Source organism: Acinetobacter sp. ME22 (assembly GCF_022012315.1).
GTDB lineage: Bacteria > Pseudomonadota > Gammaproteobacteria > Pseudomonadales > Moraxellaceae > Acinetobacter > Acinetobacter brisouii_A.
In genome coordinates, this window is sequence record NZ_JAKLTL010000006.1 from 115,344 (window position 1) to 173,014 (window position 57,671).

The 57,671-nt window shown below is 41.7% G+C and carries 55 protein-coding genes and 2 tRNA genes (2 of these 57 cut by a window edge); 33 read left to right on the forward strand and 24 right to left on the reverse strand.

From position 1 onward, the window contains the following. The 15 genes from ispH to LVY74_RS10150 form a co-directional block, all read left to right on the forward strand. Positions 1 to 410, forward strand: partial view of a 4-hydroxy-3-methylbut-2-enyl diphosphate reductase gene (gene ispH / locus LVY74_RS10080; RefSeq protein WP_151709306.1) — the 3' end only. 541 nt of this gene lie to the left of the window's left edge; 410 of the gene's 951 nt are visible here — the last part of the coding sequence; the start codon falls outside the window, past its left edge; it ends in the stop codon at positions 408 to 410. A gap of 111 nt (positions 411 to 521) precedes the next feature. After that, a complete protein-coding gene (locus LVY74_RS10085; RefSeq protein ID WP_237814965.1) occupies positions 522 to 1,013 on the forward strand; it encodes a pilus assembly FimT family protein in 492 nt (163 codons plus the stop codon). Next, positions 1,003 to 1,533, forward strand: coding sequence for a type IV pilus modification protein PilV (gene pilV / locus LVY74_RS10090; protein WP_237814966.1), 531 nt, complete (start codon positions 1,003 to 1,005; stop codon positions 1,531 to 1,533). The genes LVY74_RS10085 and pilV overlap by 11 nt, the downstream gene beginning before the upstream one ends. A gap of 1 nt (position 1,534) precedes the next feature. Next, complete coding sequence (locus tag LVY74_RS10095) at positions 1,535 to 2,407, forward strand: PilW family protein (protein ID WP_237814967.1); 873 nt, start codon at positions 1,535 to 1,537, stop codon at positions 2,405 to 2,407. Between the two features lie 2 nt (positions 2,408 to 2,409). After that, the gene (locus tag LVY74_RS10100; RefSeq protein ID WP_237814968.1) at positions 2,410 to 3,180 is read left to right on the forward strand and encodes a pilus assembly protein PilX; all 771 of its coding nucleotides are present in this window, start codon (positions 2,410 to 2,412) and stop codon (positions 3,178 to 3,180) included. A gap of 10 nt (positions 3,181 to 3,190) precedes the next feature. Then, positions 3,191 to 7,216 carry a pilus assembly protein PilY gene (locus LVY74_RS10105; protein WP_237814969.1) on the forward strand — a complete coding sequence of 1,342 codons (4,026 nt, stop codon included), beginning with the start codon at positions 3,191 to 3,193 and terminating at the stop codon, positions 7,214 to 7,216. A gap of 26 nt (positions 7,217 to 7,242) precedes the next feature. Next, the gene (locus LVY74_RS10110) at positions 7,243 to 7,701 is read left to right on the forward strand and encodes a type IV pilin protein (protein WP_269090998.1); all 459 of its coding nucleotides are present in this window, start codon (positions 7,243 to 7,245) and stop codon (positions 7,699 to 7,701) included. Next, the gene (locus LVY74_RS10115; protein ID WP_237814970.1) at positions 7,702 to 8,145 is read left to right on the forward strand and encodes a type IV pilin protein; all 444 of its coding nucleotides are present in this window, start codon (positions 7,702 to 7,704) and stop codon (positions 8,143 to 8,145) included. Between the two features lie 148 nt (positions 8,146 to 8,293). Continuing rightward, the gene (rpsP, locus tag LVY74_RS10120) at positions 8,294 to 8,551 is read left to right on the forward strand and encodes a 30S ribosomal protein S16 (RefSeq protein WP_111894073.1); all 258 of its coding nucleotides are present in this window, start codon (positions 8,294 to 8,296) and stop codon (positions 8,549 to 8,551) included. A 16-nt stretch (positions 8,552 to 8,567) separates the two neighbouring features. Continuing rightward, the gene (gene rimM, locus LVY74_RS10125) at positions 8,568 to 9,116 is read left to right on the forward strand and encodes a ribosome maturation factor RimM (RefSeq protein WP_237814971.1); all 549 of its coding nucleotides are present in this window, start codon (positions 8,568 to 8,570) and stop codon (positions 9,114 to 9,116) included. Between the two features lie 42 nt (positions 9,117 to 9,158). Further along, the gene (trmD, locus tag LVY74_RS10130; RefSeq protein ID WP_151709269.1) at positions 9,159 to 9,911 is read left to right on the forward strand and encodes a tRNA (guanosine(37)-N1)-methyltransferase TrmD; all 753 of its coding nucleotides are present in this window, start codon (positions 9,159 to 9,161) and stop codon (positions 9,909 to 9,911) included. A gap of 294 nt (positions 9,912 to 10,205) precedes the next feature. Further along, on the forward strand, positions 10,206 to 10,574 hold the full coding sequence (rplS, locus tag LVY74_RS10135) for a 50S ribosomal protein L19 (protein ID WP_111893677.1): 369 nt from the start codon (positions 10,206 to 10,208) through the stop codon (positions 10,572 to 10,574). A gap of 167 nt (positions 10,575 to 10,741) precedes the next feature. After that, positions 10,742 to 11,647: a tRNA pseudouridine(55) synthase TruB gene (gene truB / locus LVY74_RS10140; RefSeq protein WP_237814972.1), complete on the forward strand. Its 906-nt coding sequence runs from the start codon at positions 10,742 to 10,744 to the stop codon at positions 11,645 to 11,647. Positions 11,648 to 11,666: 19 nt separating this feature from the next. Then, complete coding sequence (locus tag LVY74_RS10145; protein ID WP_237814973.1) at positions 11,667 to 12,437, forward strand: sulfite exporter TauE/SafE family protein; 771 nt, start codon at positions 11,667 to 11,669, stop codon at positions 12,435 to 12,437. Between the two features lie 172 nt (positions 12,438 to 12,609). After that, entirely contained in the window at positions 12,610 to 13,056 is a 447-nt protein-coding gene (locus LVY74_RS10150) for a hemerythrin domain-containing protein (RefSeq protein ID WP_151709271.1), read from the forward strand. Between the two features lie 33 nt (positions 13,057 to 13,089). Here LVY74_RS10150 and LVY74_RS10155 read toward each other — a convergent pair whose 3' ends face one another. Beyond that, complete coding sequence (locus LVY74_RS10155; protein ID WP_237814974.1) at positions 13,090 to 13,998, reverse strand: EamA family transporter; 909 nt, start codon at positions 13,996 to 13,998, stop codon at positions 13,090 to 13,092. An 83-nt stretch (positions 13,999 to 14,081) separates the two neighbouring features. After that, positions 14,082 to 15,314: a phosphoglycerate dehydrogenase gene (gene serA, locus LVY74_RS10160; protein ID WP_237814975.1), complete on the reverse strand. Its 1,233-nt coding sequence runs from the start codon at positions 15,312 to 15,314 to the stop codon at positions 14,082 to 14,084. A gap of 89 nt (positions 15,315 to 15,403) precedes the next feature. Between serA and LVY74_RS10165 the strand changes: the two genes are divergently transcribed. From LVY74_RS10165 to craA, 4 genes are all read left to right on the forward strand, one after another. Beyond that, positions 15,404 to 16,813 (forward strand): FAD-binding oxidoreductase, encoded by a 1,410-nt coding sequence (locus LVY74_RS10165; RefSeq protein WP_237814976.1) that lies wholly within the window; start codon positions 15,404 to 15,406, stop codon positions 16,811 to 16,813. A gap of 76 nt (positions 16,814 to 16,889) precedes the next feature. Next, on the forward strand, positions 16,890 to 18,272 hold the full coding sequence (locus LVY74_RS10170; RefSeq protein ID WP_237814977.1) for an AbiH family protein: 1,383 nt from the start codon (positions 16,890 to 16,892) through the stop codon (positions 18,270 to 18,272). A gap of 1 nt (position 18,273) precedes the next feature. Beyond that, the gene (locus LVY74_RS10175) at positions 18,274 to 19,038 is read left to right on the forward strand and encodes a nucleotidyltransferase domain-containing protein (protein WP_237814978.1); all 765 of its coding nucleotides are present in this window, start codon (positions 18,274 to 18,276) and stop codon (positions 19,036 to 19,038) included. Between the two features lie 215 nt (positions 19,039 to 19,253). After that, positions 19,254 to 20,480: a chloramphenicol efflux MFS transporter CraA gene (craA, locus tag LVY74_RS10180; RefSeq protein WP_237814979.1), complete on the forward strand. Its 1,227-nt coding sequence runs from the start codon at positions 19,254 to 19,256 to the stop codon at positions 20,478 to 20,480. A gap of 41 nt (positions 20,481 to 20,521) precedes the next feature. On the opposite strand, the gene yccS is transcribed toward craA, so the two are convergent. The 4 genes from yccS to LVY74_RS10200 form a co-directional block, all read right to left on the reverse strand. Then, positions 20,522 to 22,660: a YccS family putative transporter gene (gene yccS, locus LVY74_RS10185; RefSeq protein WP_330847897.1), complete on the reverse strand. Its 2,139-nt coding sequence runs from the start codon at positions 22,658 to 22,660 to the stop codon at positions 20,522 to 20,524. Positions 22,661 to 22,735: 75 nt separating this feature from the next. Beyond that, positions 22,736 to 23,281, reverse strand: a complete 546-nt coding sequence (locus tag LVY74_RS10190; protein ID WP_237814981.1) for a superoxide dismutase family protein — start codon at positions 23,279 to 23,281, stop codon at positions 22,736 to 22,738. Positions 23,282 to 23,387: 106 nt separating this feature from the next. Further along, positions 23,388 to 24,458 carry an AI-2E family transporter gene (locus tag LVY74_RS10195; protein WP_237814982.1) on the reverse strand — a complete coding sequence of 357 codons (1,071 nt, stop codon included), beginning with the start codon at positions 24,456 to 24,458 and terminating at the stop codon, positions 23,388 to 23,390. A gap of 80 nt (positions 24,459 to 24,538) precedes the next feature. Further along, on the reverse strand, positions 24,539 to 25,183 hold the full coding sequence (locus tag LVY74_RS10200; protein WP_237814983.1) for a ParA family protein: 645 nt from the start codon (positions 25,181 to 25,183) through the stop codon (positions 24,539 to 24,541). A gap of 122 nt (positions 25,184 to 25,305) precedes the next feature. Between LVY74_RS10200 and LVY74_RS10205 the strand changes: the two genes are divergently transcribed. Beyond that, positions 25,306 to 25,773: a Holliday junction resolvase-like protein gene (locus tag LVY74_RS10205; protein ID WP_237814984.1), complete on the forward strand. Its 468-nt coding sequence runs from the start codon at positions 25,306 to 25,308 to the stop codon at positions 25,771 to 25,773. A 113-nt stretch (positions 25,774 to 25,886) separates the two neighbouring features. Then, positions 25,887 to 26,456, forward strand: coding sequence for a hypothetical protein (locus LVY74_RS10210; RefSeq protein WP_237814985.1), 570 nt, complete (start codon positions 25,887 to 25,889; stop codon positions 26,454 to 26,456). Positions 26,457 to 26,488: 32 nt separating this feature from the next. Here LVY74_RS10210 and LVY74_RS10215 read toward each other — a convergent pair whose 3' ends face one another. Both LVY74_RS10215 and LVY74_RS10220 read right to left on the reverse strand, forming a co-directional pair. After that, positions 26,489 to 27,010 (reverse strand): hypothetical protein, encoded by a 522-nt coding sequence (locus LVY74_RS10215; RefSeq protein WP_237814986.1) that lies wholly within the window; start codon positions 27,008 to 27,010, stop codon positions 26,489 to 26,491. Positions 27,011 to 27,038: 28 nt separating this feature from the next. Next, positions 27,039 to 27,815 (reverse strand): class I SAM-dependent methyltransferase, encoded by a 777-nt coding sequence (locus LVY74_RS10220; protein ID WP_237815063.1) that lies wholly within the window; start codon positions 27,813 to 27,815, stop codon positions 27,039 to 27,041. 189 nt (positions 27,816 to 28,004) lie between these two features. Here LVY74_RS10220 and LVY74_RS10225 point away from each other — a divergent pair, with 189 nt between their 5' ends. Further along, positions 28,005 to 28,853 (forward strand): aldo/keto reductase, encoded by an 849-nt coding sequence (locus LVY74_RS10225; protein ID WP_151709284.1) that lies wholly within the window; start codon positions 28,005 to 28,007, stop codon positions 28,851 to 28,853. On the opposite strand, the gene LVY74_RS10230 is transcribed toward LVY74_RS10225, so the two are convergent. Both LVY74_RS10230 and LVY74_RS10235 read right to left on the reverse strand, forming a co-directional pair. Continuing rightward, positions 28,850 to 29,134: a hypothetical protein gene (locus LVY74_RS10230; protein WP_237814987.1), complete on the reverse strand. Its 285-nt coding sequence runs from the start codon at positions 29,132 to 29,134 to the stop codon at positions 28,850 to 28,852. The two genes, LVY74_RS10225 and LVY74_RS10230, sit on opposite strands and share 4 nt — an antisense overlap. A 56-nt stretch (positions 29,135 to 29,190) precedes the next feature. Then, entirely contained in the window at positions 29,191 to 29,835 is a 645-nt protein-coding gene (locus LVY74_RS10235; protein WP_237814988.1) for a hypothetical protein, read from the reverse strand. Positions 29,836 to 30,142: 307 nt separating this feature from the next. Between LVY74_RS10235 and LVY74_RS10240 the strand changes: the two genes are divergently transcribed. The 3 genes from LVY74_RS10240 to LVY74_RS10250 all read left to right on the forward strand — a co-directional run bounded on the left by LVY74_RS10240 (position 30,143) and on the right by LVY74_RS10250 (position 33,223). Then, a complete protein-coding gene (locus tag LVY74_RS10240) occupies positions 30,143 to 31,408 on the forward strand; it encodes a hypothetical protein (protein WP_237814989.1) in 1,266 nt (421 codons plus the stop codon). A gap of 145 nt (positions 31,409 to 31,553) precedes the next feature. Next, the gene (locus LVY74_RS10245; protein ID WP_237814990.1) at positions 31,554 to 32,267 is read left to right on the forward strand and encodes a hypothetical protein; all 714 of its coding nucleotides are present in this window, start codon (positions 31,554 to 31,556) and stop codon (positions 32,265 to 32,267) included. Continuing rightward, on the forward strand, positions 32,264 to 33,223 hold the full coding sequence (locus tag LVY74_RS10250) for a 2-hydroxyacid dehydrogenase (protein ID WP_237814991.1): 960 nt from the start codon (positions 32,264 to 32,266) through the stop codon (positions 33,221 to 33,223). Before LVY74_RS10245 ends, LVY74_RS10250 begins: the two co-directional genes overlap by 4 nt. Here the strand turns inward: LVY74_RS10250 and LVY74_RS10255 are convergent, their stop codons facing one another. The 4 genes from LVY74_RS10255 to glyQ all read right to left on the reverse strand — a co-directional run bounded on the left by LVY74_RS10255 (position 33,224) and on the right by glyQ (position 38,118). Further along, complete coding sequence (locus LVY74_RS10255; protein WP_237814992.1) at positions 33,224 to 33,625, reverse strand: hypothetical protein; 402 nt, start codon at positions 33,623 to 33,625, stop codon at positions 33,224 to 33,226. It abuts the gene before it with no gap. 111 nt (positions 33,626 to 33,736) lie between these two features. Further along, entirely contained in the window at positions 33,737 to 34,999 is a 1,263-nt protein-coding gene (locus tag LVY74_RS10260; protein WP_237814993.1) for a hypothetical protein, read from the reverse strand. A 72-nt stretch (positions 35,000 to 35,071) separates the two neighbouring features. Beyond that, positions 35,072 to 37,141, reverse strand: coding sequence for a glycine--tRNA ligase subunit beta (gene glyS, locus LVY74_RS10265; protein ID WP_237814994.1), 2,070 nt, complete (start codon positions 37,139 to 37,141; stop codon positions 35,072 to 35,074). Beyond that, on the reverse strand, positions 37,141 to 38,118 hold the full coding sequence (glyQ, locus tag LVY74_RS10270) for a glycine--tRNA ligase subunit alpha (RefSeq protein ID WP_237814995.1): 978 nt from the start codon (positions 38,116 to 38,118) through the stop codon (positions 37,141 to 37,143). The genes glyS and glyQ overlap by 1 nt, the downstream gene beginning before the upstream one ends. A 249-nt stretch (positions 38,119 to 38,367) precedes the next feature. Here glyQ and LVY74_RS10275 point away from each other — a divergent pair, with 249 nt between their 5' ends. Next, positions 38,368 to 39,459 (forward strand): HPP family protein, encoded by a 1,092-nt coding sequence (locus tag LVY74_RS10275; protein ID WP_237814996.1) that lies wholly within the window; start codon positions 38,368 to 38,370, stop codon positions 39,457 to 39,459. Between the two features lie 46 nt (positions 39,460 to 39,505). On the opposite strand, the gene LVY74_RS10280 is transcribed toward LVY74_RS10275, so the two are convergent. Beyond that, a complete protein-coding gene (locus LVY74_RS10280) occupies positions 39,506 to 39,766 on the reverse strand; it encodes a PspC domain-containing protein (RefSeq protein ID WP_237814997.1) in 261 nt (86 codons plus the stop codon). 218 nt (positions 39,767 to 39,984) lie between these two features. Here LVY74_RS10280 and LVY74_RS10285 point away from each other — a divergent pair, with 218 nt between their 5' ends. Further along, positions 39,985 to 40,620: a hypothetical protein gene (locus tag LVY74_RS10285; protein WP_237814998.1), complete on the forward strand. Its 636-nt coding sequence runs from the start codon at positions 39,985 to 39,987 to the stop codon at positions 40,618 to 40,620. Between the two features lie 91 nt (positions 40,621 to 40,711). Here the strand turns inward: LVY74_RS10285 and LVY74_RS10290 are convergent. The 4 genes from LVY74_RS10290 to LVY74_RS10305 all read right to left on the reverse strand — a co-directional run bounded on the left by LVY74_RS10290 (position 40,712) and on the right by LVY74_RS10305 (position 46,376). Next, a tRNA-Lys gene (locus LVY74_RS10290) sits at positions 40,712 to 40,787 on the reverse strand. 22 nt (positions 40,788 to 40,809) lie between these two features. Next, positions 40,810 to 40,885, reverse strand: a tRNA-Lys gene (locus LVY74_RS10295). Between the two features lie 120 nt (positions 40,886 to 41,005). After that, positions 41,006 to 42,844 (reverse strand): long-chain-acyl-CoA synthetase, encoded by a 1,839-nt coding sequence (locus LVY74_RS10300; protein WP_442862793.1) that lies wholly within the window; start codon positions 42,842 to 42,844, stop codon positions 41,006 to 41,008. Positions 42,845 to 42,938: 94 nt separating this feature from the next. Next, positions 42,939 to 46,376 (reverse strand): Rne/Rng family ribonuclease, encoded by a 3,438-nt coding sequence (locus tag LVY74_RS10305; protein WP_237815000.1) that lies wholly within the window; start codon positions 46,374 to 46,376, stop codon positions 42,939 to 42,941. 704 nt (positions 46,377 to 47,080) lie between these two features. On the opposite strand from LVY74_RS10305, the gene LVY74_RS10310 reads away from it, so the two are divergent. Both LVY74_RS10310 and LVY74_RS10315 read left to right on the forward strand, forming a co-directional pair. Next, positions 47,081 to 48,013 (forward strand): RluA family pseudouridine synthase, encoded by a 933-nt coding sequence (locus LVY74_RS10310; protein WP_151708619.1) that lies wholly within the window; start codon positions 47,081 to 47,083, stop codon positions 48,011 to 48,013. A gap of 1 nt (position 48,014) precedes the next feature. Further along, positions 48,015 to 48,662 carry an HAD-IA family hydrolase gene (locus tag LVY74_RS10315; RefSeq protein WP_237815001.1) on the forward strand — a complete coding sequence of 216 codons (648 nt, stop codon included), beginning with the start codon at positions 48,015 to 48,017 and terminating at the stop codon, positions 48,660 to 48,662. Here LVY74_RS10315 and LVY74_RS10320 read toward each other — a convergent pair. Then, entirely contained in the window at positions 48,659 to 49,558 is a 900-nt protein-coding gene (locus LVY74_RS10320) for a LysR substrate-binding domain-containing protein (protein ID WP_237815002.1), read from the reverse strand. The two genes, LVY74_RS10315 and LVY74_RS10320, sit on opposite strands and share 4 nt — an antisense overlap. A gap of 240 nt (positions 49,559 to 49,798) precedes the next feature. Between LVY74_RS10320 and LVY74_RS10325 the strand changes: the two genes are divergently transcribed. Further along, positions 49,799 to 50,845: an MBL fold metallo-hydrolase gene (locus LVY74_RS10325; RefSeq protein WP_151708622.1), complete on the forward strand. Its 1,047-nt coding sequence runs from the start codon at positions 49,799 to 49,801 to the stop codon at positions 50,843 to 50,845. Here the strand turns inward: LVY74_RS10325 and LVY74_RS10330 are convergent. Together LVY74_RS10330 and LVY74_RS10335 are read right to left on the reverse strand one after the other, a co-directional pair. Continuing rightward, the gene (locus LVY74_RS10330) at positions 50,834 to 51,247 is read right to left on the reverse strand and encodes a DoxX-like family protein (RefSeq protein WP_237815003.1); all 414 of its coding nucleotides are present in this window, start codon (positions 51,245 to 51,247) and stop codon (positions 50,834 to 50,836) included. The two genes, LVY74_RS10325 and LVY74_RS10330, sit on opposite strands and share 12 nt — an antisense overlap. Then, positions 51,237 to 51,680: a thiol-disulfide oxidoreductase DCC family protein gene (locus tag LVY74_RS10335; RefSeq protein WP_237815004.1), complete on the reverse strand. Its 444-nt coding sequence runs from the start codon at positions 51,678 to 51,680 to the stop codon at positions 51,237 to 51,239. The genes LVY74_RS10330 and LVY74_RS10335 overlap by 11 nt, the downstream gene beginning before the upstream one ends. Positions 51,681 to 51,995: 315 nt before the next feature. Between LVY74_RS10335 and katG the strand changes: the two genes are divergently transcribed. Both katG and LVY74_RS10345 read left to right on the forward strand, forming a co-directional pair. Then, complete coding sequence (katG, locus tag LVY74_RS10340) at positions 51,996 to 54,188, forward strand: catalase/peroxidase HPI (RefSeq protein ID WP_237815005.1); 2,193 nt, start codon at positions 51,996 to 51,998, stop codon at positions 54,186 to 54,188. A 174-nt stretch (positions 54,189 to 54,362) separates the two neighbouring features. Continuing rightward, positions 54,363 to 54,578: a DUF7230 family protein gene (locus LVY74_RS10345; RefSeq protein ID WP_151708626.1), complete on the forward strand. Its 216-nt coding sequence runs from the start codon at positions 54,363 to 54,365 to the stop codon at positions 54,576 to 54,578. Here the strand turns inward: LVY74_RS10345 and ptsP are convergent. Both ptsP and LVY74_RS10355 read right to left on the reverse strand, forming a co-directional pair. Beyond that, the gene (gene ptsP / locus LVY74_RS10350; RefSeq protein ID WP_237815006.1) at positions 54,537 to 56,831 is read right to left on the reverse strand and encodes a phosphoenolpyruvate--protein phosphotransferase; all 2,295 of its coding nucleotides are present in this window, start codon (positions 56,829 to 56,831) and stop codon (positions 54,537 to 54,539) included. The genes LVY74_RS10345 and ptsP overlap by 42 nt on opposite strands. A gap of 107 nt (positions 56,832 to 56,938) precedes the next feature. Further along, positions 56,939 to 57,412 (reverse strand): RNA pyrophosphohydrolase, encoded by a 474-nt coding sequence (locus LVY74_RS10355; protein WP_237815007.1) that lies wholly within the window; start codon positions 57,410 to 57,412, stop codon positions 56,939 to 56,941. A gap of 186 nt (positions 57,413 to 57,598) precedes the next feature. On the opposite strand from LVY74_RS10355, the gene LVY74_RS10360 reads away from it, so the two are divergent. Then, positions 57,599 to 57,671: the start of an HAD family hydrolase gene (locus LVY74_RS10360; RefSeq protein WP_237815008.1), read on the forward strand. The gene runs 578 nt beyond the window's last position; 73 of the gene's 651 nt are visible here — the first part of the coding sequence; the start codon lies at positions 57,599 to 57,601; the stop codon falls past the right edge of the window.

A 57,671-nucleotide genomic window follows, 5' to 3' on the forward strand; every position in this document is an offset into this window, starting at 1 on the left:
CTTTGCGTCAAAAATATCCGCATATTCAAGGCCCTCGTAAAGATGATATTTGTTATGCAACCCAGAACCGTCAGGATGCTGTGCGTGACTTGGCAGAGCAGTGCGATGTTGTATTAGTGGTTGGCTCACCCAATTCATCAAATTCAAATCGTTTGCGTGAACTGGCTGAGCGTATGGGCAAGGCTGCCTATTTGGTTGATAATGCCGAGCAACTCCAAGCAAACTGGTTTCAGCCAAATACAAAAGTGGGGGTTACAGCAGGCGCTTCAGCACCAGAAATTTTGATTAAACAGGTGATTCAACGTTTGCAAGATTGGGGAGCAGATGTACCTAATGAATTGGATGGGCGTGAAGAAAATGTAACTTTTAGTTTGCCTAAAGAGTTAAGAATTCATATCGTTCAGGCTTAAAAATTAGAGTAAATTAAAGCGGATAGGTGTTTATCCGCTTTTTTATGCCTTTTATCCTAATTGTATTTTTTTTGTAATAAAAATGGTTATGATTTTAAATAGGGAAACGCTGTGCAGGCAGATAATAATATGAGATCTATTCGAGGCTTTACGCTAATTGAAATGATGATTGCCATCGGGGTTTTGGCTGTTGTCGCAGCAATTGCTATGCCAGAGATCTCTGATGTCTTATTAAAGCAAAATTTAAATAAAAGTGTACGAAATTTAGCAATTGTTTTTGAGAAGGCAAGGGCAAAGGCAGCTTTTGAACGTCGAGCTGTCACGGTGACTTTAAATTCATCATCAGAAGATACAGAAAGTACTCTGAATTGGGTGGCCTCTGGAAAGGCGATTTTGGTTTCAACAACAACAACCATAGTTTTTCGTAGCGATGGCATGGTTCAAGATCCAACCACCACAACAGCGCCTTTAAGTTCAGATTTAACCTTGGTACTTTGTGATAATGCTCAGGCGGATGCTAAGTATTCTAAAAAAATCATTATTTCCCGTATGGGAACAGTACAGCAAGGCGACCTTGTGTCAGGGAGTTGCAATGCAAGCTAAATATCAACGAGGTGCAGGGCTATTAGAAGTTTTAGTTGCTTTATTGCTTCTAGCAGTTGCAGTTTTAGGTTTTGTTGCATTACAGCTGCGTGCTGTAGAGGGTACGATTGAAGGTTCTAATCGGATTCAGGCAATTAATATTGCTCGAGATTTATCAGAAAAAATAAGAATGAATGACACTTCAACCGCAATTGCTGCCTATAAAACACAGCTTGCAAGTCAAACAAATCAAGCAGCTGCACCGTCGTCAGATTGTTATACAGTATTTTGTACACCTGCGTTAAAAGCTGCTTTTGATGTAAATCAGGCATACAAACAAGCAAGCTCGGCTGGAATGACGTTAAATATGATGACCTGTCCAGGAACAGCAAATGGTCGTCAATGTATTTATGTGGCTTGGGGTAAAACAGATGCTGCTGATACTACAGCAACAGATAAACATATCGCATGTACCACCAGTTCAACCTCTAGCTTTTCTTATAGTGATGATTCAACTTGTATTGTGATGGAGGCATATTAAGATGCGATATTCACAACAAGGTTTAACGTTGATTGAGTTGATGGTGTCCTTGATTTTAGGACTCATTATTATTGCTGCAGCAACCATGCTGTTTATAGCTGGTCAAAAAAGTTTTGCATTACAGCAAGGCGCAGCTGATATTCAAGATAATGCCAATTTTGCACTCAATTACATCACTAAAGATGTTCGACTTGCAAACTTAGGTAACTCAACAGCAAGTATGACATCGAGTTTGGCAAATGGAGGAATTGTTTTTAAGACAAATTTGGCAGGTATAACAACTGCTAATGCTAGTCAAAGTGAAGTCAGTGGTACATCGAATGTTACGACAGGAAGTGATCAATTAACAATTAAGTATTTGCCTACACAAACAGGTGGTTTTGATTGTGAAGGCAATGAAATTACGAGTACATCAGACTATGTGATTCAACGGTACTTTGTCCGTCAGGATACAAATACAACAGGCACAGAAACGAGTGCAACGGCATTAGCCTTGGCTTGTGATGCAGGGCGTGCAACCAGTGCAGGCGTTGTCTCTAATTTTGGGGACAGTGGTCAGATACTGATGAAGCGGGTTGATTATTTTCATGTGCTTTTAGTGGTTGAGAATGGTTCAGGCAGCTTTCGAGATATGACCATCGCTGACTATTTATCAAGTGCATCTACCAATCGAATTTTGGGCGTTAAATTGGGAATTTTAGTACGTTCTAGTCAATCAGTTGGTGTTGATTCCAATATCGATCTAACAAAATCATTTGCAGTATTGGATAAAACGGTAACTTTAAACAGCACGATTCAAAATATTAAAACAAAAAATTTACGTCAGGTGATCGCACAGGCTGTCGCTATGCGTAATGCTTTGGGAGATCGTTAAAGATGATGAATCAACGTTCTCAAACAGGGGCAACACTGATCATTGTTTTGGTTGTGTTACTTCTTATTACTATTGTTGGTACATTGGCAATTCGACAAAGCTTGGTATCACTCAATATTGCAACCAATGGACAAGCACAGCAATTGATGATGGAGAGTTCGGATTCAGCTGTGTTTACTGCTCAAGATGCTGATAATTTATCTCAAGAAATGGCAACCAATGGTATGTTTGGTTATATCCGAACCAGCAATAACAAGGGTAAGGAATTGGTGTTTTGTTATCGTGGGACAAACACGGATTTCTTTACCATCGCAAATGCCAGCATTATTCAGTGGCAAACAGGATCGGCGCCCAACTATCTTGAAATTGGCACAGCGGGTTATTGTGATCCACGTAGTTCATCTAATTATTATACCAGTGGGCGTGGTGTAGTGATGACGCAAATTACTGTACAGTTTGTAGATTCTTCAACGGATGATACCCCATTTGCAGGTACGGTTAGTGGTACAGATACCGACTCTGCCAAGGTTGTTAGTGCCGAAAAAGCAGTGGTACATGCTGTATCACTTATGCCAACACTCTCTACCGCCTCAACTTCCTCAATTTATAGCTGCTTATCTACCCATATGAGCAACCCAGTAGTCCCAACAGGCTATACCGCATCTTCAGGAGCAGACCAGAGCATTTCAGAATGTCTGGCTGGTTTAAATGTGCCGTTCACGACACATATTTCTGAGTACACGTTAACACAAACTCTGACAAGTAGTAGTTAAGGAGAGCGTGATGAAATTATTGATTCAACTTAAACAAACCCTTCATCGCTTTCAACAAGGAATCGCTGCATTCTTATCTGGGGCGATGACTTTACTACTTTGTTTGGCTATTCCTGCCACACAAGCCAGTGATATCGAGATTTATAAAAAGGCTACTGCCGGTACAGTCACCATTATGTTCATGCTCGATAACTCGGGGAGTATGGGGAGTACAGATTCTACAGGGCTTACCCGACTAGAACGTGTTCGCCAAGGGATGATTGAAGCCCTTGCAGGGGGTGATGGTACTTCAAAAATTGATGATGATAAAGTGATTGGTTTATCCACATTTTATAGCAGCTCTGCAGGCTATGTAATGGTTCCAGCACGTGCGCTGAGTACCACAATTACAGGTGGCGGTACTTATACTCAAAAAAAACCAATGGTTAAGTATTATTATAATGGTTCAAAGTATGTATATAGCTCATGTACAGCATGGAGTGATTATGCAACCTGTACCTCATGGGGAACAACAACAACAACTGCACCAACATTAAGTAGTTATACCAGTACAGCCTGTGCTTATGTAAATAGTAAAACATGTACTTTGTACTATACAAACACAACCATAAGCGTGACAGATCAACGGACCTTGTTGTTGAGCTATTTAAGTACGTGGACAGGTAACTTTGCAACACCAACCGCACCAGCCTATGCGGAAATGGGTGCTTATATGTTGGGGACGACTACACAGACAACCGCAAGTGTTAGTGTACCCATGTATTTTCAATATTCTACATCTAGCACAACCACGACTTATTATTATCGTAAAAATGGCAGTAACTATTATAGTTGTAGTAGTGGTACAACCACTGCATCAACATCAGCATGTGGTACCAAATTATCGAGTACGCCAACTTTAACAGGTTACTCTACATATACAACAGGCAATAATACCTACTACTATACCAGTAGTACAAGCTCTACAACTTACTATAAAAGTTGTAGTACATATTCATCCAGCGGCTGTACCACATGGGGTAGTGCAACTACAACTAATCCAACCACTTCAAGCTATGACACGAGTTGTACGGTGAGTGGTACAACGGGAAGTTGTGTGTATGAGACAAAAACCATTACATCTTCACCAACAGGCAGTGGTTTCTCCTATTCAACCGCAGATGCTAAAAACTCGGATGGTACAGCGTATACATCTCCTGTAAATACCGATAGTACTCAGTGTAGTGGGCAGGGGATTTATTTTTTAACAGATGGTGAGCCTAATAGTAGTAATGCAACTTCAGTAGCTAAAACTTTAATGCAAAATGCATTAACCAGTACTTATAGTGGTAATCTAACTTGTTCAGGGACATTATTTACCAGTACATCTTCTACCACTGGTTGGAACTGTATCAGTGACTTCTCCCAGTTGTTGCGTAATAGAACTATCTCTGGCTCAACAAGCTCAAGCCAATTGAATCCTTTAGGGCTTGATATTAAAACAGCAGTAGTTGGATTTGGTAGTGACTTTAATGGCATCACATCGTATAGCAGTGCTTTAACGCAGGCACAAAATCTCGCCAATATTGATTCATCTTCGGCTGATAGTGATGTGAAAAATGCAGCTCGATGGGGCGTGTATGGCGGCGGCGGTTGGTACTCAGGTTCAAGTTCAAGTGACGTTGTGAGTAGTGTGAACAACTTTATTACGTCATTAACCACAGATATTCCTGCTGTAACGACAGGCGCATCGTACATTCCAACCGATGAACTCAACCCGACCGTTGTACAAAATTATGCTTACTCTGCACAGTTCCAGCCAACCCCAGGTGAGGTTTATCAACTTTGGCTGGGTAACCTGAAAAAATATAATGTTATCAGTGGCTTGGTTAAGGATATTAAAGGTAGCTCTATTGTTGACAGTAGCGGTACTTACGTAACTAACTATGATATCTGGTCACAATATGTGACAGATTCTAGCTTAGCATCGACAGGTGGTGTGAAAGGTGTATTGCCTGTAGGTATGACATCATCTTATGTTGCCAATCGTACATTATTAACCAACCGAGATAGCAGTGGTGCAGCCACAACTACAACATTAAATCAAATTGGTTCAAGTTATGTTACCAATACAACCGATGCGGATCGTGGTTATCTTCTATCCTTGCTAGGTTATGTGATTAGTACCCCAGGCGATACGACCAGTTTACCAACAACGACAGCAGGGTTATCTGCGCTGAGTAGTCTTCGTCAAGTCGGTGCGGTCATGCATTCTACACCTGTGTTGTTGACTCAGTCAGGTACAGTAACCACCACAAGTGGCGTGACCAGTAGTTCGAATCGTGATGATTATATTTTATTTGGTACAACACAGGGTGTCTTGTCTGTTGTTGACGCCGATACTGGGGAAGAAAAATTTGCTTTCTTACCAAATGAATTGATTACCACACAAAAACGAGCGTTCCAAACCAATACAGCAACGACAGGTTTTAGTAGCTCTACCTATCAAACGCTTTATTATGGCGTTGATGCACCTTGGACAGCTTATAGTGAGTATGTTGCAAAGAGTGATGGTAGCTTAACTGTTGGCTCTTCCGATATTAGTAGTGCAACAGGCAGTGGTATGCAAATGGCATACGGCGGACTACGTATGGGTGGGCGAAGCTATTATGCTTTAAATTTGAAAAATATCAGTAATCCGAAGATTGCGTTCCGTATCGATCCAAATAATACAGCTGTGTATTGTAATAGTAGTTCACAGACGGATACCCCAGAAACCTGTTCAAGCTCAAAAACTTATAAAGAGTTGGGTTATATGGGACAGAGCTGGTCTAAGCCAAGTGTCGGTTGGGTGAAATGGAAAGGCTCTAAACGGATGGTGATGTTTGTTGGTGGTGGCTACGATGCGGGTGGTACCAATGGTGATGGTACATTTAGTAGCAGTACAGGTGAACGCACCGCATTTGCAGGTTATGAGGGTGAGTATAATCAAACCAATAAAATTGGCTCAGGTGTCTATATGTTTGATGCCTTGACGGGTCAGTTATTGTGGTGGGCTGGTGCAAATGCAACATCTGCAAATACAACTTCTGGGGTTCAATATACAACCTCAGCCAACATGAAATATAGCGTAGTTAGCCAAATTAAAACGGTTGACCGTAATGCCGATGGTTTAATTGATCATTTGTATTTTGGTGATTTGGGTGGTCAGGTTTGGCGTATTGATTTAAATAACACTTTAACCTCAACTACAGATACCAGTATGTTTGCAAAAACGCCTGTACGTTTGCTCAACTTAAATAGTACTAATACCGCTACAGGTACTGGTAGCCAGTACAGCCCACGTTTTTATGATATGCCTGCATTTTCAACTTATACCAATAGTGGGTCTAAGTTTGGCGTTTTGACGATTGGTAGTGGAAATCACAGTTCACCATTATTTGATACTTCGGATACAAATTATAAAAATGATGCGATTTATAATATCTATGATAAAGATGTTGCTCGCTCGGATTTGTTTACTGTGAGTGGTTCAAGCTATAGCTATGATTATAGTAGTTCAAATTTAAATACGCAGGATTTGACATTGAGTAGTCTAGGTAAATTGACAACCAATGCCAATACAACAGCAGTTGCACCATATGCAACAACAGGAGGTTGGTATTATTATTTTGCATCGAACATGACGCAGGATGAAAAAGTTTTGACGACTCCAATTGTGCTTGATAGTGACCTTTACGTAACGTCTTATGATGGTAGTCAAGCAGGTTCATCAGGTGACTGTGGGTCTGGGGTGAAAGGTGAAAGCTATGTAACGCAGTTCTGTATGCCATATGGCGTATGTACAGCAACTGAGATTGCAAGCTCAAGCTTCATTTCACATACACCAATTGGTACGGGGATTGTTGCACCAAGTGTTGGATCAGATAATAGCTCGGGAACAAATCGTGCATTAATCACTTCAACTGGGGCTTTAAAGAGTAGTTCGAGTACAGCAGCAACATACTCAACAGCGTTGGCACTCACGCCAAAACGTTGGTATGAAACCAGTAAGTAAACTAGATAGCTCAAAGAGTGCTAAGCATGAATCAGATTTCAAAAATGCGAGGGTTTACGCTAATAGAATTAATGGTAGCACTGGTTATTGCTGCCATTTTGACAGCAATCGCAGTTCCTGCTTATCAGGAGTATGCTCGACGAACTCGAGCAGCTCAGGCTCAGCAGGAAATACAGCGTTTAGCTATTCTGCTTGATCGTTGGAAAGCTCGTAATTTTAATTACAATGGTTTTAGTATTACATCAAGCTATGTTGCATCAACTTATCCCTATACCGTTTCAGTTTATGATAGTACTTCGACATCATCCTCAAAAGTTTTATTATCTACTCGTACAGGAGGTGGGCAAGGATGGGCAATACAGGCATTTACAGAAGATGACAAGAATTACAACTTTTTGCTGACTAGCACAGGTGTGCGTTGTAAAAACAAAACAAAGGCAAATATTTCATACACAAGTTGTGGGATAGGTTCAGAGAGTTGGTAAATGAAGAAATTTATAGGTGGTTTAACCCTCATTGAAGTGATGATTACGATCGCTATTTTAGCAATTTTAGCTGCAATCGCTTATCCAAGTTATACCAAATATAAGATTAAGGGAAATCGTGTTGATGTACAAAGTGAACTGATGCGGGTTGCAGGACGCTTACAAAGTTATAAGCTGGCGAATAATACTTATGCAAGTGCAACTTTGACTGGTGTTGGTGGAACAGCGAATTATCCTGTATCAGGAACAGCTTACTATACAATTACTTTGGCAGTCGATTCAGATAACCAAGGTTATACTTTAACTGCTACCCCAGTCAGCTCAAGTCTACAAACAGGTAATGGTGTAGTGTGTTTAAATCAAGATGGACAGAAGTATTGGTCACAAGGGGCAACGACTTGTGATAAGAATCTAAGCAGTACATCAACTTGGGATAGCAACTAAGAAATAAATTCAAAACTGTGGGTAACTTAAATTTTGATCTTTCATTTGGGGTGAATATCACGTAAAATGCTGCCCTCTATGAAAGGGGTTTGAAGTGTTGCCGATGGTCGGCGCAGGGATAATCCGTAAAAATTATAAGGTTTTTATCATGGTTGTTATTCGTTTAACTCGCGGTGGTGCTAAAAAACGTCCATTCTATCAAATCGTTGTGACTGATAGCCGTAATGCACGTGATGGTCGTTTCATCGAACGTATCGGTTTCTTTAACCCTACAGCTCAAGGTCAAGCAGAAAAAATTCGTTTAGATGCTGACCGTTTCGCTCACTGGGTTGCACAAGGTGCTCAACCTTCTGAACGTGTTGCTTCTTTAGCTGCTCAAGCTAAAAAAGCTGCTGCTACTGCGTAATTGTAGTAGGTAGCCCATGACACCAACACAGAATGTTCCTGAAGATCGTATTCAGATTGGACAGCTACGTTCAGCGTATGGCTTGAATGGGTGGCTCTGGGTCTATTCCAATACAGAACCCATGAGCAACATCTTTGACTACCTGCCTTGGTACATTGAGACCAAAGCAGGTTGGCAAGTTATTGATGTAAAACGTTGGAAACCACATGGCAAAGGCTTGGTTGTTGCGCTCAAAGGTGTGAGTGATCGCACGGCAGCAGACAATTTAGTTGGCGCAAATATCTGGATTTCAAAATCGCAACTGCCTCAACCGGGCGTGGACGAGTACTACTGGTCAGATTTGAAAGGCTTAACCGTGTTAGGTCTCGATGATGACGAACAGGAAGTGAATCTCGGTCAAATCCATGAACTGTTTGAAACAGGTGCAAACGATGTCATGGTGGTTCGTGCCACAGCAGACAGCGTAGACGCTGAAGAGCGTATGATTCCATGGCATAAAGATGTGGTACAGCGCGTTGATCTTGAAGCTGGTCGTATTTACGTCAATTGGGGCGTAGATTATTAATCCCTAAAGGATTCACACAGCAGGAAGAAAGAGGAGTCTGTGGTGTTTTTTGCAGTCATTACGCTTTTTCCTGAAATGTTTGAAGCGATTACAGCCTACGGAATTAGCGGGCGTGCAGCAAAGCGTGACATTGTACAAGTGACTTGTATTAATCCGCGTGATTTTGCTGAGGGCAACTACAAACGTGTGGATGAACGTCCGTTTGGTGGTGGTCCAGGTATGGTGATGATGGCTGAGCCTTTGGCAAAAGCAATTCGTCATGCCAAACAGCTTGCAGAGCAAGCGGGAGCAGTTCAAGTTCCTGTGGTGTATATGTCGCCACAAGGAAAGACCTTAAATGAACATGCCGTGCAAAATTTTATCGATTACGATGGTTTGATTGTGCTGTGTGGACGTTATGAAGGGGTAGATGAGCGTTTAATCCAAAAATATGTTGATCAAGAATGGTCGATTGGGGATTACGTTTTATCTGGTGGTGAACTTCCTGCAATGGTCTTGCTCGATAGCATTATTCGACGTTTACCCGATGCCATGTCAGATGAACAATCTCACATACAAGATTCTTTTGTGGATGGTCTGTTAGACTGCCCACAATATACCAAGCCTGACCATTTCGAAGGGCTAGATGTGCCAGAGGTACTTAAATCTGGACATCATGCCAATATTGAAAAATGGCGTTTTTTGCAGCGTTATCAACGGACTTTAGCGCGTCGACCTGAGTTGGTCGAGCAAGTTGAGTTGAGCAAGCAGCAAAAAAAATGGCTTAAAGATGAGCAAAAAAAGAGCAAAGATTAAGAGTCTTTGCTTCTGTACAAGGAAATCGAGCATTTAACGCTTTCCTTGAACACCAGATAAGAAGTTGTACTTCTTTGCAAAGATGAACACATATTCAATGCGTTGATCTATGCATAAATTTGAAGCATTGCTTCAAATTCGGGACTTAAACTTGAGTTTATGTCTTCTTTAATAGGCTCTTTGTGCATTGAAGTGGTCAAGCATAAAGAGAAAGATAATCGGGTCTATGCGCTTTAGCCTCTATACCCAGTGGATTTCAGACCTCTTCTGACCCACATATATTGGAGATACCCCATGAGCGGTAAGCATCCTTTAGTTCAAGCTGTTGAAAACGCACAGTTAAAATCTGACCTTCCTGCATTTGCTCCAGGTGACACTGTGATTGTGCAAGTAAAAGTAAAAGAGGGCGACCGTGAGCGTCTTCAGGCTTTTGAAGGTGTTGTAATTGCGAAGAAAAACCGTGGTTTAAACTCAGCTTTTACAGTTCGTAAAATTTCTAGCGGTGTTGGTGTTGAGCGTGTTTTCCAAACTCACTCTCCAATCGTTGCTAAAATTGAAGTTAAACGTCGTGGTGATGTTCGCCGTGCGAAACTTTACTATCTTCGTGACTTGTCTGGTAAAGCTGCACGTATTCGTGAAAAATTACCAGCTCGTAAAGCGTAATTCGCTTTATTTGAGTCAAGAAAATGCGCCAATTGGCGCATTTTTTTATGCGTGTGACTTGGCTCAAACAATAAAAATTTATCTGCTGAGAATACAGGCATTCTTGTGCTGAAGATTGTTTAAGCTTTTGTTAAGATGGCGTGTCATTTTTGCTCACCATTTTTCTTATGTCTGTTGCTAAGCCTAAAATCCAGCGCCGTCCAATTAGTGGTGTATTTCTACTCAATAAACCTCTTGAGATTAGTTCGAATGGCGCATTACAAAAAGTGCGTTGGTTGTATCGGGCAGAAAAAGCAGGGCATACAGGGGCACTTGATCCCTTGGCGACAGGGTTGTTACCCATTTGTTTGGGTGAGGCGACCAAGTTTTCGCATTATTTGCTTGATTCGGTTAAGCGCTATCAAACCACAGTGAAGCTTGGGCAAACCACAACTACAGGCGATGTGGAAGGTGAGATTTTACAACAGCGTACTGTGCCTGAATTGACAACAGACAAAATTGAACAGGTACTTGAACAGTTCCGTGGTGATATTCAACAAATTCCACCGATGTATTCGGCATTAAAAAAACATGGCAAGCCGTTATATGAATTGGCACGTCAAGGGATTGTGATTGAGCGTGAGCCACGTCCAATTACGATTTACCAATTACAACTGATTGAATTTACAGAAGATAGCTTAACTTTAGATGTGATTTGCTCTAAAGGCACATACATTCGTGTGTTGGGGGAAGATATTGGCGAGGCACTGGGCTGTGGGGGGCATTTAAGTGCATTGCATCGTACTGCAACAGGTCCTTTTGATTTGATTCCGAGCTACACCTTGGAATATTTGGAAAGTTTAACTGAGGCTGAACGTGAAGCATTGTTGTTGCCAGCATATGCACCTGTGGAGCATTTTCCACAAGTTCAGATTCCTGAGGGACGTAGCAAATATTTCTGTAATGGGCTGGAAAGCAATATTGACCATGAAGCAGCAGAGCAAGTTTTGGTCTTTGATGGCGAACGCTGTTTAGGTTTGGCTCAAATTACCGATAAAAAACGCTTAGTTCCTAAGCGAGTTTTGCATTTATGAGAAAAGTGATGATTACTGTATGGATACGATAACGATCTTAAGTCTGGTTGGTTTTGCATTTACCGCAGGGGCAATTGATGCTGCTGTTGGTGGAGGTGGGCTGATTCAGATTCCGGGGATTATGAGTACTTTCCCCAACATGGCGACCGCTACGGTAATCGGAACCAATAAGGTTTCTTCTATTTTTGGGACAGGGTCAGCAGCCTTTACCTTTGCCCGCAAAGTAAAGTTGCAGTGGAAACTGTTGATTGTGATCGGGATTTGTTCGCTCATCAGCTCATTTGCGGGTGCGGCATGTTTGTCGTTGATTCCCCAATCTGTACTGCGTCCCTTTGTGTTGCTGATGCTGATCCTGATTGCCATTTATACTTTTATGAAAAAAAGTTTTGGACAGGTCGCGGTTGATTTACATATTACCCCGAAACTTTTGGTGTTGGCTGCGATTGGCAGCTTGTTGATTGGCTTCTATGACGGGATTTTTGGCCCAGGGACAGGCAGCTTTTTTATTTTCTTCTTCATCCGTTTTTTAGGTGTGGACTTTCTGCATGCTTCTGCGTTGTCGAAAATTGGCAACTTTATGACCAACCTTGCTGCACTGAGTTTTTTAATTCCCACAGGTCACGCCATTTTACATATTGGTTTGATGATGGCAGTTGCCAATGTGGCAGGCTCAGTGGTCGGGGTGCGTGTCGCGATGAAATATGGCAGCGGCTTTGTACGTAAGATTTTCTTGGTTCTGGTCACGGTACTGATTTGCCGTATTGGTTATCAAACCGTAACGTCATGGTAAATGATACTGGCATTTTACTCGTCACATTTGAGTAAAATGCTTTACATATCCTGTCATGATTGATGACAACGACATACAGTTTAAAACAAGAATAAAACCGACTACTGGGCGATTAAAAAATATACTTATTAAGAACTAAATGATTTCATTGAAAAAATAGGAATAATTTTATATGAATATTTTTGAAGCTTTACGTCAGAGTCATGAACAACAACGCCATTTAGCACAACAATTAGCAGCAACACATGGTGATCATCAGGAACGTCAGGTGTTATTTGCTGCACTTAAAAATGAACTATGGGCACACTCGGTTGCAGAGGATCGTTATTTATATATTCCATTGATGTTTGATGATACAGGGCTTGATATTACGCGTCATGCCTTGGCAGAGCATCATAAAATGGATGAACTTGTTGAACAATTAGAAGAAATGCAAATGAGTAGTCCACACTGGTTAGGCATTGCAAAACAATTGCGTGATGTGGTGCATCATCATTTACAAGAAGAGGAACAGCGCTTTTTTCAGCAGGCAGGTAAAATTTTAACGGCACAAAAGAAACAGGAACTGGCTGAACAGTATCTGAATGAATATCAAAAATATAAAATTGAAAATGCTTAAAAATAGATAAAAGTGGCAGTCATTGCCACTTTTTTATCTCTGATCTGATTTGATCGAATTGAGTTGCTGTTCCACTTTTTGCTTGGCGCGTTGGGTTGTGTAGGTACAACCAATCGATGCAATGATAATGGTGGCAAGTGCCAGCCATTGTGTCCAAAGCAGATGTTCCGATAAAAACAAGACCCCTGAAAGTGCGGCAAAGGCAGGTTCTAGACTGGTCAATGTCCCAAAAACCAACGGACTTAAATGGCGTAATGCCACCATTTCCATCGAAAAAGGCAGAGCGCTGGCGAGAAATGCCAGAGCAATAAAATACAGTAAATAAGGTGGCTGTAAGACGGTGACAGGTGTTCCGATCCAGAGCGCAATCGGCAGCAGTACACAAGAACCGATGAACATACCCAAGCAGACGGTATGATTGCCCGAAATTCCTGAAGGGCGATTCCCCGTTAAAATATAGACTGCCCAACAAGCGCCTGCCCCAATCGCCAAGACAATTCCTACAGGGTCAAGCGCCTGACCTGTCTGACTCCACGGAAAAAGCAGTACTAAGCCTAAAATTGCTAAACCGACCCAAACCAGATCATAGCGTTGCTTGGCATGCAGTAAAGCCACACTGAGTGGGCCAATAAATTCAAAGGAGACGGCAATCCCTAAAGGCAAGCGATGCAGGGACAAGTAAAACAGGGCATTCATGCCTGCTAAAGCCAAGCCATAACCGATAATCGATGCCCAGCGAATTTGCTGCCATGCGACCCGCCAAATTTTGAAAAAGATAGCCAGCAACATAAACCCGAACAGCAGTCTGAGCGCGGAGATACTGAGTACGGGAAATGTCACAAATAAAGTTTTAGCCAGTGAAGCACTGGTTTGTACACTGACAATGGCAACCATAAGTAGGGCAATGGATTGAACCGTCGTATTATTTTTTAAAAAGCCCATGTTGGAATAATTTAACTAAATGGTAAAAAAGTAAAAATAAAAAAAGCCACAACACAGGGCTGTGGCTTTTAAGCTGTTATGGCTTAGAACAATACGCGAACACGGATTGTGCCATCAACATGATGTAGCATTTCGAGTGCTTCGTGAGATGCAGACGCGTCAACATCCATCACTAAGTAACCGACATCACCTTTTGTCATAAGGCTTTGACCAGAAATGTTGATGCCTTGCTCAGCAAACAAGTTGTTGATTTTTGACAATACACCCGGAATGTTTTTGTGGATGTGAAGTAAACGGTGTTTACCTTCAGTCATTGGCAATGCGATTTCTGGGAAGTTCACCGCAGAAAGGGTCATACCTTTGTCAGAGTAAGCTACAAATTTCTCAGCTACTTCTAAACCGATGTTTGCTTGCGCTTCCATGGTTGAACCACCCACGTGAGGCGTTAAGATCACGTTGTCTAGGCCACGAAGTGGAGAAACAAATTCTTCACCGTTCGCTTTAGGTTCTTTCGGGAACACGTCAACCGCAGCACCTGCAATGTGACCTGCTTTGATCGAATCTGCCAAATCTTCAATTACCACACATGTACCACGTGCAGCATTCAGGAAGATTGCACCTTCTTTCATTTTGGCAAATTGAGCTTTACCGAAGAAGTTGCGTGTAGATGGAACGTCTGGAACGTGGAGTGTCACCACGTCAGCAGTTTCAAGCAATTCGTCTAAAGAACCGACTTGGCGTGCGTTACCCATTGGAAGCTTAGTGACTGCATCGTAATAAATCACGTGCATACCCATGCTTTCTGCAAGTACAGAAAGTTGCGAACCAATTGAACCGTAACCAACAATACCTAAAGTTTTTCCACGAGTTTCGAAAGAACCATTCGCAGATTTGTTCCAGCCACCACGGTGACAGCTTGCAGATTTCTCTGGCACGCCACGAAGTAACAGAATAGTTTCTGCAAGAACAAGTTCAGCAACCGAACGTGTATTTGAATATGGTGCGTTAAATACTGGAATACCACGGCTCATTGCCGCTTTAAGGTCGACTTGGTTTGTTCCGATACAGAAGCAACCGACTGCGATCAATTTGTTTGCTGCCGCAAACACTTCTTCAGTCAATTGTGTACGAGAACGAATACCAATAAAGTGTGCATCTTGAACAGCTTCTTTTAAAGCTTCGCCTTCAAGCGCAGTTTTACGATAGTCGATGTTGGTATAACCCGCAGCATTTAAAGTGTCGATGGCATTTTGATGCACACCTTCTAACAATAAGAAACGAATTTTATCTTTAGGTAGTGATAGATGTTGGCTCATTACCGCTCCGCTACATAAGGCCAAATTTGGTCGCAATATGATAACATAGTGAGCAACAACTTGTTTATTTCTTGCTAGGCGTGTACACGATGAATGCTTCTGTCGCTTTATCACCTGACTTACTGACTCAACTGACGGCGATTGTTGGTGAAAATCGCATTAAAACGGATGCCGATAGCTTAGAAAACTGGGGTAAAGACCATACTAAGCACTTTGACCCAAATCCTTCTGTCGTGGTATTTCCATCGAGTACCGAGCAAGTTCAGGCGATTGTTCAACTTGCGAATCAGTTCAATGTCGCAATTACACCATCGGGTGGTCGTACAGGTTTGTCAGCGGGTGCAGTTGCAGCCAACGGTGAAATCGTGGTGAGCATGGACAAGATGAACCAGATTCTGGAATTTTTCCCCGCAGATCGCATGGTTCGTGTACAGGCAGGCGTAGTGACAGAACAACTGCAAAACTATGCAGAAGAACAAGGCATGTATTATCCAGTCGATTTCGCATCGTCAGGGTCAAGTCAGATTGGCGGTAACATCGGCACCAATGCTGGCGGTATTAAAGTGATTAAATACGGCATGACCCGTAACTGGGTGTTGGGTCTGACCGTTGTGACAGGTAAAGGCGATATCCTGCACCTCAACAAAGGCATGATCAAAAACGCAACAGGTTATGCGCTTCAGCATTTGTTTATTGGTGGTGAAGGGACTTTGGGCTTAGTGACTGAAGCTGAAATCAAGCTTGAGCGTCAGCCACAAGACTTGCAAGTGATGGTACTCGGTGTCCCTGACTTCGACGCCATCATGCCATTGTTACACGCATTCCAAAGCAAGATTGACCTGACTGCATTTGAGTTCTTTGGTGAACTTGCGATGCAAAAAGTTTTAGACAACGGTCATGTACAACGCCCATTTGAAACTCAATGTCCATTCTATGTGTTGCTTGAGTTTGAGGCGCCATACGAGCCGATCATGGACAAAGCCATGGAAATCTTTGAGCATTGTATGGAACAGGGTTGGGTGCTTGACGGGGTGATGAGCCAAAGCCTAGAACAAGTCCACAGCTTATGGCGTTTACGTGAAGATATTTCGGAGTCGATTGCGCCGTTTATTCCATACAAAAACGACATTTCAGTGTTAATTACCCATGTCCCTGCATTTATTAAAGAAATTGATGCGATTGTGACTGAAAACTACCCAGATTTTGAAATCTGCTGGTTCGGTCATATTGGTGATGGGAACTTGCACTTGAACATCTTAAAACCTGCGGATTTGACCAAAGATGAATTCTTTGCCAAATGTCAGGTGGTGAACAAGTATGTGTTCGATACCGTGAAAAAATACAACGGTTCAATTTCGGCTGAACATGGCGTGGGCATGACCAAAAAGCCATATTTGCAATACAGCCGTTCTGCTGAAGAAATCGAATATATGAAAGCCTTGAAGAAAGTATTTGACCCGAATGGTTTAATGAACCCAGGCAAATTATTTGATCTTTAAGACTTGATTGAATAGAAAAAATTCTGCTAAAAGCGTATCGAAAGATGCGCTTTTTTTATATTGAGAATAGATAACAATGAATATTTTAATTGTGGGCAATGGCTTTGATTTGTCGCATTACTTACCTACTAAATATGATCACTTTATGGTGGCAATGGCAGCAATTGAAAAATGGGATGAGTCGAAAGGGGAAATGGGGTTCGATGATTTATTCAAAGAGTTATATGAAAAAGAGGATTATTTTTTCGGCTATACCAAAGCAATTTATCAAACTGAAGCGATAAAAATTTCAGTTGATCAAATTAAAGAATTAAAAAAACAGCTTAAAGAAAATTGTTGGTATCAGTATTTTTCAGATCATGTCAAAGAAGTAAAAACTTGGATTGATTTTGAAACGAAAATTGAAGATGTATTGGTAGTTTTTACTCATTGTATTGCAGATATAGAAAGATTAAGCCTAGAAAATAAATTACATTTATATTTTATGCAGAATAATCAAGATGAGAAGTCTATAAATCTTCGATACTCTAAAATATTAGATTTTTTCCAGTTTACTGCTGAAGAGAACTATGAAGCTTATACAAACTCAATAAGGCTATATAACCAAGAAAGAAAAAAGCATAGTCAGAATAGAACCAATATAAATGCTAAATTTTGTTATGGTCAAAATATCGAAAATGGCTTTAATGCAGGATCATTCTTAAGTTACTTAAATGATCAACTAGAGGATTTTATTGAACTATTTAATTTTTATCTTGAAGAAGTAGTTAAAGAACTTAAGCCAAAAAGTGCTTTTCAGCCATTAAAATCAGATCAATATGACTTGACCAAAATTGATCAAATTTATTCGTTTAACTATACCCAAACGTATTTGGATTTTTATAATCAGGCTACGAAAATTGATTTTTTACATGGGCGATCAGGTGAAAAGCAAAATATGGTGCTTGGAGTATCTGAACTAAAGGGGAAAGCATTAAAGAAAATCAAGGCTTACGGTTTTACTAAATATCATCAGAAGTTGATGAAAGATACAGATTATAACTTTTTGATCTTATCTAAAAATAAAATTAATAACGATAAGAATAATCTTAAGAATTTTGAAACTGATTTTTCAAATGTAGATTCAGCAATCAGAAGAATTATGAAAGAAAAAATGGAGAATGAAAGTAAACTTAATATGAATATTAACATTTTAGGGCATTCTCTAGATATTTCTGATCAAGAATATATCATTGAGTTATTTAGCTTAAATGATGACATAGATCGAAATGTAAGAGTAATTGTTTATTACTTTAATGATAATGCTAAATTCTCTCTATTAGCCAACCTTTTACATATTTTGAAGAAGGAAAAAGTCGAACACTGGATGAAACAAGGTTGGCTTAAATTTGAAAAAAATCCAAATGTTGCACAACTCAATCAAATTCAGCCCGTAGAACTAGCAAAAAACCAGTCATAATATGAACATCGAAAAAAATATCCAACAACTTTTTGAACAATGCCAAGATATTCCGCTGTTTTATATTGAGAGTGGTAGCCGCTTATGGGGCATAGCAAGCCCTGACAGCGATTATGATGTTCGTGGTTTTCATTTACCTAGCAAAGCTCAATATTTTGATTATAAGAAACATCGAGATTTGATCGAAATTATGGACGGTGATTTTGATTTCGTATCTTATGACCTCGATAAAATGTTCGGGCTTTTGGCAAAAAGCAACCCAACTGTTTTGGAGTGGGTAAGGGCGCATATCGAATATCTCAATGTTGTGCCTGAATGGAATAGCTTTAAACAAGGACTGCTGGAACTGATTGACTATAGTGCCTTGTATTATCACTATTTATCTTTGGCTGAAAATGGCATGAAAGTCATGCAAGTTGCCGATAACTTTACCTATAAAAAAGTGTTTTACTCGATTCGTGGGTTATTGTCGGCTGAACTGGCACTACAGGAAAGTATGCCTGCATTACTGATCACCGATTTGTTTGCCCAAATTGATCCGAATGATCCGCTACGCGTATGGGCGGAAAATTATTTAGAGATCAAAAAACAACAGAAAGAAAAAGCCGTGCTTTCGCAGGATGAGCAAACAGAAATTTTAAAGCAGTTAAAGTTTAAGCAAGCACAATTGGCAGCGCAAAGCATGCCAAAAGCCAATCGGCGTGAGCAACTAGATCAGTATTTGACAGATTATAGCCAACATTTAAAACAGCATTTTTATGGCTGATTTAACTGAGCCTGTGGCAAGTGTTGCCTTGCCACAATTTGATCTTTCTCGACCATCTAGTCAAAAAATGTTATGGTGTGCGCCATAACACTCTATATTTTTATCATCTGATTTTGAGCACGTTGTAAATACAGTGCATTCTTTGTTGATTATTATTTCATGACATAAGTCGACTGGTTGACAGCTCGGCATGACAAACTATTGAAGAAAAAACCATGCAACCGACTCCAAAAACATTGAATCGTTCAACGCTGATGTTTCCACTGGCATTGGTTCTCTTTGAATTTGCCGTGTATATCGGTAATGACCTAATTCAGCCTGCCATGTTGGCAATTACCCAAGAATTTTCTGTCAGTGCAACATGGGCACCGTCTTCAATGTCGTTTTACCTACTTGGTGGGGCGAGTGTGGCTTGGTTACTTGGACCACTGTCCGACCGATTGGGGCGTAGGCGAGTATTACTGGCAGGCGTGCTATTTTTTGCGCTGTGCTGCCTGTTGATTTTACTGACCCAAAACATACAGCAGTTTTTAGCCATGCGTTTCTTACAAGGCATTGGACTGACCGTGATTTCAGCGGTGGGTTATGCTGCGATTCAAGAAAGTTTTGCTGAACGTGATGCAATTAAAGTCATGGCACTGATGGCAAATATTTCCTTGCTTGCACCATTACTTGGGCCTGTACTTGGCGCATTTCTCATTGATTATGTGTCGTGGCACTGGGGTTTTGTTGCGATTGCGATGTTGGCGGGGCTGAGTTGGTTTGGTCTAAACAGTCAAATGCCACGGCAGCAGCAGAGTGTAACTCGCCAACCCTTTATCTATTTACTGGACGATTTTAAGCGGGTCTATCGTAATCCGCAGTTCTTAGGTTTGAGTCTGGCATTGCCTTTGGTCAATATGCCGCTGATGCTGTGGATTGCTTTATCACCTGTGATGTTGGTTGAAGAACTCAAACTGAGTAGTTTTGCTTATGGCTTGTCGCAATTCCCTGTATTTATGGGACTGATTGCGGGCAATATGTTGTTGATTCGCATTATTGACCGTTTTGCTTTAGGTCGAACTATTTTTATCGGTGTTCCGATTATGCTGGGCGGTGCTTTTTGTCTATTGGCAGCCGTATTTTTGCCACACTATGCTTTGGCGTTGCTTTTGATTGGGATGACCCTCATCAGTTTTGGCGAAGGCATCTGTTTTTCTGTGATGTATCGTTTTGCGCTGATGTCCTCTGACGTATCAAAAGGCACTGTTGCCGCAGCCGTGTCGATGCTGTTGATGCTGAGCTTTTTTGTGGTGATTGAAGCGGTACGTTGGCTGTACACGCAGGTTCATCTGATTGCATTTTCTGGGAGTTGTCTGTTACTGCTCGGGTTATGGTTTACCCTTCCACGAAAAATCTTGAAAAGTTTGATGCAACAGCGTCAGCAATCGGGTTCATTTTAAATTTTGGATGTGAATCACCCGAGCAGTGGCTCGGGCTGATTTTACTTAATTTCTTGTATTAATAACTGCTGTCTGAGATGAAGCAGTTCAGGCAAGGTTTCTAATAACAAGCTGATCTGTTTTAAGATCAGTAATAAATGATCAGAAACATCAGCCTGTTGGTTGAGTGTTTTAATCTCTCGCAATTTTACTTGGATTTCAGCGTCAGGCAAGGGCTGCTGTTGCAGTAAAACCGCATTTAAGGTCTGTTGACACCATTGCATTAATTGCAAAATGTCAGGGTCTTGTACCTGTTCACGATGGCTGCCTAATGCAGCAATATAGCTGAGCTGACTGTGGCTATAGACCAAATAGCGGAAAGCATGATGAATCAGAGTCGGGTTCGGATGCGGCTCTGCGCTAAGACTCGAAATCATGGCAGACAGTTCAATTTGCTTGTTATGCGCAAAGCGCCGTGCCTCACGATAACTCAAATCATTTTGCTTACCGTATTGGTACTGCGTCATGACTGCATCGAGATATGCCAGTGTCGCTTGAGTTGAGTTTTTAATGTTGTTGGAAATATTACGAAAATTCCAATCTGGCCAGATAAAACTCACCGCTAGCCAAGCGATGGCACAGCCAAGTAGTGTATCAATAATACGAGGTAAGATAATTTCATAACCTGCACCTTTAATGTTAAAAATCAATAACACCATCAGGGTTGCCATGAGGGTTGCCATCGAATATTTTTTGACACGCAGATAAAAGAACAACACTCCACAAATCACCGTCAGCAACAATTGCCCTTCAACACTCGGCACAAAATATAAAATCGGAATACCACACAGTACCCCAGAGAGCGTGCCTAAAGTACGCATTTTCAGACGCGACTTGGTGGCAAAGTAACTGATCTGACAGACAAATAAACTGGTCAGTAAAATCCAGTAGCCATTGCGTGCAAATGGCAGTAGGGAAATGGCATAACCCACCACAAACACGACTGCAATCCGTACAGCATGGCGAAATAGTGCAGACTGTGGACTTAAATGCTGTTTGAGTTTTAGCAGTAAATCATGCCAGTCCTGAATATCATCATCCAAAAGATTAAGATGATCATCTAGCGTTGTGGTCTGTTCAGGCAAATGATTCAGTGCTAAAAGTTGCTGATGTAGATTGTGCAGATTGTTTAAAATGAGCTGTAAATTTTTAACTTCAACATTACTTGGATTGAGTTGTACCCAGTCATGCATGGATTGCTCTAACTGTTGAAGCGCCAAACTATGTTCAGAATTGACCACATAAGGTTGTCGACTGAGAACACACTGGGCAATTTGCTCACATGCCAGTGCATTCATCCGAATATTTTTCTGAATACGAAAGATCAGATCACTACGACTAAAATTGGCTTGGATGTGTTCATAATGCAAATAATTCGAGGTCGCCTGTTCGTGAATATCCTGTGCGAGAAAGTACAAATGTAGCCAGTAAATGGTGTTTTTATTGGCACGGGAGGCCTTTAAACGGGTCAGTAAAGCGGCTTTGGTCTGATTCAGACTTTGCACGACTGCTGAGTTTTGTACAGATAAATCAAAGAGTAATTGTTCGACCAAATGCTGGTGATCGGGGTCGAACAGTTTGGACTTGAGTTGTAGAAGTTTGGCAATTTGCTGAAAACTGGTCGAGAGATAATCCTGTACCACCAGTGTTGGTTTGAGCAGATAAAACACAATGGCAGCACAGCCATACCACATGGCTCCCAATACAAAACAGCTAGGCTGCCAGTACCAGACATGAGGCTCGCCCAAACCAAACATGGTATAAATCGAGAGTAATACCGTCCCAAAGGAAATACTGGCGTAGCGTTGCCCTAAGCCACCGAGCAAGATAAAACCTGCACTCGATAAAGATAAGTAACTGATAAATAATAGGGGATACGGATGCAGTAATTCTAAAATGGTACTGGTCGTAAAAAATAGAATGCAGACATAGAGCAGATTACGCAGACGAATGGTGAGTCGGTCATCGAAATCGGTTAATGCTGCGGCAATGGTGCCGAGGGTCACAGGGACAATAAATTGTCCCAAGTGCAAATAATATAAACCAAGTGTCGTACCGGTAAGTACAATACACATTTGCAAACAATACATGATCAATGCATTGCTCTGGTAACGCTGAAGCAGGGTATAGAAGCTATTCACGTCATTGATTTTTAGGTGATTATGTCGAAGTTTAGACTGAACTTTTTTTATTCGACTGTCAATTGCTCAAGCACTTTATGGAATAACCCCGCAAGCAATATGCTCTCTACCGCGACTTGAGGGATTTCCTGCATCCGCATAGTTGTCTTCACCTGCGTTGACAATAATTGCAAGCCCTTGAATGTCACTGAGCTTGAGTCGAGGTGCAACCACACGTTGATTGACATCGCCATTGGAGTCGACTTGTAACGCGGGCAAGTCACCTAAATGCCCTGTCAGTGCTGTACCATGATGTTTGGCATGATCAGGATTAAAATGATTGCCTGCAGCATAAGCAGCACCGAGTTTGCCATTTCGTTCAGCAGCTTGGCATGAGCCATTTTCATGGATATGAAAGCCGTGTTCCCCCGAAGGCAGTTTAGATAAATGAGCCGTGATCACTAAACCTCGTGCTGAATCTTCTAAGCGAACAGTGCCTATTTTTTTACCAATGCCTTGAGTCGAAACAGCATGGATTTTGACTTTCTTTTGATATGAATGCTGAGGGTGCAAGGACTGACAACCTGTCATGAAACCTGAACCGAGTAAGCATAAGCAGCTAAGCTGAATAAAATGACGCATGATGATTATCCTTTTTTTCGTATTTTATTTTTGCGTCTTTTATTCAAGCAAATTCAAGTGGATGAATTGTTATTCATCCGTTATGACATGTATGAATTTGTAGGTTTTAATCTTCAGTTGTGAACTCATTCTGTTCATGAATCCATTCTCGCCAAATCGCCAGTAAAATCGCCAAGATGACAGGGCCAATAAATAGACCCACCAAGCCAAAGCTGGCAATGCCGCCCAATACCCCAAACATGATCAATAAAAACGGGATTTTGGTTGCACCTGAAATGACCAAAGGACGAATGACGTTGTCAGAGGTGCTGACAATACACACGCCCCAAATTAAAACACCAATTGATTCAAAGACTTGACCTTGTGAAATTAACCATAAACCGACGGCTGTATAAGACAGTGGCGTCCCAAAAGGAATGAGTGCCAGTACGAAAGTAATGATGGTGAGCACCATTGGGTTCGGTACGCCTGCAACAAAGTAGCTTAAACCTGCCAATACAGCTTGGGCGATTGCAGTTAAACCAATGCCATATACGACAGCACGTGTGGTTTCAGAAATCGTGTCTAAATAATGGTGAACACGAGGACCAATGACTTTTTCCAGTGCCGTTTTGACTTGTTCTAGGAGGCTCAAACCATCCCGATAGAAAAAGAACAATGAAAATAAAGCAAAAAATAATTTGACAAGATTACGGCTAATTTCACTCAGGACAAAGCGTCCATAGTTGAGATGGTTCTGTAGCCAAAACATAATATTTTGTGTGATGGCATGTGGATTGTTATTCAGTTCATTTAAGCTACGCTGTATATCTTTACCAATGACAGGCAGGTCGGTAATCAGTTTGGGTAAGCTAAAGTGCCCAGAAAACAACTGTTTTTGCAGTTCAAAAAATAACTGACGACCTTCATGTTGCAAAATAAAGATAGCAAAAATCAATGGAATGCCGATGACCAAAATAATGAGAAATAACATTAAGGTCGCGCTCAGTGTTTGGCGGTTTTCTCCGCATTTCACCAGTACCCAGCGATAAATCGGCCATGTCATGTAGGCAATAATAATTGCCCAAACCACAGGCACAATAAAATATTTAAGGACACTGAAGCTTAAGTAAAGCAGGATGAAGAACAATCCAAACAACAAAATCCGATGTAGCAAAACAGGGGCAGATTTTTGCACGCGTATCTCAAAATTAAGGTTTTTTTAATATAGGTATATTAACTGAAAAACCCATGGCGGCAAATTGATCTGTCTGCCATTTAAAACCATGCGGTTGGATCATCAATAATGGCATTGAGTAGCGGTTGCCATTGTTTCTGAATACTCACATAGGTCTTTTGTTGTTTATCAAAAATACTTAAGCCTTGTACAGCCAGTTGTCCATAAGCACTCCGTTCAGAAATCCATGCAATTGGTTGTTGTTCGATTTTTCCAAAAAATTCTTGAATGTCCCGTGAGCTGGCACTGTTGGCTTTCACGCGATTTGCCACGAGCAATAACTCGACCTTACCTTTACGGACGCGTTTAATCTCTTGTAAATGTTTCAGAAAGCGGCGTGTACTGTCGATGTCAAAAAAGGAGGGCTGTAGAGGGGTAATAATGGCATGGCTTTCGCTGATCAGATGTTCGGCATGTTCACCTGAAAGTGCACCAGGCGCATCAATGATCAGATATTCTAGATTTTTAGGTGCATCGCCAATTGATTTTTCATTGCGCCAGTCTAAAGATTGAATGTGTGCTGCACTGCTTGGGCGTTGTTTGAGCCATTGTAAGCTTGATTTTTGATTGTCGGCATCCGCCAGTGCGACACGATAGTTTTTTACGGCCAGGGCGCTTGCCAAAGTAATTGCTGTATTGGTTTTTCCGCATCCACCTTTCTGGTTGGCAATTAATATAGTTTTCATGTCAATTATAGAAGAAATATAGGCTGGATTACTTTAGCACTTTTTCTCAGGCTGCGCTTAGGACATGACAAAAAGTCTTAAGCCTGTTTAAATGCTTGACTTTATTCGGAAGGAAATAACAGATGTCGATTTGGATTGCCATGGCGATAGGTTTGGGCATAGGCATAATCTTGACCTATGCGCTGTTGTCCAATTTACGAAATGGTAAAATTCAAGCCGAATATGAAGCCCAAATTTCTGAATTAAAACGTCAACATCAAAAAGAATTGCGCCAAGTTCAGTCACGCAGCGTGAACAGCAGTCGGGCAATTCTCAAAGGTAAAATGGCAGAGCAGTTTGCACCGATCTTTCCCGAATTTGAATATTTGCCAAGTGATGCCAAATTTTTGGGAGATCCAGTCGATTATATCGTTTTCAATGGCTATAACGCTTTTCGAGATGGCGCAGGACGAGCCGATCACATCGAAGTAGTGCTGATTGATATTAAAAGTGGTAATGCCCGTTTGACCAAGGGGCAACAAGCGATTGCTGAAGCGGTGAAGAAAGGGCGTATTCGCTTTGAAACCATTCGGGTTGAATTTGAAGACTAGATGACAAAATTCCTACGTTTTTAGCGCTTATGGTTACGTTTTTCGCTGTATTTGCTGAGCATTGAGCTTTTAAAATTTAAAAGATCAAATCAATGTTTAGATGAGGAATCAGCATGCCAGTTTTAAAGCATTGGGCATGTGGTATTGGATTGCTAGTGCTTGCAAGCCACAGTTTTGCCTCAAACTCAGGTGCAGAATATAACATTGCCAATGGTCTAGCACCGACCGCTCAAGGGCAATCCATTTCAACCCTAAAAAGTTTCCAAGGCGACTTTCGCATTTTAAGTACCAAAAGCTATACGCATGACGAACAGGCGAAGTTCTCGCCAATTGACTATGCTGTAAGTTGGGGCATGTTTGCTGACCCCTATTTTGCACGTCAAATTACGGTTCGGCAGTATGACCGCTTTCTGAATTGGAAAATGAAAACCTTACCTGTTTCTCCACAAAAAGCCATGCAAATGGTTTCCAATATGCACATTGTACCTGCTACACCAAACATTGCTCAGCAAATAAAACAGGTTCGCCGTGGGGATTTGGTACGTTTGCAAGGTGAATTGGTTGAAATCAAAGACCGTGACTTGGTCTGGCGATCCTCTCTCACCAATACTGATGTTGGCGAAGGAGGATGTGAACTGTTTCGTGTCAAGTCGATTCAGTGGATTGAACGCAAGGCGTTATAACGCTCAGATTGCGGAATAGTCCCGCGTTGATTTTATGGCGCTGTGGCTGATTCGGTATGTGCTTTCCAGTATTCAAGCTGTTGAGCCGCTTGGATCAGTGTGGATTGATCAACAGGTGTCTGCTTTTGTGGTTCACGCTGACTGTTCCAGTAAGTAGACATCATGCCTTGGATATAACGCCCTTGTTCTGTTTTTAAATCCAGATCTTTGAGCATGTTGAGTGCGGAATGCACTTGATCATGCTTACGTTGCATCACAAATTCTTGACTGAGCTGATTGTTCTTTTTGAGTTGTTCAAGCTCAGTACGCATCTCCTGTGACATGTCATGAAAATTACGAGTAAAATTTTCTAACTGTTGAATATCATGTGCATCATTGGCTGTTGCTGCAAACTCACGAATATGGGCTGGTCGTTGAGCAACGGGATGGCTTGCTGTAGATGCCGAAGACGTTTGTTCGGTCGCAGGCTGTTCTGGAGTTTTGTGGCAACCTGCTAGCCCCAAGCTGCCCAGCACAAGGCAGGACAGCATCCAATCACGACAAGAAAAAAACATGACATGTCACCTAAGTTAGCAATCGACTTTATTGTGTTTTGATAAAGTCATAAGCATACGTAATATATGGAAAATCAATTTCATCATTTGGGCGTTTGCCTAAATGCTCAAACACCACCTGTTCAAACTGCTGCTTGAGTTGCTGCTGTTGTTCAGCAGGCATCATGGCAATAAAACTGGTTGAAAGCAAACGCTTACTCACGACCTGTTCGACTGTGCCATGATGTTGGTGAATAAAATGCTGTTCACTTCCTAGTTTAAACCATGTTTGATTTTTAAAAGCTTTTTTCCACTCACCACTATGATAGCGTGGAGTATCTGCTTCGAGTGGCAATAAAATATCGGCAATTGCCTTGACCCAAGGCACAGTGGTATCACGTTGATTCCAAATCAATCCAAAATGCCCTTGTGGCTTGAGTAAGCGATAGACTTCGGCAAGGGTTTCATGATTGGAAAACCAGTGAAAGGCTTGAGCTGCTAAAACAGCATCATAATGAGCCGATTCTAATGGAATATGATCACTGTGAGCGCTGAGTATCGTAATTTCAGGTTGGGTGGCATGCAGTTGTTGCTGCATTTCTGCGATTGGTTCAACCGCCACAATATGTGGCGTAACCTGTTTTAGATATTGGGTAAATTTTCCTGTACCTGCAGCAAGATCAATCACTTCCGATTGATGCGTCAGCTCAAGTTCATGACGCAGCCATGAGATGATTTGTAGTGGATAACTTGGACGGGTCTGTTGATAAAGTTCAGCCCCAGAGCCAAAGCCTTGTGCTGCGGTTGGGTGTATTGTTGACATAATCTCATTCCTTGAATTTATTTGCTTTTATTATAGGAATTTCTCTGAATTTCAGCAGGGAAATAGCATTATTTATACAATTTAGCCTGTGCTCGACAAGCGACTGCGCCATAATGTCTGAGCATATTGACCAGCAATTTGTCTGGAAAATTTCAATCTGAATAATAAGCAGCACCAGAGGGAAAATGACACATGAATCAATTTGTACAAATTCCAAATCTAAAACTACATGATGGTCAACACATTCCTGCACTCGGCTTTGGCACTTATAGCCTCAATGGACATGCAGGTGTAGAGGTCATGCAACGTGCTTTAGGGCATGGTTATCGTATGTTAGATTCCGCATTTAACTATGAAAACGAAGGTGCCGTTGGACAGGCTATTCGTTTATCAAAGCTAGAGCGCGATGAATTATTTATTACCTCTAAGTTGCCAGGGCGTCATCATCATTATGAAAAGGCTGTGGTCACAATTGAGGAATCTCTTTATCGTGCCCAACTGAATTATTTCGATTTATATCTGATCCACTGGCCAAACCCGAAACAGGGCTTATATGTTGAAGCATGGCAGGCTTTGATTGATGCTCAGAAAAAAGGACAAATTAAATCAATTGGAGTAAGCAACTTCTTGCCTGAACATCTTGAAGTTTTAAAGAAAGAAACAGGTGTCATGCCTGTGATTAACCAAATTGAATTACACCCATATTTTAACCAAGCAGAGCAACGGGCATATCATCAGCAGCATGGTATCTTAACGATGGCATGGAGTCCGTTGGGACGGGCGCGTGATGTCTTTCAGGAGCCTGTATTACAGCAAATTGCTGAGCAACTTGGAAAATCAGTCGCACAGATTATTTTGAAATGGCAGATTCAACTCGGTGTGATTCCAATTCCTAAAGCGACCAGTGACCAAAATCAGCTCGCCAATAAAGCAATTTTTCAGTTTGAACTCAGTGATGAGCAAATGCAGCAGATCAACGCCTTGACGCGCAGCAATGGTCGTTTGAAAAATCAAGACCCTGCGGTGTATGAGGAATTTTAATCACAAACAACAGGAATGGGCGGCATAGACCGTCCATTGGCTTGTAAGTGACAGTTGGGTGGAACGTGGTATTGTGGTGGTTGTGGATGATAATCACCGCGAGGCTGTTGCAGAATAATCACCTGTGGCCGACTGATTTCAACTTGGGTGTGACTTGCATTCGAATCCACAAAAACACGCGTGGTCGATTCAATCTGTCGGGTTTGTTCGGGGACAATAATACAGGCGTGTAATAATAGTCCACAGCCAAGTACACTTGCCCACTTTAGCGTTTTCCACATGACATCACCTCAGTCTTTTTAGTTTCATTTAACTTTAAGTGACTTCAGGGGATTGCTCAATGATTGCTGTGTACAGATTCTGGCAAATGATAGAATTTTTGGAGTTGCTTCATTTGACTGTGCAATTGTTTTGCAGGTAAACGTGTTTCTTGTAGCAGTGTGACCCATGCCATATGGCAGCGTTTGAGTTCATCTGCAGTTTGACACTGACGGATACGCTCAATCAGTCCTTTTGCCAATAAACCACAGTATTGTTGCAAGGTTTCCACCATCATATTTTTCATGGTTGGTAAGTTCAGTGCCAAATCTAGGCTAGGTGGGGGTGTTGTGTCGAGCTTAAAATCGGCTTCTTTTTGTTCTTGAGCGATTTCCTCTGCCAGTGTAGGCGCGGCTTGCGGTTTCGCATAGCGTTCTAGTACGTGTGAGAGTACATTGACAGTCGGGGATACTGGCGCAACGGTTTCGGTTTCGGTTTCGGTTTCGGTTTCGGTTTCGGTTTCGGGTGTCTGATCTTTAATAAAACCGAGCGCCAATAGCCCATCAATCAGTTCAGGCTGTAATAGGCGTCGTTGATTCATTTCAGGCAATTTATCAAATGCTTCCGTTCCAATAATAAATAGCAATTGGCGCTGTTTGGCAGAAAGCAATTTAGAGCGTTGTTGTAAAGCGTCATGACCTGCTGTGGTTTTGACATATTGCATTGTCCAATTCCCCCTCATTGGAATAATGCGAATATTCAAGCGCAGCATTGTGACAGCTTAATTAATTCATTTAAATTTAGATGAATTGTATTATGAAATAGCCGAATATATGAATTTTATAGTTTTTCTGAAAAATCCGTTTTGGGATTATGCCTATTGGTTTTAAACTATAGAAATCTGACAGCGGCATGGCAAGATGTCATATTTTGCCCTGTTTAATCTCTCTTGCCTTTATACAATAGGCATTCGCCAGTCCCTCTTTTTTATTGCATTTTGGCTGTTGCCAATTTTTATTTTCGGTGCCTAAATGGATAAGCAAATTATTTTTGAAGACGAACAAATCCGAGTTATTTTTCTAAAAGGAAATTCCAAAGAACTGATTTTTTCGTTTGGGGATTTAATTACTCGCGCCAAAGGCTTAACGATTAATGCAGAAAAGTCGTTGGCAAAATACGAATATAACGTGATTGGCGTGATGCCAAAAATTAAATCATGGTTTCCTGCTGAGAGCATGCAGGCCATGATGAGCGCCGTACAGCCGATTTTAGACCAGTTTGAAACCGTAGTCGGTTATGGCGGTTCAATGGGGGGATATGCGGCAATTAAATATTCTAAATTGCTGAAAATGAACCGCATCATTGCATTTGTGCCGCAGTACAGTATTGATCCGCAAGAAGTGGAAGATCGTCGTTATACCGAATTTTTTGATGAAAGCTTACATCAGGATATGCACATTACCACGCAGGATGTTTGCTCAAACAGTGAATACATCGTGGTGTATGACCCGCACTATGCCAATGACCGTGAACATTATTTAAAGATCAAACACGTCTTGCCACAGTTGCATACCTTACATTTGCCATTTACAGGGCATGAGGCACTTTCGGTTTTAGCCAGTTCAAGTTTATTGAATGACTTTATTCGCCATCCGTGGAATAAAAACTATTTCTATCAGCAAATGCGTACGGTCAAGAAAAAGAGTAAATTCTACTACCGTACCGTGATTAATAATCTGTTATCACGTCATAGCGCAGCGCTTGGGCGTATTTTACGTAGCAATGACTTACAGTTAGATGACCAGTATTTAGATGCTAACTTAAAACAGTTAATTACCCGTATTATGCTGAGTCGCCGTCAGGTGACAGAACAAGATTTACAAAAACTGGGCATTAAGGTTAATTTGCCAAAAGACAATAATCCCAACCAGTTGCAAGACTGTTATGGCAATTATCTGGTGTTTAACATTATTAGCAACAAAATTGAAAGCTACCCAGATGAAGCGATTCGACTCAATCATAAATATTTGATTCCACTGCTAATTAAATCAAGCTGTATCGTCAAGATTGAGCTAAACAACGAACGCTATATCGTGGTGATGAATGACCGCCGTGTCATGAAACTGTTCCCTGAAGACGATGCTTTGTCGATGGATATGAGCCCAATCGTTGTGAAAAAATATCCAGAATATTATGTGTTAAGCTATAAAGACCAAAATATGCGCTGCGATAGTTTGGGCATTTGTTATTTTGTTGAACCGCCACTTTTGGATGAAGAAAAATTTATCCTCGCATAAATTGCTGAATAGCAAATAAAAACAGAAAAAATTTCGGTTTTTTCTGTTTTTTTATGGTTACTGATTTTGCACAAATTCAGATTGCGATGTATTGATGGCTTTTTATACAGTGTGCAAATGATTTTTATTTCGGTTTTTTAGTCTTGTGCATGCAGAAATTTTACTCAGTTGTCAGTTGGTTGGTCATTTTCATGGGCAGATGAGCCTACCCAATATCGCTTATATTCACAGTTTACATTTTCAACCCGAACATCGTCCGATCTTAAAACAACTTGTCCCGTGGCAGCAGCTTGAACAGAGTACACAGTATTGGTTCGATAGCTTGCGACAGCGCCACATTCAAGATATGCGACTGGATTTGTTTGGACAATACCCACTGATTTATACCCGCTTTAATGATGGCACACTCAGTGCTTGGCGCTCAGATTGGCAGTTCAATGATTTAGAACAACAATGGGATATAGATTACTATGAGTCACTCTGTAAATTAGAAAAATTTCCTGTGCTTACAACTGTAGATAATCGGCAGGATTTTTTAATGGTGTTGCACAAGTTAGAACATTTGGCTCAAGTGATTGGAGAAACCCAGTTCGCCCAGATTTTTCATCGGGCAGCAGGAACCTTGGCACAAACCAGTCACAGTATTCGAGAGTTACAGCAACAGCTTTTTTTGGCTGCACAGCAAGCATGGGTGTTTGGTGGCATGGGTTCTTGGAATGATGCAGCACCGTATTTGGCGGCAGAGCAGGGATTGGAACAGGACTACCAACACCTGACTGAGCAATTGCATCGACAGATCAGACAAGCTTTAATGTATGCAGTCAATTTCGCCAAAACATCATCAAGGACAACAACATGAGCCAGTTAAAAGCCGCATTTTTGGATTATGCCAGTTTAGATCAGAACGACTTGGACTTTAGTCCGCTCAATGCTGCTTTTTCTGAGTTGCAATTGTATGACGCAACCTCCTCAGATCAGGTACTCACACGACTGTCCAATGTTGAAGTCGCGATTGTCAATAAAGTAGTGTTAAGCGCTGAAACGATTCAGCAATTGCCAAAACTCAAACTGATTTTAATTTCTGCCACAGGCACTAATAATGTCGATCTAAAAGCTGCACAAGCGCAGGGCATTGTGGTGTGTAACTGTCAAGGGTACGGCACGGCATCGGTGGCACAGCATGCGTTGGCACTGATGCTGGCACTGGCAACCAATGTGGTGAAATACAATCAGGCGGTGCAGCAGGGGCGTTGGCAGCAGGCAGAGCAGTTCTGCTTTTTAGATTTTCCGATTGTGGAATTGGCAGGTAAAACGCTTGGCGTGTTGGGTTATGGCGAACTTGGACAGGAAGTTGCTCGTTTGGCACAAGCATTTGGCATGAAGATTTTGGTGGGAAATCTGCCAAATCGTCAGCATGAGGGACGTTTGTCACTTGGAGAACTGTTACCGCAGGTCGATGTGCTGACGCTACATTGTCCACTGAATGACAGCACCAAAGATCTGATTTCTGAAAAAGAACTGGCATTGATGAAGCCGAGCGCATTTTTGGTGAATACAGCACGTGGCGGCATCGTCAATGAAACGGCACTGGCACAGGCTTTACAACAAGGCAAACTGGCAGGCGCAGCAACCGATGTTCTGACTGTTGAGCCACCTAAGCAAGGAAATATTTTGCTTGATTCTACAATTCCGAATTTAATCATCACCCCACATTCAGCATGGGGGAGTGTCCAAGCCCGTCAGCGCATTGTGCAGCAACTGACTGAAAATGCCGAAGGCTTTGCTTCTGGCAATATTCTGCGTCAGGTCAATTAATTAGTTGGCTTGACTTAAAGATTTTTGCTCAATTGGGACAGGGGTTGTATCGTTGCGGCTGCCTGTCACTACTTCTTTGGTTTGCTCCCATTTCTTTTCGGCGCCTTGTTGTACATCACTGGCTTTTTCTTGCACGGCTTGAGATTTTTCAGCACTGAACTCTTTGGTGTTTTCCCATTTACGTTGGATTTTTTCTGAGGCCTTGTCTGCACCGCGTTGTGTGGCATTGCCAATACGCTGCATGGTTTGTCCTGTTTTGTATAAAATCACACGTCCTAGACTTGGATTTTCGGGTAATGGGGCATTTTGAGTGGTTGATGGGTCTGCAGTAAGTGCAAAAACTGACGGTGCTGCAACGAGGCAACTACTCAATAAAAATAACTTGATTGGGCTTAAACGCATTGCAAGATCTCATCCTGTTAATGCTCGTCATTTTAGGATGAGATGAGGTGAATAGGTGGGAAAGTGAAGAAATTCATACAGCAAGCTTACAACAGCATACAAACAGTGAATTTAAGCTGTATTTAAAAAATAATGATTTTCAATTTTTATTGAGTCCATATTATCTTGAATCATCGAAGTTGAGAATTTTTCTTTTTCAGCCCAAAAAATTCGTAAGTTTTCTAGATCTATTTTTTGTGAGTCTGTGAGCGACTCAAACCATACAGGAGATACAAAAGTATTGTGTATATATAAAAAAGCCAGTGAAAAAAGTTTATCTTCAATCAATAATGGTTTTGAAATAATTGAATTGATAATTTGCTTTCCATAATCAGTATTCTCCTTAAACCAGCTAATTATAAAGTATCCTTTCTGCTGTAAGGAAATACAGTTCACAAAAATATTTTTTGATTGAATTTCAGCTTTATCTAAATCTTGTAATTGGTTACCTTCTAGATCATATTCTAAATTGAAACATGTAGAACTTTGGAACTTAGGGTAATTATCATTAAGCTCAAAAACATAATGCTGTAAATTATCTTCATAATTTAATAGAGAATATTTTTTCTCTAAATTTTTTTTATAGTAATTGCTATATTTTATTCCTAATTCATAAAATTTAATTTGACTATTTATAGTTATCTGGAATTCTATTTGACCTTTAAAATTGTCATTTATATCTTTATTTAATTTTATTTCATGAAGAATATCTATTACTCGAAGCATAGTGTAGTGTTCTTGACAAATTGCTCTATAGCAAAGATCAAATAATTGTTTTTGTGTTTTATTAAAATCATGTTTCTCAAAAGATGAAAATAGAAATTCATCGTGTTTTTTACAAAATCCATAAAAAGTAGAGGCATCATTTATTCCGATTTTCTTGAAAATAAAGCCATTAAAATCAAATTTTAAACCATAAACATGGTTGTTTTCAGATATTGATGTTAAAGCTCCCTTTTTAGAGATAGAGTGAGCCTTAATAATATCATTTGAACAAATAGAAACATTTTTATGTAAACACTCTTTTTTATTGAGTATTTTTTTAATTTTAGTTGGTTTTTTATCAAAAAAATTTCTATTTTTAGCAAAATGGCAATCAATAAATGATAATCCTGAAAGACACCAACATTTTTTCTTTTTAGGATATTTTTTAACTAATTGTTCAAAATCATTTAATGGTACTAAATTATGGTTTTTATCTTTCAAATTTTTGATAATAAATGAAAAAGTATCATCACAAAATAATTTTTCAGTCACCGCTCTTTTTAGTATATTTATATCTAGCATTTGAATATTTAAAATATTATAAACTAATACTAACTTTTCTTCTTTCATTACGCTTATTTTTAATAAAAACCCCACTCATTTTATAGCGGGGTTTTCTTTAAACTTCAAGCAAATCAGACTTTAGTGCTGCAACACACTCACATCAGCCACAGCAGTAAACAAGTTACGCAACTGTGCCAATAAACGTAAACGGTTGGCTTTCAGTTCTGTATCATCTGCCATCACCATCACGCCTTCAAAGAACGCATCAATTGGCGCACGAAGTGCAGCAAGCTTAGACAAGGCTTCTGTGTAATCTTTGGCTGCCAATAATGGCTCAACCACAGGATTCACCGCTTGGAGCTCAGCATACAATGCTTTTTCAGCATCTTCGACCAATTTGCTGGCATCCACAGTACCTTCAGGCGTTGCTTCTTTGGCAAGAATGTTGGCAACACGTTTGTTGGCAGCAGCCAGTGCAGCCGCTTCAGGCAGTGTGCGGAAGTGATTCACAGCATTGATACGCTTGTCAAAATCAAGCGGAGATTTTGGTGACAAGGCTTGAACGGCTTGAAGCACATCGACAGCAACCCCTTGGTCTTCGTATTTAGCACGATAACGACCTTCAAGGAAAGCAACAGCATCAGCCAAAGTCTTGCCGTGATCTTTCACAATCTCGCCATAACCTTGCAGTGCCAAGTTCACCAATTCTTCAATAGTCACATCCAGTTCATTTTCAATGATCAGACGTAAAATACCAATCGCTGAACGACGCAGTGCAAACGGGTCTTTTGAACCTGTTGGGGCTTGTCCAATACCAAAAATACCGACCAAAGTATCTAAACGGTCAGCAAGTGCAATGGTTGTGCCCGTTTTGGTTTTTGGTAAAACATCGCCTGCGAATTTTGGTAAATACTGTTCGCCAAGGGCTTCGGCAACTTCATCATTTTCGCCTTCGATGCGAGCATAGTAAGTGCCTGCAATCCCTTGAAGTTCAGGGAATTCACCCACTAATTCAGAGGTTAAGTCGCATTTTGCCAGTAAGGCTGCTTTTTCAGCATCAGCCGTATTTGCACCTGTCATGCTTGCCAAAGCCACTGCTAGTTTAGCAATACGCTCTGATTTGTCCCAAAGTGTACCCAATTGTGCTTGGAACACCATGTTGGCTAATTTTTCTTTACGAGAAGCAAGCGGTTGTTTTTGGTCTTGCAAGAAGAAGAATTCAGCATCGCTCAAACGTGGACGAACCACTTTTTCATTCCCTTCAATAATTTGAATCGGGTCTTTTGAGTCGATGTTCGACACCGTAATGAAGTAAGGCTGTAATTTACCTTCGCTGTTCACCAAGCAGAAATATTTTTGGTTGTCCTGCATGGTGGTAATCAACGCTTCTTGTGGCACAGCCAAATAGCGTTCTTCAAAAGTTGCGCGAAGGGCAACAGGCCATTCTACCAGTGCAGTTACTTCATCCAACAAGTCACTTGGCACAATCGCAGTCGCATTGACTTCATCAGCCAGTTTTTTCACTTGTTGCTGAATCAATTCCTGACGCAGTTCAAAGTTGGCAATCACATGAGCTTTTTCCAAAGCCGCCAAGTAGTCGTTCGCATGTGCCAAAGTGATTGCTTCAGGTGCATGGAAACGGTGACCATAGCTCAAGTTACCCGCAACGTGATCCTGAATCGTAGCAGGAATCACTTGGTCATCTTTCAATAATACCACCCATTTTACAGGGCGAACAAATTCGGTACGGCTTGCTGCTGAACGCATGCGTTTTGCAATCGGTAAGCGATCTAAAGCAGTTTGCAAGATTTGCGGTAAAAGTACATCGAGGCTTTGACCTTGAATGTCTTTGTAATAGCACACTTTTTCAACTTTACCTGCTTGGAAGGTTGAAACCTGTTCCACGCTAATGCCTTGACCACGCATAAAGCCGTCAAGCGCTTTGGTTGGTTTGCCTTCAGCATCATAAGCGGCTTGTACCGCAGGGCCGTCAAAGCGTTTTTGTGTGTCAGCTTGAGCGCCATCGACATCGACAATTTTTAAAGCTAAACGACGTGGTGCAGCATAAGCTTCAATTGAAGCAAAGTTTAAACCTGCTTCTTGTAAGCCTTTAACCGTTTCAGCCTGTAGGGCATCACGCAAAGTTTTTAAGCTTTTTGGAGGAAGTTCTTCACAGCCGAGTTCAAATAAAACAGTATGTTGAGTCATTATTTGTTCTCCGTTTTTGCAGCTTCTGCGTCGGCTTGTGCTTGTAACTGTGCCAAGACTTCATCACGTAAATGCGGCTCTGCCATTGGGAAGCTCAACTTGGCACGCGCTTGGACATAACTTTGTGCAATCGCACGTGACAATCCACGAACACGTAAAATATAACGCTGACGTTCAGTCACCGAAATTGCACCACGTGCGTCCAGCAAGTTAAAGGTGTGTGATGCTTTCATCACTTGCTCATACGCAGGTAATGGCAGCTCAGCTTCAATCAGACGATTGGCTTCTGACTCGTAAAAATCGAAGAATTCAAACAGTTTTTCAACAGGTGCGTATTCGAAGTTATAAGTCGATTGTTCCACTTCGTTTTGATGGAACACATCGCCATACGTCACTGTGCCGAATGGGCCTTTGGTCCAAACCAAGTCATACACCGAGTCAACCCCTTGCAAATACATCGCAAGACGTTCAAGACCATAGGTAATTTCGCCTGTCACAGGGTAACATTCGATACCGCCCACTTGTTGGAAGTAAGTGAACTGAGTCACTTCCATACCATTCAGCCAAACTTCCCAACCTAAGCCCCAAGCGCCAAGTGTTGGAGATTCCCAGTTATCTTCTACAAAGCGAATGTCATGGGTTAAAGTGTCAATGCCAATGGCTTTGAGTGAGTCCAAATACAACTGCTGAATGTTGTCTGGATTTGGCTTCAAGACCACTTGGAACTGGTAATAATGCTGTAAGCGGTTCGGGTTTTCACCGTAGCGACCATCTTTAGGACGGCGCGAAGGCTGCACGTAAGCCGCGTTCCAAGTTTCAGGGCCTAAGGCACGTAAGAAGGTTGCTGTGTGGAATGTTCCTGCGCCAACTTCCATGTCATAAGGTTGCAAAACAACACAGCCTTGCTCGGCCCAGTAATTTTGTAAGGCAAGAATTAAGCCTTGAAAAGTATCAATATGCGAGATGGCGCGACTCATGTAGCATCCACGAATTATGAGAAAAATTGTCCCTAAGTATAAGGATTTTGTAGGTAGGTGGCAAAGACTTCTATGCAAAATTGCCAATCGTCAGGGAAATGATGAATGAGATAAATTTTGCATGTGGATTCAGCATTTCCTTATCAAAGCCATCCGTGCGTTTTCTAATATTTATAATATATAAAGTAAATGCATCTTTAAGATTCACACCGTATAATATTTTTCCATAGAGTAAAAAGAGCAGGGAAGATGCCGCTACGTATAGACATGTTAAAACCCAATTTTAAATTGCTGCCTGTCAGGGAGCGCGTGTTGTGTGCGCTTGGTGCCTTATTCGGACTCGCGATTTCATCCGCTTTTAGCTGGTGGGTGTTAGGTGGTTTTAATGCGTGGTACATTGCCCCAATGGGAGCATCTTCCGTCTTGTTATTTGCTGTCCCTTCTAGCCCTTTGGCACAGCCGTGGAATATTGTGGTCGGAAATACGCTTGCCGCATTCATTGGAGTTTTGTGTGCACAATATATTCCTGAAGTAACACTTGCATTTAGTATTGCCGTTGCACTGGCGATTTTTTTGATGATGAGCAGTGATTCCTTACATCCCCCGAGTGGAGCAGTTGCGATGACCGCAGTCTTGGGTGGAGCATCAGTGCATCAGTTGGGCTTTAAATTTATCGCTTATCCTGTTTTGTTAAATTCATTGTTACTTTTGGCTGTGGCAGTCATTTTTAATCGTGCGATTGGACGCAGTTACCCAAACACTGCACAGCTTAATCCGCGTAGCAAAGACCCGACACCAGAACAAAAAGTCAGTATTCAACCCCAAGACATTCAAGATGTTTTAGCGCATCAAACCGAGCTACTCGATATTAGCCAATATCAGCTTGAGGAAATTATTTTACAGGCACAGCGCAATGCTCAACAGCGCTCTCCACAGATTTACGCCTGCCGAGATATTATGAGTCGTGACTTAATCACCTTAAATGCTCAAGATGAAATTCAGCAGGCTGTTGCCAAATTCAAACAGGTCAATCTGATGAGCTTGCCTGTGATTGATGATGCAGGAAAATTATTGGGTACACTGGCACTCTATGAAGTCGTGGAATGGTTTCAGTCAGTTGCTGATCCACGCGCGCCACACCAAGATTTTGTCTATCAGATTATGCAGCGCCAAGTGGTTACGGTTCAGCCTGAACAACCGTTATACGACCTTATTCCTTATTTTGTGGAACGTTCATTTAATTATATTGCTGTAGTTGAGCAGCAACGCTTAGTTGGAATTATTAGTCGTGCCGATATGATTGCGGCGTTACAGCGACAATTGCTGATGCAACAGGCATAAAAAAACCACGACTTTCGGGGGAAAAGTCGTGGCGAAACTTTAAAACTTAGCGATAACGTTCTTCATTGATGGTGCGAATCGGGTGTTGATAGCGCATCGAAGGGTTAAAAATTCTTTTTTGCTTAGGAATGATGATCCATAAAATCAGATATACCAACATACCAGGAAATCCTGCGCTCATAATTGAAACAACAACAAAGAGGATACGCAAAAGATTGGCATTCCAGCCAAAACGCTCAGCAATGCCTCCCATTACCCCAGCAATCATCTGTTGGCGGCTTGAACGGTATAGTCCTGAACTGCTCATGCAAGGCTCCTGTTATATTTATAAGCATCACGATATTAACAAATAATGCGAACAAAGTCTTACTTTTTATATGGGACTTGAATGAAAAATTTCTAGGCTTAGCCTGCTGAAAAAGCGTTAATTTATGTAAATTTTTACTGTACAAAAAATAGTTTTGATTAAAATGCCTGACATAAAGATGTCATTCGGCATATTTTACTCTCCCAAAGGTTCTTATAATGCTCCCCCCATTACCTTATCTAAAAATGATGAGTTACTCAACTGTGCTTTGTGGATGTGCATTGCTCAGTGCTTGTAGTCCGACATCAGGTGACAATATGCCAAATGGCAGCGCCGCATCGGCAAGTTTAGCAGTGCATAGTCATACGAATGATGGTCAAAAATTGATGGATGTTGCAGGTAAAAGCACCATGCCTGCACAAAATCAGCAGCCTGAAGTTCATCATGTATTAACTCAACAAGAAAAACATATGGTTGGGCGTTATATTGTGACGATTTCCTGTATTGATCGGATTGCACGTTGTGAAACAGGGAAAAAGGGCTCAGTTGAGTACATTATCAACCTAATGGATGATGGCTCGGTATTTCGTTTGATTAAGAGCTTTGGAAAAATTTATGCAGATACGCGAATGGCGGAAGGTTATCAAGAAGACCATTGGGAAGTGGTGAGTGAACAGCAAAAGCAATATGTATTAGTCCATTTTAATACAGGTTTAAAATTTTATTATCTTATTGATGCTAAGGGAAATTTGATGATGGATAGCCAGCGGAATTTTGCTGTAAATCATCGTTTCTTTGAGCAAGGTCATCCTTATACATTAAATGACTACTATTTAGAACGCGCTCAGAACTAATTCAACGGACATGACATTGATCTGAAATGTCATTCTGATTTTTACACAGGCAAAAAAAATCCTCTCAAAAAGAGAGGATTTTTTAGAATCTTGGTGGGTCGTCCGCGACTCGAACGCGGGACCAACGGATTAAAAGTCCGCTGCTCTACCAACTGAGCTAACGACCCCTAACGGGTTCAATTTGATAAATGGTGGGTCGTCCGCGACTCGAACGCGGGACCAACGGATTAAAAGTCCGCTGCTCTACCAACTGAGCTAACGACCCATATCGTCTTGATGGTGCGTATTGTAGCAAGATCTTGGGCGATGGCAAGAGGATTTTGCAAGAAAATGAATTAACTGCTTACAAAATCCACAAATTAAGTGTTTTAAGTCGAAAAAATGACTAAAAACGATAGTGATACTGTTGAATGTTGGCAAAAATCTCAGCAGTAAGTGGGGTATAGGTCTGACTCTGGGGTAGGGTCACAACGATTGGCTCATGGCATTGCTCTAAATCAAAACCTTGATGCTTTAAGTTGTTTTTTGGGTATTTAAAGGTACTCGTCGTTTCAAGCTGTTGCTGAATTCTTAAAAACACAGGAACTGCATAAGCAGGCAGTGCTTGCTGTAGCTTTTTCCAAAGCTCGGCAAGATTAAGCTGTTCTAAGCTAAGACCTTGTGCCAGTGTGATACTGGCCATTCCTGCCCGTCCATTGGTTTGAGGAATCTCTACACCGTAGACCACAGCTTCAGCAATCTCAGTTTGCTGCATTAAGACATTTTCAACTTCTGCCGTTGAAACATTTTCACCTTTCCAGCGGAAGGTGTCACCTAAGCGGTCAATAAATTGTGCATGGCGAAAGCCTAAATTTCGGACTAAATCACCACTATTAAAATAGGCATCGCCTTGTTTAAAAACATCTTGCAAAAGGGCACTCTGATTTTTTGCAGCATCACTATACCCATCGAAAGGCGAACGTCGGGTAATCTTACCAATCAGTAATCCTACTTCACCTTTTTTGACCTTCTGGCAAAAGCCTTGATCATTGCGAATCGGTCGATTTTTCTCCTGATCATATTGCACAATGGCAAAAGGGGTCGGTGAAAGTCCGACGGTATTATCAAAATTGAGCAGATTGCTAAAACCAACATTGCCTTCACTTGAAGCGTACATTTCTAAAATTTCATCAATGGCAAAACGCTGTTTGAAATCATGCCAAATATTAGGACGCAGACCATTACCAATCATTTTACTGACTCGGTGCTGTTGGTCTTGTGATGATGCTGGAGCATCTAGCAGATAGCGACAGATTTCGCCGACATAACCCAAAGCCGATACATTAAATTTTTGGACATCTAACCAAAATTGACTGGTTGAATATTTACGTCGAGTTGCCAATGCTGCACCGCCAGCAATCACACCACACCAACACACCACAATACCTGTGGCGTGGTACATCGGTAATGGGGCATAGAGGACATCTTGTTCATTTAAATTAAGCATATGCCCATAAGTGCCGTAAGCCAGTGTCCAGCGCCCATGATTGAAAATCACCGCTTTAGGTAAGCCTGTTGTACCCGATGTGTAAATGTAAAATAGCCCATCTTTGGCATAAACATGCTTGGTTGTGGTGGTATTAAATTCGGGGAAGGAATCAATACATTGTGCTAAGTTTAAATAACCTTGTGGTGCTGTACCTTGTTCTTTACGTGTTTCAGTATCAGCAAACCAGTAACAACGTAGGGTTTCATCGAATTCATGCTGAATTGGTTGAATGACAGTATCGTATTCTGCCCCAACAATTAGGGCTTTTGGCTGAACCAGACGAATGCTATGACTCAGTACCTGACCTGATTGCGCTGTATTGAGTAAAGCTGCAATTGCTCCAATTTTAGCAAGAGCCAAAACACAGGCAAAAAATTCAGGACGATTGCTGAGCATGATGGCAATCACGTCACCTTTTTGCACACCTTGAGCTAGAAAGTAGTGTCCAATCTGGTTCGCCCACTGATTCAGTTCTTTATAACTCAGCTGCTGTTGTTCAAAAAATAAAGCAGGGCGTTCAGAATGATATTGGGCTGTTTTTTCAAAAGCTACCGCAAGTCCTGTCGGGGTTTTGCTGCTACGCAAATAAGCTTGTTTTAAGCCTGAGAGAATATGGGGTAATTTCGGTAAGACGGATGGAATTTTTTGGAGCAGATCGCTGAATTCGATGGTATCTGTAGAAGAAGCTTTCATCACGTACCTATACTAAACAAAGAGAGAAAAATAATCAGTTATTTGCCTTAAAACTAAAAACCGCTTCACGAAGGAAGCGGTTTTTGTTTACAGAGGATTATTCTGTAGGGGTGTTTGGTGTTGCTTTTTTCGGTGGACGTCCACGTGGGCGACGAGGTGGGCGCGCTGCTGTTTTATCTTTGGCGGCGGCCTTGCTGCTGTCTTCTGTTTTAGTTTCAACTTCGGCAGCAGTTTCTTCAACTACAGGCGAGCTGACCTTTTCAGTTTCAGTGATAGGCGTTGCAACTTCAGGACTTACAATCTCTGATGCTGTTTCAGTCACAGTCACCTCGACTTCAGTGCTTTCTGCAACTGGAGTCACTACGGCTTCAGGCTCTAGAGACGTTGCCTCTGAGCTTGTTTCAACGACTATTTCTGCAGTAATAGGAGCTGCTATTTCAGTTGTTGACTCCTCAACGACTGGACTAGTTTCTTCTACTGCGACCACGGTTTCCTCTGCTTGCTCCTGTAGGTGCTTGGCTTTCGCCTGTTCAGCAGCCTGTTTTGCTAAGCGACGACGTTCGCGAGGATCATTGGCAACACGTATTTGTGGTGCTTCTGGCGGGGTGAGGGCTAAAACTTCAGCAGGTTCAGCTTCGGCAGTGACTTTGCTTGGCAACTGTACATCACGCGTCACAGGCTTTTTCTCAGCTTCAACGTCAGCAGGCTGTTCAGCTACAGTACTGGCAGCATATTGCTCAGTGAATTTGATCAAAGCACGATTGAAGGTTTGTACCAAACCAAACTGCTCAATGAGTACGGTACAGTCTTCACCATAAATATGGCGAATGAGGCTACCCACATTGTACTGCCCTAATGTTGGAACTTGGCTCGGACTCAGTTTGACCACAGGTGTGGTTGATACTTTGGCTTCGCGTTGTTGGCGGCGGCGCATACGTGGGTCATTGCTTGCCCGTTTAACTTCAGATTGAACTGCTGGTTTATTTTCAGCTGTTTTTTCTTCAGCATTGCTCACCACTTTTTCTTCAACAGCAGCAATAGGCTGTTCAGCTGTTACTTCTGTTTTAACGACTTCAGGAGTTGTAGTCACTTGATCGACTACTTCTTCAGGAGCAGTGGCAACAGTGAGTGGACTGTTATGCAATGCAACAATTTCACGTGTTGCTTGCTCAACGTTCACGAGTAATGCTGTCGTCATTTCCTCTGAACGAGGTACATCAACAACATTGACTTTGACATCTGCTGGCTTAGCAGTGACAGCAGGAGTCGTGGTATTGTTCACGGCAACAGTTGGCTCTGTATTTAATACAGATGCATCGCGATGGCGATTTGGACGTTGTGGGCGCTGTTGATTGCGGTCACGACGTGCCACAGCAGGAGCTTCATTGGCATGATTTTGCTCAGTGAAATTAGGCTCTTGTTGTTGGCGTTTTTGTTGGCGTTTCAGTTCACGCATTTCTTGACGTGATAATTGCACAACTTCTTCGTGAACTTGAGCATTTTGATTTTGCTCAGGTTGTTGCTGTTCACGAGGTTCTTTGTGCTTATTACGCTGTTTTTTATTGTTGTTATTGTTGCGCTGTTGTTGAGACTTTTCATCTTTTTCGTGAGTTTCACGTTTTTCTGGCTTGCTTGGCGCAGCAACTGAAGATGGTGCAAGATAAGCATTATTATTGCTCACCGTTGCTGGAGTTTCAGGTGCAGGCGTTGCAATAGTGTTCTGTACTTGACCAAACTGACCACGGCTGACAGCGCCATTGTTCACCATCTGTTCAATCGCTGCAGCAGCATTGTTGGCAGAGCGTGATTGGTCACTTGTATGAGCCTGTTTTTGAACAAACAGATTTTCTAGCCATGCACATGGACTATTATTTTTCTGAGCAGGTGCAGCAACTTGCTGTGGTGCTTGTTCTACTGCAGCAGGAGGAGCATTGCGTTTTTGTTTTGCTTCAGGTGCTGTTGCGACTGGCGCAGTATGTTCATCTTCTAAATGCCATTCAGAAGACTGATAGCCAAGCTCTTTTTCACTTGAACGCGTTGCTTCTGTACGTTCGTAGCTAGTCGGTGCAAAACCTTCAGGGTTGTATTGAATTTCATAATGTGGTGTTTCCAAGTGCGGGTGAGGCAACACGGTAACACGGACATTTGAAGTTTGTTCAAGATAAACTAGACTGTGACGTTTTTCATTGAGCAAGAACGCTGCAATTTCAACTGGAACTTCAACTTGAACTTCACCATGACGTTCACGAAGCGCAATTTCTTCGATCTTACGCATGATAGAAAGAGAAAGAGAACGAAGGTCACGTACCATGCCTGTACCATGACAGCGTGGGCAGACATAACCTGTTGCTTCTTCTAGAGATGGACGTAAGCGCTGACGGCTCATTTCCATTAAACCAAAACGTGATAGCTGACCAAACTGGATACGCGCACGGTCACTTTGCGTTGCTTCGCGAAGTTTCGCTTCAACCACGCGCTGGTTACGGTCTTTAGTCATATCGATGAAGTCGATCACCACTAAACCACCGATATCACGCAAACGTAATTGACGTGCAATTTCTTCAGCAGCTTCAACGTTGGTGTTGAGCGCAGTTTCTTCAACATCGTGACCACGGGTTGATTTCGCTGAGTTGATGTCGATTGAAACCAAAGCTTCAGTTTGGTCAATGACAATCGAACCGCCAGATGGCAATTTCACTTCGCGTTCATAAGCGGTTTGAATTTGGCTTTCGATCCCAAAATGTGCAAACAGCGGTTCATTCAGTGTATAGGTTTTTAATTTGTCGAGTTGACGAGGCATCACTGCTTTAACAAAGTTATAGGCTTCGTTAAATGCTTGCTCGCTATCAATCAGGATTTCAGCAACGTCATCACGTAAGTAATCACGAATGGCACGAGTAACAACACCCGCTTCCTGATGAACTAACATTGGCGATGGGCCAGAATTTGCTGTGCTTTGAATTTGTGCCCAAAGGTCAAGCAAGTGTTGCAAGTCAAGTTGCAATTCTTCTTGGCTACGACCAATACCTGCGGTACGCACAATTACGCTCATACCACGAGGCACATTGAGCGATGCCAACATTTCTTTGAGTTCTTCACGCACAGAACCTGAAATTTGACGGCTGATACCGCCACCTTTCGGGTTATTTGGCATAAGCACCAAGTAACGACCTGCCAATGAAATATAGGTAGACAGCGCAGCACCCTTGTTACCACGTTCTTCTTTTTCAACTTGGACTAAAAGTTCAGTTCCTTCGCTGATCAGTTCGCGAATGTTACTGTTTTCACGTGGGTCACTGTTGAGATAGCTGCGTGCAATTTCACGCATAGATAAAAAGCCTTGACGCCCTGCGCCATACTCGACAAATACAGCTTCAAGTGATGGCTCTACACGGGTGACATGACCTTTATAGATATTTGATTTTTTTTGTTCACGGGTACGGTTTTCAAGGTCAAAATCGTACAGACGATGACCAGTGATGAGTGCAACACGAACTTCTTCGGCATGTGTTGCATTGATCAACATACGTTTCATGGGTGTAATACCTAATCGTTGAAGCACAACGACAAGTCTGTTGCGGAGTGATTTTCAAGATGCAGAATTGAAGAAATCGCGTAGCGTTTACGCGCACTCACGAAGACCAGCTGAAGTGCTGGTTTTTGATTCATGCATATGAAAATACAAAACCGCTTTAATCCTTAATCGACTAAAATCGCCTGAAGATTCACTGGCTCTCAGGAGGTGTATTGGATGTCAAACTTTCACTGTATGTGGCGGGTGTGTTGATAACACAGGGTATACGGAATGTTCGTCGTATCCGCGCATCGCATACAAATCCAATACATCGAACGCTGAAGCCTGAATGCGACATCAGGAGACTTGTCTGATGTGTTTCAGTTTACGTTTAATAACTAGCCTAAACTAGCGACATATTTTTTGGGGCAGGCTGTTTTACGTGCAAAAGTACAAATTAACGTAACAGCCTACAATTTTGCCGATATAATAAGCCTTCGGCGCGGCATATTCTTTTGGGACCTTTCCGAGTTGCAGCTGAGATCTACCGTTCATTATTTTGAAATGGTAGACAATTTTACTCACTTACGGCGGTATCCGTGCGCTGACTATATCAAACCTTGTGGCATCTGCCTATGGGCTAAGCTTAAGTTTATTGTGAAAAGAATAGCCTATTTGATCTTTTTTTAATCATATTCGAGTATTTTTAAGGTTTAATGAGTTGTATGAATACCAACCAAGAATGGCAAAGTGTGACATGGTTTGAAGTGACTGAACATCAAGCAGGACAGCGTGTCGATAATTTTCTGTTTACCCGTTTAAAAGGCGTACCCAAGAGCCGTATTTATCGTTTGATGCGAGAAGGTCAGGTTCGCGTGAATAAAAAACGCATAAAAGCCGAAACGCGTCTGGAAATTGGTGATCAGATTCGCGTCGCACCGATTCGCTATGAACAAAAGCAAGAGGGTGATGTACCTGTCAGTGACAGTGTTGCACAAGGTTTGTTGCAACGTGTGGTCTATGAAGATGAAGGCTTGTTAGTGGTGAATAAACCTTCAGGGATTGCAGTGCACGGCGGTAGTGGTGTGGCGTATGGTTTAATCGAAGCATTACGCACGGTTACAGGCAAAAAATATTTAGAACTGATCCACCGTATTGACCGTGATACGTCGGGTCTGGTGATGATCAGTAAAAAACGCAGCACCTTAAAGCATTTGCAAGATTTACTACGCGAACACAAAATTCAAAAAACTTATGCGGCGATTGTCAAAGGTCAGGTCAGTCTCGACAAGCAATTGATTGATGCGCCGTTGTTACGTTATGAATTGGCTAATGGTGAGCGTCGTGTGCGTGTGTCTAAAGAAGGCAAACCGAGCCAAACAGTGTGGAAAGTTGCCAAGCGTTTTAAACAAGCGACTTTAGTACATGCATCGCCTTTGTCGGGTCGTACCCATCAGATTCGTGTGCATGGGCAAAGTATCGGACATCCTTTAGTGGGTGATGATAAATATGGACATACCACGCCTTACACTGGTCCTGAAGCACGTCGCCTATGCTTACATGCCATGCGCTTAGAAATTCCAGATTATCCTGTGATTGAAGCTGAATTGCCTGAAGATATGCAGCAATTATTGAAAGAGTTGGAAAAAGGAGCTTAATGTGCAGACACAATTGGTCATTTTTGATTGGGATGGCACATTATTTAATTCTGTTGGGCAAATTGTAGCAAGTTTGAAATTTGCTGCGCAGCAACATCAGCAACCTTTAAGCGATGAAGATGCCAAAAGCATTATTGGGCTTGGTTTGCCAGAAGTCATGCAAACGCTATTTCCAGATGTTCCTGAATTGCATCAGGAAATTTTGGACAGCTACGCACAGCATTATGTTGCATCTTCCCAAGATGATCAGTGGTTTGATGGGGTTGGTGATATGCTGCAAGACCTCAAACGTCAGGGGGTGCAATTGGCTGTGGCGACAGGTAAAAGCCGTCGTGGTTTAGATCGTGTTTTGGCGAAAACCCAAAGTCAGGATTTATTTGTGATGACCCGCGCAGCAAGCGAAACCAAATCTAAACCCGATCCTTTAATGTTGCAGCAGATCTTAGATTTTACAGGGATTCCAGCCAATCAAGCGATTATGGTGGGCGATACCAGTTATGATCTTGAAATGGCACAGCGTATTGATATGCCACGGGTTGGCGTAAGTTATGGAGTACATCACGTTGATATTTTAAAACAATATCAACCGATGACGATTGCCAATAGTGTGACTGAGTTACACCATTGGTTGAATACTCAAGTGGCTTAAGCGTACTTCATCAGTTCAAAATGCTGGTGTAACAACTCCAGCAGTTTTTGCATTGGAAAGGATAAGTTATTTTTCCGATAGCTCACAAATAAATTGAGCGGTGGCAATTCATGTTCCAGTGGGCGAACTGCGATCTGATCTAGTTTAATAAATGGATCAAGATATTGCGGTAAAATTGAACAACTCATTTCTTGTTCAATCACCGCGATATTTTCGACCAAGTTATCACTTTTTTCCTGAATATGCGGTTGAATATGATGTTTCTCAAAAAACTCAGCAATCGCTTTATTCATAACACAATAAGAATTGGCTTTTGACATCACCAAGTCCACCCCATTGAGTGCTTGGAGTGGAATCGTTGCCAATTGAGCCAAAGGGTGCTGCTTGGCTAGGAACAAAGCCAAAGTATCTTGCAAGACCACAAAATTATCAATTTCATCGTCATCGAATGATTGACGTGAAAACACAATATCGAGATCACCCTTTTTAAGCGCACGGTAATGGTCTAAGCCATTTAAAATCTGTAAATCCACTTTGATATGTGGGTACAGCATACGCAAAGTAGGTAAAATTTTAGGAAAAACACGCACTTCTGCTGTAGTGATAAATCCGATTTTTAAAATTTGCTGTTTTGAGAGATGAACCTCTCGTGCCATGCGTACCGCTTTCTCAGCTTGAGCAATCGTCAGGCGTGCCTGCTCTAAAAAGACCGCACCTTCCTCAGTCAGTTCGACCTTGCGTTTGGTACGATTGAGCAGCCGAACCCCAATTTCATCTTCTAAGTCTTTGATTTGTTGACTTAACGAAGGTTGCGCAGTGTACAGTTTAAGTGCTGCTTTACTAAAATTAAGTTCTTCTGCAACCGTAATAAAATATCGAAGATGGCGTAGTTCCATTAACCGACCCAATTCTCAAGCATTTTTATCTATAAGCTAGCAGTATAATCGAAAGCAGGCGCTTTGAAATGCTGAAAACAATACAAAAATAAAAAGAAAAATCCTGTGAAACCCTGTATATGATGTAAATCAGCAGAAATTTTCAGCATTCATGCATACTTTTAGGTCGTGCAATATAACGTCTTTGAGTTAAGATCGGATCTGAAAGATACAGGTTAAGTTTTTATAATATTAAGCCTTATGGATAAAAAAACAGCATTGCACTATGAGCTGCCCACCAAAAATTGTTGGGCACATACCTTATTACAGCCGCGGTTGAATTTTGAATCCACGCAGTTTCAGGCGGGGCGTTTTCAGAATAATACGACTCGTCCAAATGGTCAGAAATTTAATTTGTTCAAATGGTTATTAACCCGACGTTCGTTTACGTGGAATGTTGATCGTGATCAGGAATTTCAGCAATTTACCTCGATTTCACGGGAACTGCCACAGACCCGTGCTGATGCAGATTTTAACCAGTGGAAAGTCTGGTTTGTGGGGCATGCCACCGTCTTGATTCAGATTGGGCCATATAACTTTTTGACAGACCCTGTCTGGGCTGAATTTGTCAGTCCGAAACAAGGTTCTGGGCCACGTCGGGTTTGTCCTGCTGGAATCGCCTTAGAGCATTTGCCACATATTCATGCCGTATTGTTGAGTCATAACCATTATGATCATATGGATTTGGCGACGCTGACATGGTTGCATAAAAAATTTAAAATGCCGATTTATACAGGTTTAGGAAATGCGTGGTATCTGCCTAAATCTTTTAAGGTGATTGAACTGGATTGGTGGCAATCAGTACAACTCGATGATTTTGAAATTATTTATACACCTGCACAACATGGCTCAGGGCGCGGCTTGCGTGACCAAGACAGTGCCTTATGGGGTGGTTTTTGTTTAAAACGCCAAAAGCAGTATTGTTTCTTTGCGGGTGATACGGGTTATGCGGGGCATTTTAAGGAGATCTATGCACGTTTTGGCGCACCGCGTATTGCGCTTTTGCCTATAGGTGCATATGCCCCACAACATGTTTTGCATTATATGCACATGAATCCACAAGATGCGTTAAAGGCACATACAGATTTGCAAGCACAGCGCTCTTTAGCGATTCATTATCGAACTTTCCAGTTGACCGATGAACAGCGTGATGAGCCTGAAGCTGTCCTTGAACACGCCATTAAACATTCATCTAAACTGATGAATCCATTTTATTGTATTCGTGAAGGGAAGCGTTTAACGGTGTAGTCGACTGATTTTTCTGTCTAAATGGGAAATTTGTAAGGCAACTACGGATAAAACTGACATGGCAATATTCATAATAACGGGGTTAAAAGCGCCAATCAGTTGTGAAGGTGCCAGAATGGCACTGAGCAACAGCAAGCCGATTAACCCTGTAATACTCAAGTAATGGACATAACGACTGCGCTGCCAAATCAGAAAAGCACACCCAAATAAAATTTCAGCACCCCCTGAAAGGCGCACAAAAACTGTGGCAAGATCCGCATTGAATCCTAAAAATTGCCAAACCTGAATGTCAAATGTAGACGGAAACACGAGTTTCGGTAATAAACCCTGATAGATCCAAAGAAATGCCAAAGTCATTTGAATCAAGCGCTGAGGATGTTCAGCCAAAAAATTAAGCTTCATGAATCGCATGTTCCAAAAAGTGCGAACGATTTTCTTGACTTGGCAATAAACAGGATGAAGTTGTACCAAATAATTGATAACGGTTGAGCGCGACTCGTCGATATAAAAAGTCTCTGATGGTGCTTGGGACAAGATAACCAATATTGGTCAGAGAAAAAGGAAATTTGAGTTGTTGCATCACTTTAAGAAATGCTGAGGACTCAACATAGCGTTGCCCATTGTAGACCACAAGCATGGTCGAGTAATCTTCGGTTGACATGCCATAATATTTTAAGATTGCCTCACCTAATGGTGATTGTACGGAGGCTAATTTAAATTTAGATTGACGATCATAACGAATCAGAAATTTTGCCCAGCCATTACAAAGTACGCAGATGGCATCGAATAAGATAATGTCATGTTGTTGGATGATTTTCTCAATGTCATATTGCATTTTTTTAGCCAACTTATTGTCGTTTTTTAATGCTTTAAATTTAGCAAAAATAATCTATAAAAACGAGTTTTGTTTTGAGTGTTTATTTCACAAAAAATACAGCATATTGTCCCTCTAAAAAAGTTGAACAGCAGAAAAATTGAAATTCTCAAGCAAAAAAAATCAGTATTTATATATGATTTTATTTATTTTTTTAAATAGAAGATTTCGATTGTTTTGATTAGTTAAATCCGCTTTAGCTTGTTCATAAAAACCGCTATTTTGATAGAGTAAAACCTAAAACACAAAATAGGTTATTGAATTTGGAGATTCAACATGGACAAGAAATCGCAAGCTTCGACAGGAAAATGTCCATTTGCACATGGTGCAAATACGTCTGCAGCCAGCTCAAATACAGATTGGTGGCCGAACGCACTCAATTTAGACATTTTGTCGCAGCACGATAAAAAAACAAATCCGATGGATGCGGACTTTGATTATGCAGCAGCATTTCAGCAACTTGATCTTGAAGCGGTCAAGCAAGATTTACGTGATTTGATTAATAGCAGTCAGGCATGGTGGCCATCCGATTATGGCAGTTACATTGGCATGTTTGTGCGAACTGCTTGGCACTTAGCAGGAACGTATCGTAAGCAAGATGGTCGTGGTGGAGCCAATACAGGCAATCAGCGTTTTGCACCACTCAATAGCTGGCCAGATAACGTCAATACCGATAAAGGTCGTCGCTTACTTTGGCCAATTAAGAAAAAATATGGCAATAAACTGTCTTGGGGAGATTTGATTGTTCTTGCAGGTACAGTGGCTTATGAAGTTGCAGGTTTAAAAACCTTTGGTTTTGCAGGTGGACGAGAAGATATTTGGCATCCTGAAAAAGATATTTATTGGGGGGAAGAACGTAAATGGCTCGATGCAACCAAAAACCGTTATGACAATGACCAAGATCGTAGTTCACTGGAAAATCCTCTGGCTGCGGTACAAATGGGTCTAGTTTATGTCAATCCAGAAGGGGTGGATGGTCAGCCTGATCCATTAAAAACGGCACAAGACATGCGTACCACCTTTGACCGTATGGCGATGAATGATGAAGAAACAGTTGCTTTAACTGCAGGTGGACATACGGTAGGCAAAGCGCATGGCAACGGTAAAGCTGAGCTGCTTGGCGCAGATACCGAAGCTGCTGATGTGGAATTTCAAGGTTTAGGTTGGCATAACCCAGAGGGCACAGGGAACGCTGGAAATACAATGGTGAGTGGTTTGGAAGGTGCGTGGACAACTCATCCAACCAAATGGGACAATGAATATTTCTATTTATTATTTAACTATGAATGGGAAGTCCGTAAAAGCCCAGCAGGCGCGCATCAGTGGGAACCTATTGACATTAAAGAAGAAGATAAACCTGTCGATGCACATAACCCGAATATTCGCCGTAATCCGATCATGACCGATGCCGATATGGCACTCAAAGTTGATCCTGAATATCGTAAAATTGCTGAACATTTCTATCAAAATCCTGCTGATTTTGCGGATGTCTTTGCGCGAGCATGGTTTAAGCTGACTCACCGTGATTTGGGGCCAAAGAGCCGTTATTTGGGTGCGGATGTACCTGCTGAAGATCTAATCTGGCAAGATCCTGTTCCAGCAGTCGACTACACATTAACTGAAGCAGAAATTGATGAACTGAAAGCCAAGTTGCTCAATAGTGGTCTAACCCGTACGGAACTGATTACCACTGCATGGGACAGTGCCCGAACTTATCGTAGTTCAGATTTTCGTGGAGGCGCAAACGGCGCACGTATTCGCCTTGCACCACAAAAAGATTGGATCGGCAATGAGCCAGAGCGTTTACAAAAAGTTTTAGCGAAACTCGAAGAGATTCAATCGGGATTGGTTAAAAAAGTCAGTATTGCCGATTTAATCGTATTGGGAGGGGCAGCAGCGATTCAGCAGGCAGCACAGGAGGCTGGTGTTGAGGTGGTTGTGCCATTCTTACAAGGGCGTGGTGATGCTACTCAAGCGCAAACCGATGAATATTCATTTGCTGATTTAGAGCCAAAGCATGATGGCTACCGCAATTGGATTAAACAGGATTATGCCGTACAACCTGAAGAAATGTTGTTAGATCGTACCCAGTTGATGGGCTTGACTGCACCTGAAATGACGGTCTTGATTGGTGGGATGCGTGTTCTAGATACCAACTATGGCGGTGCAAAAGAGGGGGTATTCACTGAGCGAGCAGGTGTATTGAGCAATGACTTTTTTGTCAATTTGACTGATATGAACAATACATGGCGACCTGTTGGCAAAAACCGTTATGAAATTCGTGACCGTGCAACAGGTGCAGTCAAATGGACTGCAACCCGTGTGGATTTGGTTTTTGGTTCAAATTCGATTTTGCGTTCTTATGCCGAAGTGTATGCACAGGATGATAACCAAGAGAAATTTGTACATGACTTTATTGCAGCATGGAATAAAGTGATGAATGCGGATCGCTTCGATGCTAAAAAATAAGTCTAACGCATGATTGAAAAAGCCAGTTTAAATGACTGGCTTTCTCTTTTTTTGATTATTCTGAATAATTTTTGTCATGAATCCATGCACATTAAATTTTTCAAAGTGTTTAATAAATGTGCTAAATTAGATCACTGTCTTCTATAGACAGTATTTTTAGAAAAGGTAAAGAAAATGGCGAAACGTCAAATGCAACCAGAGGTTGTGATTCATAATTTTGTAGCGAAACACATGCACGAAGCAAACAAAAGTCAAGTATTTGTGGATCGTAAGAAAAATGCAAAACGAGGTTATAGCAAACATAAAAAAGGGCGATACTCTATGGAAGATCGCCCTTTTTTGTGCTTGTTAAATCGAGATCAAGCGATTGGTTTTCACCATATCGGCTAGTCCATGTGTTCTAAAATAATGTTCTAGCCAGCTTTTGACCAGTAAAGGATTATTGAGCTGCAATACGTGATGAAGTAGCTCTTGAGCATCAGTCATGGGAACATGACAAATGGCTTTACGCACCCGCAAGATATTACTTGAACTCATCGACAGGGTATTGAAGCCCATTGCCATCAGCAGAATAGCAGACAACGGATCGCCCGCCATTTCTCCGCAAATACTAATCGGCTTCTCGTATTTATGGCACTCTTTCACCAAGCGACGCAAAGCACGTAAGATTGCAGGGTGAAAATGTGAATAAACACTGGAAACATGCGGGTTGTTACGGTCTACGGCTAATAAATATTGAATCAGGTCATTAGAACCCACTGAGAAAAAATCGACCAATGGTGCAAATTCATCAATTTGCAGCAAGACACTTGGTACTTCGACCATAATCCCGATTTTGGGTTTATTAATTTTGACTTGTTCTTCTTCCTGAACTGCGACCCAATCACGTTCGAGTAAATACAGCACTTCTTCGACTTCGCTGACACTGGTCACCATTGGCAGCAGAATATGTAGATTATTTAAACCAATACTGGCTTTCAGCATTGCACGGATTTGTGCCGAGAAAATCTCTGGGTGATCAAGGGTAAAGCGGAGTCCACGCCAACCCAATGCCGAGTTTTCTTCATCAATGCTGAAATAAGGGAGATCTTTGTCTGCACCAATATCGAGGGTACGCATGGTCACAGGTTTGTTGGCAAAGTGGCTGAGCTGTTGCCGATAGATTGCGCGTTGTTCTTCTTCGCCAGGAAAGCGGTCACGTAACATAAATGGGATTTCAGAACGATATAAGCCTACACCTTTTGCCCCGCGCTGTACGCCACGAACCACATCAATCATCAGACCCGTATTGACAAACAGACGAACAGGAACACCATCAGGTGTAATCGCGTCTTTGGTTTCGTATTGCTTGAGGTCTTTGGCAATTTGTTCTTCTTCTTTTTGAATCTCTTTATAACGTTGACGCAAGCGACGAGGAGGATTGACAAAAACCCGACCTTGATAGGCATCGACGATCATTTCGGCATCATCTAAGGCGCTGATAGGCAGTTCAGTCACGCCGACAACGGTAGGAATACCTAAGGCACGCGCAACAATCACCATATGTGAGTTAGCTGCACCTTCACTGGTCACAATGGCTGCAATTTTATCCATTGGCAGTTCAACTAGAGCAGCTGTACTAATTTCTTCACCGATTAGAATACTATCTGAGCTGAGTTCACGATGGCTTGAATCTGCTTCTTGCAAGGAAGCCAAAATACGCCGTGCTAAATCTTTAAGATCAGACACCCGTTCACGGAGGTAGTCATCTTCCATTTGGGCAAAGAGCGCGATGTGTTTATCCATCACTTTTTTGACTGCACCTTGCGCCCAGTGACCTTCACGAATCAGTTCTTTAATTTCGGCAGGTAAGGCATTTTCATCAAGCATGCGTAAGAAAACGCTAAACAATGCGCGTTCTTCGGACATTAGCGAGTCTTGCATTTTTTCATCAAGCGATTGAATTTCCTGGCGAACATTGGATACAGCATGATCAAGTAGCTTGAGTTCGTCGGGGATATTTTCAGCTTCACGCTCAGGTACAGCCGATAAATCTGCCGCAGGATACAAAATAATGGCACGCCCTAAAGCGACGCCACCTGCACCTGAAACACCCTGAAAGGTTTTATAGTTTGAAATATTGCTTGGCTTACGGAAAACATCAATGTTTCCAACCGCATGCGCATGGGCAATGACACCTGAAAGCTGCGCACATAAAGTCACCAAAAAGGATTCAGCTGCTTCACTGAAATCTTGGGATTCACTGTTTTGAACAACCAAGACCCCCATCACCTTACGGCGATACATGACAGGGACGCCGAGAAATGAGTTGTATAACTCTTCACCTGTTTCTGGGAAGTAAGCATAACGCTCATGTTGTGCAGCATTGTCGAGATTGACGATTTCTTCGCGTTGCCCAACTAGACCAACCAAGCCTTCACCCAGTTGCAAGGAAACATTGCCAACCGCTTCAGGATTGAGTCCTTTGCTGGCCATGAGTACATAGCGCTGGTTACGTTCATCGAGTAAATAGATCGAACAGACATCGACATCCATCGCAATCGAAACCTGATTGACCATGATGTCTAATGATTCATGCAAGCTCACAGCTGCATTGACTTCTTGGACAATGCGGCGGAGGGTGTCTAATTGCATGTTCGACATAACTACGTACTCCCAAAACAATTTATATAATAAGTAATTATGACTTTACTTATAACAGCAGCCTGCCAGAAAAGCATTCACTAAAAAACTCTTTTTTAGTCTGTTTTTTAGTGTGGCAATAGACTGCATAATTCGGTCATGGCTTTTCGGTAAACATCTCTTTTAAAGTTAATAACTTGTCCAAGTGGATACCAATAACTGACCCATTGCCACTGATCAAATTCAGGTGGATCAGCAAGATTCAACTGAATATTTTGGGCTGATGCAGTCAGCTTCAATAAAAACCATTTTTGTTTTTGTCCGATACAGACAGGATCACTACCTGAGCGGATATATCGGTGTGGCAAACGGTAACGCAACCAACCTTTGGTTTGCGCAATAATCTGGACGTGTTCTGGCAATAAGCCAACTTCTTCTCTTAGCTCACGGTATAATGCCTGTTCAGGAGTTTCTCCAATTTGGATTCCTCCTTGCGGAAACTGCCATGCATTGTGACCAATGCGTTTTGCCCATAACACTTGTCCATGTTCGTTTGCCAAAATGATCCCGACATTGGGTCGGAAACCTTCGGAGTCGATCATTTGGCTACCTAAATTTGTTCGATCTTATTGTCTTTATTTTGGGGATGGCAAAATTTGTGCATCCAACACAAAAAAAGACCTCAGAATATTGTTAAAAATTGCTATGATCTTAACGAATTTCTTTGCATTAGCGGCAACTGATTTACATTTTTTTGCTTTAATTTTTCAGTTTTAACGAGAATTTCCATGAAATTGGCTTTATTTGATCTTGATCACACCCTGTTAAATACCGATTCAGACCACTCTTGGGGTGAATTTT

Excerpts from the sequence above, each read along its gene's own strand:
- pilV (WP_237814966.1), top strand. The coding sequence starts at position 1,003 with ATGCAAGCTAAATATCAACGAGGTGCAGGGCTATTAGAAGTTTTAGTT.
- LVY74_RS10095 (WP_237814967.1), top strand. The coding sequence starts at position 1,535 with ATGCGATATTCACAACAAGGTTTAACGTTGATTGAGTTGATGGTGTCC.
- LVY74_RS10100 (WP_237814968.1), top strand. The coding sequence starts at position 2,410 with ATGATGAATCAACGTTCTCAAACAGGGGCAACACTGATCATTGTTTTG.
- LVY74_RS10105 (WP_237814969.1), top strand. The coding sequence starts at position 3,191 with ATGAAATTATTGATTCAACTTAAACAAACCCTTCATCGCTTTCAACAA.
- LVY74_RS10110 (WP_269090998.1), top strand. The coding sequence starts at position 7,243 with ATGAATCAGATTTCAAAAATGCGAGGGTTTACGCTAATAGAATTAATG.
- LVY74_RS10115 (WP_237814970.1), top strand. The coding sequence starts at position 7,702 with ATGAAGAAATTTATAGGTGGTTTAACCCTCATTGAAGTGATGATTACG.
- rpsP (WP_111894073.1), top strand. The coding sequence starts at position 8,294 with ATGGTTGTTATTCGTTTAACTCGCGGTGGTGCTAAAAAACGTCCATTC.
- rimM (WP_237814971.1), top strand. The coding sequence starts at position 8,568 with ATGACACCAACACAGAATGTTCCTGAAGATCGTATTCAGATTGGACAG.
- rplS (WP_111893677.1), top strand. The coding sequence starts at position 10,206 with ATGAGCGGTAAGCATCCTTTAGTTCAAGCTGTTGAAAACGCACAGTTA.
- truB (WP_237814972.1), top strand. The coding sequence starts at position 10,742 with ATGTCTGTTGCTAAGCCTAAAATCCAGCGCCGTCCAATTAGTGGTGTA.
- LVY74_RS10145 (WP_237814973.1), top strand. The coding sequence starts at position 11,667 with ATGGATACGATAACGATCTTAAGTCTGGTTGGTTTTGCATTTACCGCA.
- LVY74_RS10150 (WP_151709271.1), top strand. The coding sequence starts at position 12,610 with ATGAATATTTTTGAAGCTTTACGTCAGAGTCATGAACAACAACGCCAT.
- LVY74_RS10155 (WP_237814974.1), bottom strand. The coding sequence starts at position 13,998 with ATGGGCTTTTTAAAAAATAATACGACGGTTCAATCCATTGCCCTACTT.
- serA (WP_237814975.1), bottom strand. The coding sequence starts at position 15,314 with ATGAGCCAACATCTATCACTACCTAAAGATAAAATTCGTTTCTTATTG.
- LVY74_RS10165 (WP_237814976.1), top strand. The coding sequence starts at position 15,404 with ATGAATGCTTCTGTCGCTTTATCACCTGACTTACTGACTCAACTGACG.
- LVY74_RS10170 (WP_237814977.1), top strand. The coding sequence starts at position 16,890 with ATGAATATTTTAATTGTGGGCAATGGCTTTGATTTGTCGCATTACTTA.
- LVY74_RS10175 (WP_237814978.1), top strand. The coding sequence starts at position 18,274 with ATGAACATCGAAAAAAATATCCAACAACTTTTTGAACAATGCCAAGAT.
- craA (WP_237814979.1), top strand. The coding sequence starts at position 19,254 with ATGCAACCGACTCCAAAAACATTGAATCGTTCAACGCTGATGTTTCCA.
- LVY74_RS10190 (WP_237814981.1), bottom strand. The coding sequence starts at position 23,281 with ATGCGTCATTTTATTCAGCTTAGCTGCTTATGCTTACTCGGTTCAGGT.
- LVY74_RS10200 (WP_237814983.1), bottom strand. The coding sequence starts at position 25,183 with ATGAAAACTATATTAATTGCCAACCAGAAAGGTGGATGCGGAAAAACC.
- LVY74_RS10205 (WP_237814984.1), top strand. The coding sequence starts at position 25,306 with ATGTCGATTTGGATTGCCATGGCGATAGGTTTGGGCATAGGCATAATC.
- LVY74_RS10210 (WP_237814985.1), top strand. The coding sequence starts at position 25,887 with ATGCCAGTTTTAAAGCATTGGGCATGTGGTATTGGATTGCTAGTGCTT.
- LVY74_RS10215 (WP_237814986.1), bottom strand. The coding sequence starts at position 27,010 with ATGTTTTTTTCTTGTCGTGATTGGATGCTGTCCTGCCTTGTGCTGGGC.
- LVY74_RS10225 (WP_151709284.1), top strand. The coding sequence starts at position 28,005 with ATGAATCAATTTGTACAAATTCCAAATCTAAAACTACATGATGGTCAA.
- LVY74_RS10230 (WP_237814987.1), bottom strand. The coding sequence starts at position 29,134 with ATGTGGAAAACGCTAAAGTGGGCAAGTGTACTTGGCTGTGGACTATTA.
- LVY74_RS10235 (WP_237814988.1), bottom strand. The coding sequence starts at position 29,835 with ATGCAATATGTCAAAACCACAGCAGGTCATGACGCTTTACAACAACGC.
- LVY74_RS10240 (WP_237814989.1), top strand. The coding sequence starts at position 30,143 with ATGGATAAGCAAATTATTTTTGAAGACGAACAAATCCGAGTTATTTTT.
- LVY74_RS10250 (WP_237814991.1), top strand. The coding sequence starts at position 32,264 with ATGAGCCAGTTAAAAGCCGCATTTTTGGATTATGCCAGTTTAGATCAG.
- LVY74_RS10255 (WP_237814992.1), bottom strand. The coding sequence starts at position 33,625 with ATGCGTTTAAGCCCAATCAAGTTATTTTTATTGAGTAGTTGCCTCGTT.
- LVY74_RS10260 (WP_237814993.1), bottom strand. The coding sequence starts at position 34,999 with ATGAAAGAAGAAAAGTTAGTATTAGTTTATAATATTTTAAATATTCAA.
- glyS (WP_237814994.1), bottom strand. The coding sequence starts at position 37,141 with ATGACTCAACATACTGTTTTATTTGAACTCGGCTGTGAAGAACTTCCT.
- glyQ (WP_237814995.1), bottom strand. The coding sequence starts at position 38,118 with ATGAGTCGCGCCATCTCGCATATTGATACTTTTCAAGGCTTAATTCTT.
- LVY74_RS10275 (WP_237814996.1), top strand. The coding sequence starts at position 38,368 with ATGCCGCTACGTATAGACATGTTAAAACCCAATTTTAAATTGCTGCCT.
- LVY74_RS10280 (WP_237814997.1), bottom strand. The coding sequence starts at position 39,766 with ATGAGCAGTTCAGGACTATACCGTTCAAGCCGCCAACAGATGATTGCT.
- LVY74_RS10285 (WP_237814998.1), top strand. The coding sequence starts at position 39,985 with ATGCTCCCCCCATTACCTTATCTAAAAATGATGAGTTACTCAACTGTG.
- LVY74_RS10305 (WP_237815000.1), bottom strand. The coding sequence starts at position 46,376 with ATGAAACGTATGTTGATCAATGCAACACATGCCGAAGAAGTTCGTGTT.
- LVY74_RS10310 (WP_151708619.1), top strand. The coding sequence starts at position 47,081 with ATGAATACCAACCAAGAATGGCAAAGTGTGACATGGTTTGAAGTGACT.
- LVY74_RS10320 (WP_237815002.1), bottom strand. The coding sequence starts at position 49,558 with ATGGAACTACGCCATCTTCGATATTTTATTACGGTTGCAGAAGAACTT.
- LVY74_RS10325 (WP_151708622.1), top strand. The coding sequence starts at position 49,799 with ATGGATAAAAAAACAGCATTGCACTATGAGCTGCCCACCAAAAATTGT.
- LVY74_RS10330 (WP_237815003.1), bottom strand. The coding sequence starts at position 51,247 with ATGAAGCTTAATTTTTTGGCTGAACATCCTCAGCGCTTGATTCAAATG.
- LVY74_RS10335 (WP_237815004.1), bottom strand. The coding sequence starts at position 51,680 with ATGCAATATGACATTGAGAAAATCATCCAACAACATGACATTATCTTA.
- katG (WP_237815005.1), top strand. The coding sequence starts at position 51,996 with ATGGACAAGAAATCGCAAGCTTCGACAGGAAAATGTCCATTTGCACAT.
- LVY74_RS10345 (WP_151708626.1), top strand. The coding sequence starts at position 54,363 with ATGGCGAAACGTCAAATGCAACCAGAGGTTGTGATTCATAATTTTGTA.
- ptsP (WP_237815006.1), bottom strand. The coding sequence starts at position 56,831 with ATGTCGAACATGCAATTAGACACCCTCCGCCGCATTGTCCAAGAAGTC.
- LVY74_RS10355 (WP_237815007.1), bottom strand. The coding sequence starts at position 57,412 with ATGATCGACTCCGAAGGTTTCCGACCCAATGTCGGGATCATTTTGGCA.